This window comes from Kribbella soli (assembly GCF_004331345.1).
Lineage (GTDB): Bacteria > Actinomycetota > Actinomycetes > Propionibacteriales > Kribbellaceae > Kribbella > Kribbella soli.
The window spans coordinates 1-57,311 of record NZ_SJJZ01000004.1 but is presented as its reverse complement, the minus strand read 5'-3'; the positions used below and the strand labels follow the sequence as shown (position 1 = coordinate 57,311).

Sequence of the window (57,311 nt, the reverse complement as noted above, 5' to 3'; positions counted from 1 at the left end):
CCGGTATGGCCGGGACGCTGGTTGCCAGCCGGCTCGGCGGCGGCAGTGGACCGTTGATGTTCCTGATGACTGCCGGCTGGATCATCACCGTCGCGGTCGCTTGGGACTCGGTCGGCAAGTCCACCGAGATCATCGTCCAGGGCGTGCTCGGCATCGTCCTGCTGACCACGGTGGTGACGGCCGGCTTCTGGCTGGTGCGTGGGGTCGACGGTCCGTTGTGGCGTGGTCCCGCTCAGGACCTCCCGGCGTACCTGGTTGCTTCGCAGGACCCGCCGGACAACCAGTCGATCCTGGTGGTGCGGAAGGCGCCGGAAGGCCAGATGCGGTTCTCGCTGGTCAAGAACGGCGGACCGCGGATGGGGGCGCTCGAGGCGGCGCCGACCGCGGCACAGACCAAGCCGCTGACGGATGTCCTGGCGACGCTGGGTGGTGGCGGTAGCGGTGAGGAGGGCCGGCAGTTGGCTGGTCTCGCGATCGACTACGTGTACCTGCCCGGTCCGGTGGACCCGACGTTGCAGTCGACGCTCGACTCGCTGCCGGGCCTGACCAGGGCCAGTGCGAGCGACGGCGACGCCTCGTGGCTGGTCGACCGGTCGAAGATCAAGGGCCAGACGCCGCTGGTCGACCAGACCCACACGGTCTGGCGCATCCTCGGTCTGATCGGCTGGATCCTCGCACTGGTCTTCTGTCTGCCGACGGTGCGCCGCACCGTCGCCGTACCGCAGGGCACCCACGCGAGGAGGGACCGGTGAGCCGGTTGCTGTCCGACCCGCGTCTCCGGATCGGAGCCGTTGTCGTTGCCATGGCCGCGCTGGCCGGGATCGGAGTGGTCATCCACCCCGAGAAGGCCGACACCCGCGCGCAGGCCGTCGTCACCGAGCCGGCCCGCACAGTGGTGAACCGTACGGCGCTGTCCTGCCCGGTGCTGTCTGCCGGCGGCAAGATGGCCAGTGTGGTGAACGGAGTGTCGCCGACGCTGCCGGAAGGTACGCCGACCGCGCCGGGGAACGCCGAGCCGTTGACGATCGCTCCGCTGCCGACCACGTCGGACCCGGTCGGGTCCCTGCTGAAGCGCGGAACGATCGGTTCGACTGCGGTGGTCGTGAAGCCGGAGCCGCTGTCCATCAAGGGCACCGGACCGCTGTCCGCGGGGACGGTCGGCACGAGTACGACGACCGCGGAGGAGGGCGTGAACCGCGGTATGGCCAGCGTGCCGTGCCAGGTGCCCGGTTCGGACTTCTGGTTCGTCGGAGCGTCCGGTGCGAGCGACCGGCGTGACGTGCTGGTGCTGACCAACCTGGACAGCATCAACGCGGAAGTGAACGTCAGCGTGTACGCGCGGACCGGTGCGCAGGACCTGCCCGCGGCCCGGGGCATCGTGGTGCCGGCGCTCGGCACCTTCCAACTGTTCCTCAAGCAGATCGCTCCGAACCTCCGCGACCTCGCCCTGCACGTGGAATCGACAGGTGGCCGGGTAGCGGCCGCCGTCCGGTCCAACGCGTCGAACGGCACTCAGCCGAGCGGTGTGGACTGGCTGAACCCCTCAGCGGCGCCCGCGACCAAGGTGTTCGTGCCCGCGGTGGCGCCCGGTGGCGGTCTGCGGATCCTGTCGGTGGCGAACCCCACCGACCTGCAGGCGACCGCAAGCCTGACGGTGAACGGGCCGAACGGACCGTTCAAGCCGGCCGGTCTGGAGACCGTGCAGATCGCCGCGGGCTCGGTGAAGACGTTCATGCTCGACCCGGTGCTGCATGGTGACGCCAGCGCGATCACCCTGACGTCGGACCAGCCGGTGACAGCGTCGGTGCGGGCCACGGACGCGAGCCGGACCGAGTTCTCGTCGCTCGGGTCGGCGGAGGCGCTGACCGGTCCGGCGTACCTGGTCATTCCGGCGCACAAGCAGCCGGCTCTGCTGCAGGTGACTGCGCCGGGGAAGACCGGCAGTGTGAAGTTCGAGCTGCGGGACGCGGTCGACCGGGTGCTGACCACCCGAGCCTTGGACGTGGTCGGTGGCGCGACGACACCGATCCCGATCCCGGCGCAGCCGCGGCCGACGTACCTGATGGTTCAGCAGACGCGGGGGACCGTGGTCGCGGGCGTCACGCTGATGCCGGCGGCGAAGCCGGCCGACGACGACGTACCGCAGGTGGCCGCGTGGCCGTTGACGACGTCGCTGGTGTTCCGCGCTCAGCTGGGCGCCCAGCCGGACGTCAGCGCGGCGCTGCGGTAGTCAGCCCTCGTTGGTGTTGGCGCCCGGGTCCTGCAGCATGCGGAGGTGGCCGCGGCGGGCTACCTCGACCGGGGCCCCCGGCGTACCGGCTCCGGGCTCGCGGCGGGGCAGGGGACGTGCTGCTTCGCGGACCGCGTTCGCCAGGGCTTCCAGGTCGTCGGAGGACGGACCGGCGGCCGCGGGGTCCGGAGCGAGCCGGATGACCTCCCAGCCGTTCGGAGCGGTGAGGCGGTCGGCGTGGTCGGCGCACAGGTCGTAGCAGTGCGGCTCGGCGTACGTGGCCAGCGGACCGAGGACGCAGGTCGAGTCGGCGTACACGTAGGTGAGCGTCGATACGGCAGGCTTCTGACATCCGGCGCGCGAACAGATCCTGGCGATGCTCACGACCAGACATTACGCCCACTAGGCTGAGCGCGTGACCGAGGCTCGCCGTCATCAACGGCACATCGACCGCCATGGGCGCGGAATGCTCGGCCCGATCAGCCGGCCGAGCAAGTTCGCGCCGCGTGGTCTGCCGCTGCAGCGGTCCGCCGCCGCGCAGTTCGACGAGGTGGTCGCGATCGAGGTGACGCGGCTGGAGAAACGGCTGCCGCAGGTGGTCGCGCGGGTCGAGTTCGCCATCGAGGACGTGCCGAACCTGGAGCTCGACGCCACCGAGATCCCGCTCACGCACGCCACCGGCGGTACGTCGCACGAGCCGTACCGGATCGTGGTCTTCCGGCGCCCGATCGAGCTCCGCGCCGAACGCTCCGGCGCCGGCCTGTCCTGGCTGGTCCGCTCCGCCCTGGTCCTGGAGCTGGCCGACGTCCTGGCGCTGTCACCGGAACAGATCGACCCGGACTTCGACACCGACGAGGACTGACACACCCTCCGCAGCGGTGTTCGAACCTGTTCCGTACTGTGGATCGAGGTTTGTGACCTTCGTTGTCATCGGGAGAGGATCGTGTCTGTGAACGATCAAAAACTGCGGGTCGGTGTCGTAGGACTGGGCTTTGCCGGGCGGACGGCGCTGGAGGCGTTCTCCGAGCTGCCGGACGTCGAGGTGATCGGCCTGGCGGGCCTGGAGAAGGACACCCTGACCAGTCTGGGCGAGAAGCACGGCGTACCGCATCTGTACGAGAAGTGGGAGGACCTGCTCGAGACCCCGGGGCTGGAGGCGGTCAGCATCGGTACGCCGACGCAGCTGCACGCCCCGATCGCGCTGGCGGCCCTGCAGAAGGGTCTGCACGTGCTGTCCGAGAAGCCGCTGGCCCGGACCGTGGCCGAGGGCACCGCGATGGTCGAGGCCTCGAAGCAGGCCGGCCGGGTGCTGAAGGTCGTGTTCAACCACCGTGAGCGCGGCGACGTCGCGGCGCTCAAGCACCAGATCGACGAGGGCCAGCTCGGCCGGATCTACTACGCGAAGGCGCACTGGATGCGCCGCAACGGCATCCCCGGGATGGGCGGCTGGTTCACCAACCGGGAGCTGTCCGGCGGCGGGCCGCTGATCGACCTCGGCGTCCACATCCTCGACATGGCGCTGCACCTGATGGGCGAGCCGCAGGTGAGCACGGTGTCGGCCGACACGTTCGCCGAGCTCGGCCCGCGCGGCAAGGGCAGCCGCGACCCGAACGCGAACACCCTCGGGTCGGCGTTCGAGGTCGAGGACCTGGCCACGGCGTACCTGCGGCTGAAGGGCGGCGGCGCGCTGCAGCTGGAGACCAGCTGGGCGACGTTCCGGGCACCGGGCGACAACTTCGGGATCGAGCTGTTCGGTACCGACGGCGGCGCCAAGATCGAGGTGCAGAACTACACCAACGAGGACACGCTGCGGATCTTCACCGACGTCGGCGGCGTACCGGCCGAGGTGAAGCCGGCGACCGGCGCCGGGCTCGGCCACCGCGCCGTGGTGCGGGAGTTCGTCCGGATCGTCAAGAGCGGTGAGTGGGAAGGCCAGAACGGGTCCGAGGCGCTGCTGCGGACCGAGATCATCGACGCCTGCTACGCCTCGGCGAAGGCGGGACGAGAGGTTGTGCTCAATGACTGAACCCATTCGCGTCACCGTCTGGGGCGAGAACGTCCACGAGGGCCGCGACGAGTCCGTGCGCAAGGTCTACCCGGACACCATGCACGAGACGATCGCGGCGGCGCTGCGGGACAAGCTCGGCCAGGACGTGGTCGTCCGTACGGCGTGGCTGCAGCAGGACGAGCACGGTCTGACCGAGGAAGTGCTCGCCGACACCGACGTACTCACCTGGTGGGGGCACGCCGCGCACGGTGACGTCGACGACGCGATCGTCGACCGGGTGCAGAAGCACGTGCTGTCCGGGATGGGCCTGATCGCACTGCACTCGGCGCACTTCAGCAAGATCTTCATCAAGCTGATGGGGACCACCTGCTCGCTCGACTGGCGGTCCGAGAACGACCGCGAGCTGATCTGGACGGTCGCCGCCGGGCACCCGATCGCGCAGGGCATCCCGCACCCGCTGGTGATCGAGCGCGAGGAGATGTACGGCGAGCTGTTCGACATCCCGCAGCCGGACGAGCTGGTGTTCGTCAGCTCGTTCTCCGGCGGCGAGGTGTTCCGCTCCGGCTGCTGCTACCGCCGCGGCCAGGGCCGGGTCTTCTACTTCCGCCCCGGCGACCAGGAGTACCCGACGTACCACCAGCCCGAGGTCCAGCAGATCATCGCCAACGCGGCCAAGTGGGCCGCCCCGACCAGCCCGCGGCAGCTGCCGACGGTCCACCACCGCAAGAACCCCGGCTGGTTCGAGAAGGCCTGATCACGACTGACCTTCTTGCTGGACACGGCTCAGGCGAACGTCGCCGTCCTCGGTGGTGGTGACGCGGAGCAGGGTTCCTGGGGCCAGGAGTTCGGCGACGTGGGGCGGCAGCGGTAGGGATCCATCGGTCGCGACGACCGCGAACTCCTCGCCGCTGCGCCCCTCGGACGCGATCCGCCCGTCGCGGATGGTGACGGTGCGGGGAAGCAGCGCGGCGACCTCGGGGTCGTGGGTGACCAGCAGCACCGTCATACCGGTACTCGCGTTGATGGTCGAGATCGCGGCCAGAACCTCGTCCCTGGCCTGGTGGTCCAGCTGGCTCGTCGGCTCGTCGGCCAGCAGCAGGCCGGGGAACGTGGCGATCCCTGCCGCAACCGCACAGAGCTGGAGCTGCCCGGGCGTCAGCGACGTCAGCGGAGCACGGGCGTGGTCGGTCAGCCCGACCAGTTCGAGCACGTCCTGCGGCGGCGGCAAGGTGCGATCGCGAGCGGCGCGCTGTGCGTGCCGGACGTTGTCCACGGGGGTCAGGTAAGGGATGAGGTTGCGCCCGGCTCCCTGCAACACGATGCCGACGTCCCGGGCGCGCATCCGGTCGAGCTCGGGCGCGGTCATCGTCGCCAGGTTGTGCTCGCCGATCTGCAGGCGCCCGGCGCTCGGCGTCAGCAGACCGCCGCACAGCTGAAGCAGTGTGGACTTGCCGGCGCCGGACGGGCCGAGCAGGCCGACGAGCTCACCGGGTTGCACAGTGATCCCGATCCCCGACAAGGCGGCGACGTCATGGCCTTGGCTGCGGTAGATGTGGACCAGGCCGCTGGTGCTGATCGCCAGTCCGCTCATGACAGTTCCTCCCGGATCCGGCTGTAGCTCGCGCGGCGGTTCATGGTGGTGCCCAGTACCAGCGTCGTCGCCGTCAGCACGAGGGTGCCGGCCAGCCAGAGGATCACCGCTCCGGGCCAGTTGATCGCCAGGTCGAGCGGAATCGGCGACGGTTCGGAGGTTTCCGCGAAGAGCGGGAACATCGGGAGCGCGATGTGAGCGCCGACGATGCCGCAGGCCGACCCGAGCAGCGCTGCCAGCGCGACCGGTCCGGTCTGTTCCCAGCGCGCCGCCCCTCCGGTCGTGGTTGCCGGTACGCCGTTGATCCGCAGACTCGCGTAGTCCTGGGCCCGGGAGCGCCAGGAGCTGACGCCCATCAGCAGCAGCACGATCACCGCGAGGGCCCAGCTGGCGAGCCCGACGATCGGAGTCAGCTGCAGCGCGAGTGCACTGGCGGAACGCCCGTATCCCGCGATCCGGTCCGACCGCCGGTCGACGAGGGTGGGGGTGACGCCGGCCGCGGTCAGGCCGTCCATGACTGTGCCGACGTTCGCGAGCCCGTCGGCGTTGAGCCACAGCTCGAACTCCGTCGAAGCGCGGTCGACGCTCCCGCCGACCCGGCGGGCGGTTTCCAGGTCGAGGACGGCGACCCGGTCGGTGTGGCGCGGCACCGGGATCCGAGGGTTGCCGAGCTTGGCGATCGGGATCGAGATCCCGTCGAGGCCGGGCACCGTCAGAGCGTCGCCGACGGCGTCCGGACTCACCAGCGCCGGCACCGGCGTGGGGATCGCGGCGTACTGGAGATTCAGTTCGCCGCCGAGGCTGGTCACCTCGAGCGCCAGCCCGTTCGGCGCAGTCCTGGGCGCGATGCTGCCCTGGTCGTCACCCGCCTGCGAGCCGTTCGTCCAGTCCTGCGTCCGGCCCAGTGGGATCGACTGCTGGGTGTCGGTCGCCAGGCGGCTGATCGCGATCTCGCCTTTGACACCGGCAGTGTCACCCACTTCGCGGGACACCCCGAGCCGAAGCAGCTGACAAGCCGGCAGACAGCCGAGCGCCGTACTCAGTGTGACCGGACCGCCGCGACCCAGCGGTATCGCCGGGAAACGCACCAGATAGCGCCCCCCGCTGCGCTGGTTGACCACCGTCGCCTGCAGGACCACCGACTTAGCCGGCTCCTCGGGGGGAGGAGCCACATTCTCACCGGCGGGCGGCTCGTACGGCGTCATCGCGCCGGCGTCCGCGGTCACCGTCAGCCGCTGACCGGTCAGCTCGATCGGTTTCGGCTCTGTGGGTGCCTGGAGCTTGCCGAAGCTCTCGGCATCGGTGAGCCGGTCGCCGCGGAAGGCGATCCGCCGATAGCTGTCCGGCTCGATCAGCAGGGCGCGCAGGCTCTCGGCGGACGGCGGACTGGTCAGCACGACCGGGGTCAGCCACCGCCGGTCCGGATCGACCTTGTCGGCTGCCGCGGTGAAGGCGCCGAGGTTGGTGGAGTCGATCGCCAGTACGGCCTCGGCACCGGTCTCGTAGCCGGCCCGGGCGTCCCGGTTGCGATCGGCGACCGACGCCGCCTGACCGGCGAACGAGGTCAGGCCGGTCGCGACGGCGACCACCGCGACGAGCCGCGTCACGGCCGGGCGTCGGGCTACCTGCAGAGCGCCGAGCGCGAGACCGAGCCAACCCCTGCGCAGCGCATGCCGGCTGACCTGCCCTGCGGCCGGCAAGAGCAGGTGTGCGAAGGCGAGTCCCGCTGCCAGAGCGAGCAAGGTGGGGGTCAGGATCGGGAGCGGGCCTCGTCCGCCACTGGACAATCCGGTCACCAGCCCGGCGGATGCGACGACGATGACGGTGAGATCGATCAGGCCGATGGTCCGCCGGTGTCCGCGGGGCGCGATCCGCCGGAGCAGGCTGGAGATCGGCCGGCGGACGACGGTACGAACCGACAGCGCCACTGCGACCAGTCCGGACAGCGCCGCTACGGCGACCGCTGCTGGGACCGTCCAGGGCATCTCCAGCGGCGCTGCTCCGCCCAGCCAGGCCGCTCGTACGGCGAGGAGCATTGCGAAACCGGCCGCCGCACCGACCAACGTACCGAGCAGCACGGGCACACTCAGCTCGACGGCCAGCGTCCGGCCGATCGGGCCGGCGCCCGACCCGCGCAGTCGCGAGACAGCCAGTTCCGGACGGCGTTGGTCGACCACCGTGGCCAGCGCCAGCGCCAGCACGACCACACCGAACAGGGCCACCTGCACCATCACCAGAGGGATGATCGTCGTGGCCTGCCGTCGCTCCGCCTGGATGCCGTCGATGACCCCGGTCAGTCCTGAGCTGTTCTGCGCGTTGATGCCGCGTTCGGCGATCTGGGCTTCGAGTTGATCGGTCACCTGCCGGATCCGGTCCAGGTCGTCGACTCGCGCGCTGCCCGGCTGCGGGCGGGTGTCCAGCGTCGAGTAGGCGTCCCATTGCCCCGCGGCGAGGGTGTCACGCTCGGCGAGCAGGAAGTCGCCCAGCGGGGGCTGGGAATCGCTGGCCTGCCGCGAGTTCCCGGTCGGTCTGCGGCCGAACCAGTAGGTGGCTTCGGCGTCCGCCTGGTAGATCCCGACCACGCGGAGCGGGCTGCGCTCGGGGTTGCTGGCGGTCTGGGCCCTGATCGTCGCCCCGACCGCCAGGCCGAAGTTCTCCGCGTCCGCTGTCGAAGCGGCGACCTCACCGGGGCCGCGGGGGCACCGGCCGGCGGTCAGTTCGAGGTGGGCGCAGTAGCCGTCCCGCCAGACCACCCGGCCTTCGACCTTCGGTCTGTCGTTGCCGAGACCCCAGATCACCACGGCGGTCCGTCCGTAGACCGGTGGGGTGAACAGTTGCTTCAGGTCGGCCGGGACGAGCTGGGCGAGGTCCTCCGGCGGGGTCGATTCGGCCGGTTCGCCGACGACCGTCGACGGGGTCGTCTTGAGCTGCCAGGCCGCGGAGTTCCACTGGTGCGTCAAGGCCTCGGTCGTGACGGTCTGTTCGACCGCCCGGGCGAACCAGGGCGCGAACGCCGCGCACGTGCCGATCAACAGGCTGATCCCGGCCAGGACCAGGCCCTGGGACCTCCGGTACCGCAGAGCATGCCGCAGGAACATTCTTTCGCCACCCCCACCCAGTCCCGAACATACGGAACGTTAGGGGCAGCATGCCCGGATCGAGGGTGAGATGCAGGTTTTCCGGCGGGGCGGATAGGGTCCGTGCATGGTTGATGTTGCGGGGATCTTCAAGGCTTATGACGTCCGGGGGGTTGTGCCGGACCAGTTCGACGAGTCGGTGGCCCGGGCGACGGGGGCTGCGTTCGTCGAGGTCCTGGACGTGCTCGGCGGCCCCGGCGCGGTCGTCGTCGGGTACGACATGCGGCCGTCCAGCCCGGCGCTGGCGGCCGCGTTCGCCGAGGGCGTGGCCAGCACCGGCGCGGACGTGATCGACATCGGCCTGGCGTCCACCGACCAGCTGTACTTCGCGTCCGGGCGGCTCGACCTGCCCGGCGCGATGTTCACCGCCAGCCACAACCCGGCGCAGTACAACGGCATCAAGATGTGCCGCGCGGGCGCTGCCCCGGTCGGCTCCGACTCGGGGCTGCGCGACATCGCCGACCTGGTCGCCAAGGCCCTGACCGAGGGCCCGGCGACCGGGTCCGCCCCGGGCCACGTCACCCAGAAGGACCTGCTGACCGCGTACGCCGACCACCTGCACCACCTGGTCGACCTGAGCGGGATCCGGCCGCTCACCGTGGTCGTCGACGCCGGCAACGGCATGGGCGGCCACACCGTCCCGGCCGTGTTCGCCGAGGGCCCGGTGACGATCGTCCCGATGTACTTCGAACTCGACGGCAGCTTCCCGAACCACGAGGCCAACCCGCTCGACCCGAAGAACCTGGTCGACCTGCAGGCCAAGGTCCGCGAGACCGGCGCCGACCTCGGCCTCGCCTTCGACGGCGACGCGGACCGCTGCTTCGTGGTGGACGAGAAGGGCGACCCGATCTCACCGAGCGCGATCACCGGCGCGGTCGCCGTCCGGGAGCTCGCGAAGCACCCCGGTTCGGCCGTCATCCACAACCTGATCACCTCGAAGGCCGTCCCGGAGCTGATCACCGAGCACGGCGGTACGCCGGTCCGCGCGCGCGTCGGCCACTCGTACATCAAGCAGAAGATGGCCGAGACCGACGCGGTGTTCGGCGGCGAACACTCCGCGCACTACTACTTCCGCGACTTCTGGCGCGCCGACACCGGCATGCTGGCCGCGCTGCACGTCCTCGCCGCGCTCGGTGAGCAGGACAGGCCGGCCAGCGAGCTGTTCGCCGAGTTCGAGCGGTACGTCGCGTCCGGCGAGATCAACAACAAGGTCGACGACGCGGCGGCGACCGTCGCGGCGATCGAAGATACGTATTCTGGCGTCGACGGCGTGACCGTCGACCATCTGGACGGGTTGACTGTGTCGGCGGGACAGTGGTGGTTCAACGTCCGTGCGTCGAACACGGAGCCGTTGCTGCGGCTGAACGTCGAGGCGGCGGACCGCCCGGAGATGGAACGCGTCCGCGACGAAGTACTGGCCCTGATCACCGGCGCATCGGTGGAGGAGAACTGAATGGCAGTCAATCTGGACCCGGACCTGCTGAGCATCCTGGTCTGCCCGAAGTGCCGCTCGGAGTTCCGCGTGGACGACGAGGCGAACGAGCTGATCTGCACCAACGCCGCCTGCGGGCTGGCGTACCCGGTGCGTGACGACATCCCGGTGCTGCTGATCGACGAGGCCCGGGACACCCGGGAAACAGCCGCGACAGAGAGCTGACAGTGAGCTGATGAGCGTCTTCGACGACACCCGGCTGGACGACCCGGCCGCACTTCAGGCGGCGGACCACCTGCTGCGCCGGCTGGCGATGGCCGGCGCCCGGGTCCGCGCCGAACTGGAAGCGGCCGAGGACGTGCTGGCCAAGGTGGAGTCCGACGGCTTCCGCCCCCGCGCAGTGGTGGCGGCCGGCCTGGACGCCCGGCTGGTCCGGGCGGTGCTGGAGCCGGTCTGCCCGGTTCCGTTCCTCGCCTGGCCCGGTCCGGGCCTGCCCGGCTGGGCAGGTCCGCTCGACCTGGTCGTCGTACTCGCCGGCGCTTCCGAGGACCTCGACGCGGTCTCGGCTGCCGGCGAAGCGGTACGGCGGGGTTGCGGGCTGATGGTGGCCGCGCCGGAGGACTCACCTGTGGCGATCGCCTCGGCCGGTCTGCGGCACGCGATCCGGCTGCCGTCCCAGTCCGACGACCAGTTGGCGTCCGCGGTCGCCGTACTGCAGGCACTGCACCAGATGGACCTGGGGCCGGAGGTGGATCACAAGGCCGTCGCGTCGATGCTGGACGAGGTAGCGATCGAGTGCTCGCCCAACACGGACGTGGCCTCCAACCCGGCCAAGGACCTCGCGCTGGTGCTCGCGGACGCATTGCCGCTGGTGTGGGGTGGCTCGGTGCTCGCAGCGCGGGCAGCGCGGCGTGTGGTCGAGGCGTTGCGGCTGGCGAGCGGTCGGCCCGCTCTGGCCGCTGACGCGGGCCACCTGCTGCCGGTGCTCAACCAGCCGCCGCGGGACCTGTTCGCGGACCCGTTCGACAAGGCGGAGGAGCTGCGGCCGGCGCTGATCATCCTGGACGACGGCGTGGAGGACTCGGGTGTCGCCGAGAACCGCCGCAAGCTGGAGGAGAAGGCGCAGGCGCACGACGTCCGCGTCCACACGGTGACGCAGGCAAACGGCACGGACATCGCCCGGTACGCCGCCCTGACCCAGCACGGCCGGTACGCCGCGGCGTACCTCGGGATCGGTCTCGGCCGCTACGGTACGGCGACCGACGATCCGGTCGAGCCAGGGATGCCCTCGGAGGACCCAGCGTGGTAGTCCCGCTCCAGAACACCATTCGCGACTACGCGTGGGGTTCGCCGACCGCCCTCCCCGAACTGCTCGGGGTGCAGCCGGACGGCGAGCCGCAGGCCGAGATGTGGATGGGCGCCCACGAGTCCGCGCCCTCGGTGCTGCCGAACGGTGACACCTTGTACGACGTGGTGTCCGCCGACCCGGCCGCGGTGCTGGGCGCGGAGACGGCCGAGCGGTTCGAGGGCCGGTTCCCGTTCCTCGCGAAGCTGCTCGCGGCCGCGCAGCCGTTGTCGATCCAGGCGCACCCGTCCCGGGACCAGGCGATCGACGGGTACCAGCGGGACGAGGCGGACGGGATCCCCCTGGATGCCGCGGACCGGAACTACAAGGACGCCTGGCCGAAGCCGGAGATCCTGATCGCGCTCGAGCCGTTCGACGCACTGGTCGGTTTCCGGCCGCTGGAGAGCACGGTCGCGCTGCTGGACTCCTTGGGAGCCGCCGGCTTCGGCGAGCTGACGGACCTGCTGCGGAACGGCAAGCTGCGCGAGGCGTTCACCGATTTCATGAGCCGTGACCGGGACGCGATCCGTCCGCTGGTCGCTGCCCTGGGTTTCGCGATCGACACCTATACCGGTGACGCGTTCGCGATGGAGCGCGAGACCATGTCCCGGCTGTGTGCGGATTTCCCGGACGATCCCGGCGTACTCGCGGCCCTGCTGCTGAACCGGGTGCGGTTGCAGCGGTTCGACGCGGTGTACCTGCCGGCCGGGAACGTGCACGCGTACCTGCGGGGGCTCGGGTTCGAGGTGATGGCCAACTCGGACAACGTGCTGCGAGGTGGGCTGACGAGCAAGCACGTCGACGTACCGGAGTTGGTTTCGGTGGTGGACTTCGAGCCGCTCGCCGATCCGGTGCTCACCGCGACCACGGTCGGCGACGGCGTCGCGGCGTACGAGACGGGCTGCGAGTACTTCGCTGTGCACCGTGTCGATCTGGCGTCCGACGAACGCACGCTGGACGGTGCCGGGCCGCGGATCGTCTGCTGCGTCGACGGGACGGTCGATGCTGTCGGCAAAGAATCTGCTGTGAAGTTGTCCGCAGGGCAATCAGCGTTCGCCTCGGGAACCGAAGGACCCTGTACCCTGCGTGGTTCCGGCACGGCGTTCGTCGTGTCCGCACGCTGAAACTCTTTTCCGGAGGATTCGAACAACCATGGCTGGTGGCGGGAACAAGGCCGTTGTCGCGGCTTTGCTGGCGAACACCGGGATCGCGATCACCAAGTTCGCCGCCTGGGCGCTGACCCAGTCGGCGTCGATGCTGGCCGAGGCGATCCACTCGCTCGCCGACGCGGGCAACCAGGTGCTGCTGCTGGTCGGCGGCCAGCGGGCCAAGCGGGCGGCCGACGAGCTGCACCAGTTCGGGTTCGGCCGGGAGCGGTACGTCTACTCGTTCATCGTGTCGATCGTGCTGTTCAGCGTGGGTGGTCTGTTCGCGCTCTACGAGGGCTACCACAAGGTGCACGACCCGCACGGCATCGACCACTGGAAGTGGGTCCCGGTCGTCGTGCTGGTGGTCGCGATCGTGATGGAGAGCCTGTCGTTCCGGACCGCGATCGTCGAGGCGAACAAGGTGCGCGGGCAGGTGCGCTGGGTGCGGTTCGTCCGGAACGCGCGGGCCCCGGAGCTGCCGGTCATCCTGCTGGAGGACTTCGCGGCGCTCACCGGTCTGGTGCTGGCGCTGATCGGCGTCGCACTGACGCTTGCCACCGGCAACGGTGTGTTCGACGGCCTGGGTTCGATGGCGATCGGCGTGCTGCTGGTGGCCGTGGCGATCTTCCTGGCGATCGAGATGAAGTCGCTGCTGCTGGGTGAGTCCGCGACCCGCGAGGCGCAGCAGAAGATCGTCGCCGCGATCGAGAACACCGCCGGCGTGCAGCGCCTGATCCACATCAAGACCCTGCACCTCGGCCCCGAGGAGGTCCTGGTCGCCGCGAAGCTCGGCGTCGAGCCGACCACCGACGCGGCCGTCGTCGCCGAGATCATCGACGCGGCCGAACGCGCGATCCGCGAGGTCGAGCCGATGAGCAAGCACATCTACCTCGAGCCCGACGTCTTCCAGGAGAACTACGTCCCCGACGAGCGTCCCGCCGTACCGGAAGCGCCCTCGCACTGACACCGACTGTCAGGGTGCTGCGGCACGTTTCCTCTCGAGGCGGTCCTGGTCGGGCCATCTGACGTCGTACGCCCAGCCGAGCTGTTCGAATCGCCTGATGATCCAGGCATTCACGTCGATCTGTCCCTTGAGTACGCCGTGGCGTGCGCAGGTCGGGTCGGCGTGGTGCAGGTTGTGCCATGACTCGCCCTGGCTGAGGATGGCAAGCCACCAGACGTTGCCCGACCGGTCGCGGGCGTCGAACGGTTTCTTGCCGGTGACGTGACAGATCGAGTTGATCGAGAACGTGACGTGGTGCATCAGCGCGACGCGGACCAGCGTGCCCCAGAAGAATCCGGTCGCGGCGCCGTGCCACGACCTGTCCCACAGCCCGCCGATGATCGCGGGTGCCAGCAGGGAGACCGCGGCGAGGCTCCGGAACTGTCGCGAGATCGCGGCCAGGTCGCGGTCGCGCAGGAGGTCCGGTGCGTAGTGCTTGGGGTCGGCGCGATCCGAACCCCAGAGCACCCACCCGGCATGGGCGAAGATGAATCCCTTGGTCACCGCCCAGGCCGAGGTGCCGTAGCGCCAGGGCGAGTGCGGATCTCCCTCGCGGTCGGAGAACTTGTGATGCTTGCGGTGGTCGGCCACCCAGCGGATGGCAGGCCCCTCGAGAGCCAGGCTGCCGGCGATCGCGAGTGCGATCTTGAGACCACGCTTGGTCTTGAAGGCACCGTGGGTGAGGCAGCGGTGGTAGCCGGCGCCGATGCCGGTGGTGGTGATCACGTAGAACACGACCAGCAGAACGATGTCGTGCCAGCCGATCCATCCGCCCCAGGCGAAGAACATCCCCGGCACCAGCGCGAGAGTGGGCACGACGATGAACACCCAGATGAGCCCGCGCTCGAGCCGTCCGCCGACGGCTTGGAACTCGCCGGGCGCCGCATTGTCAGGAACTGCCGCTGTAGCCATGATCGACACCCCGCAAGTACTCCGTCGGCGTGCGCCGGGGGCTGGGGCAGCACCGCTCCGGATCTGGCGGAGCGTGACACTTCGGTACCCAATCTACGCCCGTGGAACCAGGTAAGCAGGCCGGCCTCGGAGGTCAGCGGGGTTTGGGTGGGAGTACGCCGGAACGTCCCAGCCATCTGAGCGCGCGGTCGCGGTCGATCTGCGCCTGGGTGGGTGGGGCGGTGAGGCGGCCGGTGCGGTACCCGAGGTTGCGGATGTCCGCGGCCACGGACGGTTCGGCGAGCGCTCTCAGTGCGAAGGCGAGCGCGGCCGGTGTCACGTCATACCGGCGTTCGAGGTCGAGCGCCAGCTGGACGGCGGCCAGGTCGCGTTCGTCGTACTGGCGCTGCGCCGTGTGTTCGGAACGGGAGCGGGGGAGCAGCCCGAGTGCCTCCCGGTAGCGCAGCATGCGCGGAGTGGTACCCAGCTGGCGAGCGGCCTCGGTGATGCGCATAGCATCAATCTTGACATTTCGGTGTCAAAAATGCGCCTGGAGCGATCAAACCGCGTGGCTCGGCCCTCTAGGCTCAGGTCGGTATCAATCACAGTCTTCAGGGGAGCGGCATGACCTTCGACTACAAGGTGGCGGACCTCGGCCTCGCCGAGTTCGGGCGCAAGGAGATCCGGCTGGCCGAGCACGAGATGCCCGGCCTGATGGCGATGCGCGCGCAGTACGGCGAGAGCAAGCCGCTGGCCGGCGCCCGGATCATGGGCTCGTTGCACATGACGATCCAGACCGCGGTGCTGATCGAGACGCTGACGGCGCTCGGTGCCGAGGTGCGCTGGGTCTCGTGCAACATCTTCTCCACGCAGGACCACGCCGCCGCCGCGGTCGTCGTCGGCCAGGACGGTTCCGCCGAGAACCCCGCCGGCGTGCCGGTGTTCGCCTGGAAGGGCGAGACGCTGGAGGAGTACTGGTGGTGCACCGAGCAGGCGCTGAAGTGGCCGGGCGACGAGGGTCCGAACATGATCCTCGACGACGGCGGTGACGCCACGATGCTCGTGCACAAGGGCACCGAGTTCGAGAAGGCGGGCGCCGTACCGGACCCGTCGACCGCGGACTCCGAGGAGTACGCCGTCGTCCTCAAGCTGCTGACCCGCACGCTGCAGGAGGACCCGCAGCTGTGGACCACGGTCGGTCAGGGCATCAAGGGTGTCACCGAGGAGACCACCACCGGCGTGCACCGGCTGTACGAGATGCACAAGGCCGGCGCGCTGCTGTTCCCGGCGATCAACGTCAACGACTCGGTCACAAAGTCGAAGTTCGACAACAAGTACGGCTGCCGGCACTCGCTGATCGACGGCATCAACCGCGCCACCGACGTACTGATCGGCGGCAAGGTCGCGGTCGTCTGCGGCTACGGCGACGTCGGCAAGGGCTGCGCCGAGTCGCTGCGCGGCCAGGGCGCCCGGGTGATCGTGACCGAGATCGACCCGATCTGCGCGCTGCAGGCGGCGATGGACGGGTACCAGGTGACGACCCTGGACGACATCGTCGGGATCGCCGACATCTTCGTCACCACGACCGGCAACAAGGACGTCATCACCGCCGACCACATGGCGGCGATGAAGCACCAGGCGATCGTCGGCAACATCGGCCACTTCGACAACGAGATCGACATGGCCGGGCTGTACAAGACCGCCGGTGTCGAGCGGGTCAACATCAAGCCGCAGGTCGACGAGTTCCGGTTCCCGGACGGCCACACGATCATCGTCCTGTCCGAGGGCCGGCTGCTGAACCTGGGCAACGCCACCGGGCACCCGTCGTTCGTGATGTCGAACTCGTTCACCAACCAGGTGCTGGCGCAGATCGAGCTGTTCGTGAAGACCGCCGACTACCCGACCGAGGTGTACGTGCTGCCGAAGCACCTCGACGAGATGGTCGCCCGCCTCCACCTCGACGCCCTCGGCGTCAAGCTTACGGAACTGACCAAGGAGCAGTCGGCGTACTTGGGCGTTCCTGTTGAGGGACCGTACAAGGCCGAGGCCTACCGCTACTGAGCGCAGGCAAAACCCCCTCCGAACGGCCGGAAACGGCCCTTCGGAGGGGGTTTCGCATGCCTGCAGATTCAGTCGCCGAGGATGTCCCGGCGGTCAGGACCACTCGCTTGATTCGTTGCTGCCTGGGGCGGCCCAGCCTTGGGCGTTGACTGTTGCGGGGCGGGTTGCTGACGGTGGTGCGGGCGGGGCGAACGGGCCCGGGGCGGGCGGGGGTGGGAGGACGCCGTACGGGCTTGGCGGGGCGAACGGGCCGGCGGGAATCGCGTACGACGGGGTGCCTGCGGGTGTCGGCAGGGACAGCGCGGGGACGGCGTACGGGTTGGGGGCGAAGGGGCCGGTTTGGGTGGGGCGTTGGGTGGAGAGGCGCTGGAGTTCGCGGCGGCGGCGTTCGGCGAGGACTGCGGAGAGGTAGGCGGGCGCGATGATCTGGGTCGGCGGTGCGGGGGCGATGACAGCGGCTACGCGGGCGGCCAGCGCCTCGCCGAGGGCGTGTTGCGGGCCGGGGAGGAGCTCGGCGTACCGGGCCAGGTAGTCGCGAGCCGCGTTGGCCAGCTCGTCGGACAGCCGTGACAGTTCGAGCGATTGCGCCCACTGGACCAGGTGGCCGGGGACGAACAGCGGCGGCGACGCCATCGATTGGTGCCGCTCGCGAATGACGACCGTACCGGCGACCATGTCCCCGATCCGCTTGCCCTGCTTGTTCATCAGGCTCGCCACGATCCCGGGGCAGGCCGCGAACCACGGCGCGAAGTCGACGAAGACCCACATCAGCGTCCGCACCAGCGCGTGCCGGAACCGGATCGAGCTGCCGTCGTCGCGCACCACCTTCAGCCCGAGCACCATCTTGCCCAGCGTCCGCCCCCGGGTGAGCGTCTCCATCACGACCCGGTAGCCGACCACCACGAGCAGTACGACGATGAAGATCAGCGCGACCGCCAGCGCCTCACTGGCCTCGCTCCCGAACAGGAATCCGGCCAGCAGCGCGATCAGTACGGTCAGGACGATGCCCTGCAGTGCCATGTCGATCGCACAGGCCAGCGCCCGCGTCGGCATCCGGGCGATCCGCACCTGGAGGACGACCGCTTCGCCGGTGACCAGCTGCGACACTTCGTCGCCCCCCTCCTCGATAGACACTCGGTCCGGTTAGTCTGCCATCAGTCGGGTGGAGGAGGTGGCGGTGGACGTAGAAGCGTTTGTCTCGGTGCACCAGCCGCAGTGGGACCGCCTGGCCCACCTGACCCGTCGCCAGCGCCGCCTGTCCGGTGCGGAGGCCGAAGAGCTTGTAGTGCTCTACCAGCGTGTCGGCACCCACCTGGCCGCGCTGCGAGCAGCCGGAGCGGATCCGGTGTCGATCGGTCGCCTGTCCGGGCTGATCGCCGACGCCCGTGGTGCCGTGACAGGTGCACAGGCGCCCGTCTGGCGTGACATCTCGAAGTACTTCCTGGTCAGCTTCCCGGCCGCGCTCTACGCGTCCAGACGCTGGTGGGTCACCATCGGTCTGCTCTTCTACCTGGTCGCGGCCTGGGCCGCCTGGCGGGTGCTGGCGCACCCGGAGGTGGTGGACTCGATCGCTACGCCGGACCAGATCAAGCAGCTCGTCGAGCACGACTTCGAGGCGTACTACTCGGAGAACCCCGCACAGGACTTCGCACTCCGTGTCTGGATCAACAACGCGACGATCAGTGCCGCCGTACTGGCGCTCGGCATCCTGCTGATCCCGTCCGTGTTCATCCTCTGGGACAACGCGCTCAACCTCGGCCTCAGCGCGGGGCTGATGATCAGCCACGACAAGGGCGGTCTGTTCTTCAGCCTGATCACCCCGCACGGTCTGCTCGAGCTGACCGCGGTGTTCATCGCGACCGCAGCCGGCCTGCGGCTCGGTTGGTCGTGGGTCGTCCCGGGGCCGCGGACCCGCATGCAGTCCGTCGCCCAGACCGGCCGCGCCACCGTCGGGATGGCGATCGGCCTCGCCGCGGTCCTCCTCGTCACCGGCCTGATCGAAGCCTTCGTCACACCGTTCCTGCCCGGCCCGGTCCGGATCACCATCGGCATCCTCGCCGAGCTGGCATTCTTCACCTACGTCTGGACCCTCGGCCGCCGGGCCTACCGTCACGGCGAGTACGGCGACATCGACGAATCGGACCGCGAGGCCACCGCACCCGTCTCCGCCTGACCGTTTTTGCCTGTCCGTGCCGGCGGTCGGGATCGTGACCTCCGGCGCGTACTGCTTCAGCTGGTCACGGAACGCTCTACGCCGGCAGATCCCTCCGGCGCAGGCCGACCAGGCCGGCGAGGCCGATGACGAGCGCGATCGCGAGGAGGACCAGGAACGGAGCGGCTTGTGCCGATCCGCCGGGGAGCGAGGGCAGATGCGTGAACGGCGAGATGTCGCGGATCCAGCCGGCTGTGCTGACCCCGGCGCTTACCAGCCCGATCAGGATGCACACCGTCGGCCCGGCCCAGGACGCCATCGAGGCCTGGGGGAAGAACCCGAAGATCGCGATCGCGATCGCGGCCAGCACCCACACGGCCGGCAACTGGGCGAGCGCCGCACCGATCAGTCGCGGCAGCTGTCCGCCCACATCGCCGATCGCCACGCCGTACGCAAGCCCCTCTGCGACTCCCGCCGCCAGCAGTGCGACGGCCGGCCCCAGCAGGCTGAACACGAGGTGGCTCGCCGCCCACTGCCAACGGCTCGTCGCGGTCGCCAGCACCGGCTCGGCCCGTCCGCTGCTCTCCTCGACCCGCAGCCGCAACGTCGCCTGGACGGCGTACGCCGAGGCGATCAGGCCGACGAGCGTCATCACACCGGCCAGGAACGAGTCGATCAACCCGGCCGCGCCGCCCATCCGCTGGAACATCTCCTGGATGCTCGGGTCGTCGCGCATCATGTCGCCGACACCCTCGGCGACACCGCCGAAAAGCAAGCCCAGCAAGGCGAATCCGACCGTCCACGCGGCGAGCAGGCCGCGGTGCAGACGCCAGGCCAGGGCGAGCGGCGACCCCATGGTGCCGTCCGCGGGCCCGAGCCGATCGGGGAGCAGGCCGGCGCCGACGTCCCGCCGTACGGCGAGTTGGAAGGCGATCGTGATGAGCGCAACGGTCGATGCGAGGATCACGATGCCCAGCCACCAACGGTTGTCGGCGTACGGGCGGATCCGCTGGGCCCAGGCGATCGGGGACAGGTGCGACAACCACGCGAGTGGGCCGTCCGTGTGCGCACTGGTGTCACCGGCGGCCCGTAGTACATAGGCTCCACCGAGTACGCCGATCGCGATGCCGCGTGCTGTCCCGGCACTCGCGGTCAGCTGCGCCGCGACGGCGCCGACGGCCGCGAAGAACCAGCCGGTGCCCGCATAGACGATGCCGATGGCAATCGATCCGGACAGCGGAAGATCTTGGCTGTGCATGCCGAGGGCAAGCAGCACGGCGAGCACGAGGTTCGCGCCGAGGGTCGTGGCGAGGGCCGCCGCGAGCTGCGCGTGCCGCCCGACGACGGTTGCCCCGAGCAACTCGCGCCGCCCGGACTCCTCCTCGACGCGGGTGTGCCGGATCACCGTGAGCAGGCTGATCAGACCGACCATCACCGGTACGAACCCGAGCCGCCAGGTGACGAACTCACCCAGGCTCGGTCCGGAAAGCTCGCCGTACAAGGTGATGAAGCCGACGTTGCTCGCGTACTTGACCCGCGACTCCGGCGTCGGGAACAGGTCGCCGTACTCCTGCACGTAGCTGACCGAGATCGCTACGAGCAGCACGATCCACAACGGCAGTACGACACGGTCGCGGCGCAGAATCAGCCGGATCAGGCCGCCGGTACCCGCCAGCGACTTCATTTCACGGCCTCGGGTTCGTACAGCCGCAGGAACAGTTCCTCCAGCGACGGCGGCTGGCTGACCAGACTCCGTACGCCGATCTCGGTCAGCCGTCGCAGTACCGGGTTGATCTCGTCCGTGTCGACGTCGAAGCGGACGCGGCCGTCGTCGACCTGCAGATCGTGGACGCCGTTCAGCTGGGCCAGACCGTCCATCGGGCCGACGAGCTCGGCCTGGATCGACGTCCGGGTGAGGTGGCGCAGCTCGTTCAGCGTGCCGCTCTCCACGGCGCGGCCGGCCCGGATGATCGTGACCCGATCGCACAGCGCCTCGACCTCGGACAGGATGTGGCTGGACAGCAGCACGGTCCGGCCGTCGCGGTCGCTGATCTCCTGCACGACCTCGCGGAAGATCTCCTCCATCAACGGATCCAGCCCGGAGGTCGGCTCGTCGAGGAGCAGCAGTTCGACGTCGGACGCGAACGCGGCGACCAGCGCGACCTTCTGCCGATTGCCCTTCGAGTACGCGCGTGCCTTCTTCCGCGGATCGAGGTCGAAACGCTCCAGCAGCTCGGCCTTACGTTTCTTGTCCACGCCGCCGCGCATCCGGCCGAGCAGGTCGATCGCCTCGCCGCCGGACAGGTTCGGCCACAGCGTCACGTCGCCCGGCACGTACGCGAGCCGCCGATGCAGCTCGGTCGCGTCGGACCACGGGTCACCGTCCAGGACCCGCGTCGTACCTTCGTCCGCGCGGGTCATTCCGAGCAGAATGCGAATGGTGGTGGTCTTCCCCGCGCCGTTCGGGCCGAGGAACCCGTGCACCTCACCGGTTCGCACCGCGAGGTCGAGACCGTCCAGGGCGTGCGTACGCCCGAACCGCTTGACCAGACCTTCCGTGCTGATCGCAGCCGGCATGATCACTTCTCCTGTTTCCGCATGTTGTCGAGTTGTTCCTGGGTGAGCAGCGGGATCGTGAAGACCTCCATCAAGGCCTGCCCGATCCGGTTGTAGCCAGCCAGGGTGGTGATGTCCTCGCCGAGCGCCTTCGAGACCTGGTCGCGGAACACGAACACGCTCAGCTTGATCGCAGCCAGCGCAGCGGCGTACCCGCGCCGGTCCTTGGGGTTGATGCCGTAACTGGTGGTCCACTCCTCGACCGCGTCGACGCCCTCGAGGAAGAGCGCGGTCGCCGTCTCCGAACCGTCCATCATCGAACGCACGATGTAGAGCTGCAGCGGGAACGCCACCGGGTGCAGCGCCAGCGGATCGAGCCCGGTGAGGTCGTGGTCCTGCGTGAGCTCGGCGCCGATCTGGAGCATCCGCTCCTTCGCATACCGGTCACACGCCTCGCGCAACGACTCCTTCGACCCGAAGTGATGCCGCACCAGCCCCGACGACACCCCCGCCTCGGCCGCGATGTCCCGGATCGAGGCCCCCTCGATCCCACGCTCCCCGAACAACCGGATCGCCGCATCCCGAATCCGCGCCCGAGCCGTCAGATCATCCGCCGGTCGCTCCATCCCAACTCCTCTCCCTACACACAAAAGCAAACTACTACACGATCGTGTAGTCAAGCCCATTCTGGCAACTGGTGGCGCGGAGAGCGGATGTGGCCCGGAGGACGGATGCCGGTGAGCGGGGCGTGGTGAGGGCGGCGTGTGGTGAGGGCGGCGCGTCCGCGCCCGTCGAGGTCCGGGTCGGCGCGGAGCCGCCGAGTGTTGCGCAGGCGGCCGGGTGGTGTTGTGCGACTGGCGGGTTGTGGTGCTGCTGGCGGGTTGCTGCACGCCAGCGGTGAAACAACCCGCCAGCGAACCACCTCGAACGAGTGCGCCGGCCTCCGCCGCCGAACGGGTACAGCTCGTCGGGCATCACGCCGAGTCGTGGCGTTTGGTTGGTCCCCGGGATCGCGAGTCGTGGATCGAGGCGACGTTTGGCCGCCGAAACCCACGACTCGAGGAAGCGCTGTTGATGTGCTTGGGGTGGCGTTGTGGAGGGCGGGGTGTGCCGTTTGGACAGGAGGTGTCGGTTGGCTGGGTAGTGCACCTGTGCGTGATTGTGGTCGTGCGTACGGTGTCTCGCTGGTGCTCTACCCGTCGAGCCGCACACGATCGGCGAACCGGGCGGGCCTGATGGGGCACCGGCGTCCGTGGTGGGTGGAGACAGGACGTGGTGAGTGGGGACGGGAAGCGGTGGGTGGAGACCTGCTATTTCCTGTGCAACGGCACCAGTTCAGATGCCAGGCCCCGCGACCCGCCCGTTCGTCGGGCGCCATCTCCACGTCTCGGCTGCCAATTGTCGAGTACGCCGAAAGCGAGCGCTACTGGTGACATGGCGCCGCCGGCCATGCTGATCGACCATCCGGTCAAGAACCGAACACGTTGCCGGTCAGGTCTTGCCGCTTTCACATGGTCTTCGGTGATTTCTACAGAGCGTCCGCTCGCTTGCTCATCTCGTCGAGGGTTGGCCAGGGAGGGCCCGCGCGTAGCGTGCGCAGGAACTCCTCTCCGAACCACCTCCCGTTCGGGAACTGGTCGCCAATGTCCCAACGCCACGCTGCGACCATCGCGAGCACGAGCTGCCGGCACTCGTCCAGCAGTCCTTGGTCAACGCCCGGGTAGTGCTCGCAGACCGCCTCGGGAACATGGGCGAGATCGAACTCGACGGGTCCGCGACAACACGTCTCGAAGTCGATGAACAACGCGCCGTTCTTCGTATTGAGCACATTGCCTGGATGCGGTTCGCCGTGGAGCAGTTGCTCCGGTGCGCCGCGGTCGTCGATCGCCCGACGCAGGCTTCGGAGCCTGTCGCCGAGGAACACGCGGTCCGCGTCGGGAAGCTCCGGCGAGAGGCTCGGGTTGGCGACGATCTCTTCCGCCTCGGCGATTCGATCCGAGAAGTGTGGACTCGCCATATCGACCTTGCACATGCCGGCGTGCAGTTGCTCGAGCGCCTTGGCGTAGTCGACCGGTGAGACGTGAGGTGTCACGGGCTCGTAGTAGGTCCACAGGGTCACTGCGAATCCATCGCGCGTGTACACGTGCGGGTCCACCCGAGGGTCCAAGGCGGCCACCGGAGATCCGATCTCGGCGAGCCGTTGCGCGAGCTCGATCTCGAACTGTGCAACCTCTTGCCCCACAGGCGCGACCCGGGCAAAGACGTCGCATGGCGTCAGGCGCAGCGCCAGCTTGTTCGAGTTGTGGAGAACGACTGCGTCGTTCGCCGGCAGATCGAGCGATGCGGCGACCGAAGTCGCAACTGCGATCGCACGCGTGACCTCGGGCATCTCCATGGCTTCGTGAGGCTACCTTCGTGCGCCTGTTCTGTCCCTCGTATTTCGGCGGGGCTGCGGTAAGAAGGTTACTTCGGGGTGACAAAGTTTCGTATCTTGTTGACAGGGTGGTGCTTGCTGGTGTGGGTTCTTCCCCAAACACCAACATCAGCTGAAGGTGGGGCGGCCCAATGAGGAAGTTGTTGGCGGTGCTGGCGGCGTTGTGTCTGCTGGCGGCAGTGCCGGGTACGGCGATGGCGGCCGATCCGGCGCCGAAGAAGGTCATCAAGATCGGGGTGACCCAGTCGGTCGACTCGATGAACCCGTTCCTCGCCGTCCGGCTGGTGACGGGGTCGATCCAGCGGATGATCTACGGCTTCCTCACGGTGCCGGACTCGAAGACGCTGCAGCCCAGCCCGGATCTGGCCGAGTCCTGGACGACGTCGCCGGACGGGCTGACCTGGACGTTCAAGATCCGTCAGGCGAAGTGGTCGGACGGGCAGCCGATCACCGCCGACGACGCGGCCTGGACGTTCAACAAGATGATGACCGACGACGGCGCGAAGACGGGCAACGGGCCGGCGGTGGAGAACTTCCAGAGTGTCACCGCGAACGGCCAGGAGCTGACCATCAAGCTCAAGGCCCCGCAGGCGTCGATGCTCGACAACCCGGTGCCGATCATGCCCAAGCACGTCTGGGAGAAGGTCAAGGACATCTCGAAGTACGAGGCCGAGGTGTACCCGACCGTCGGCAGCGGACCGTACGTCGCGGTGGAGCACAAGAAGGACCAGTTCGTCCGGCTGGAGGCGAACCCGGACTACTGGCGCGGGCGTCCGAAGATCGACGAGCTGCAGATCATCTTCTACGACAACCCCGCGGCCTCGATCGTCGGCCTGAAGAAGGGTGACATCGACCTGATCGGCCGGCTGAACCCGCCGGACTTCGAGTCGCTGAAGGGCGACGACAACATCGTCCAGTGGAACACGCAGGGCCGGCGCGCGACGTACCTGCAGATCAACCACGGCGCGACGACCAGTGACGACAAGCCGATCGGCGACGGGCATCCGGCGCTGAAGGACCCGAAGGTGCGGACCGCGCTGCACTACGCGATCGACAAGCAGAAGCTGGTCGACGAGGTCCAGGGCGGGCTGGCGAAACCGGCCGACGGATCGATCATTCCGCCGCTGTACAAGGACTTCTTCTGGGAGGCGGGCGGCGCCGAGAAGGTCACGTTCGACCTCGCGAAGGCGAACAAGATCCTCGACGACGCGGGGTACAAGAAGGGCCCGGACGGCGTCCGGACGATGCCGGACGGGTCGCGGAAACTGCAGTTCCGGTTCAGCATCCACACCGACACCCCGATCGAGGACAAGCTCGCCGAGTACCTGACCGGCTGGTACAAGGAGATCGGCATCACGCTGACCACCAAGCGGCTCGACTCCAGCAAGTTCACCGAGGAGACCGGTACGACGGCACTCTTCGACATCGCGATCAGCGGCTGGTCGGTGAACCCGGACCCGGAGGAGGTGCTCGGTACGCACCTGTGCAGCCGGCGTCCGGGGGCGGACGGCAAGGGCGGCGGCACCGAGTCGTTCTACTGCGACCCGTCGTACGAGAGCTTGTATCTGGAGCAGCAGAAGGAACTCGACCGCGGAAAGCGCGCGGAAACGATCAAGAAAATGGAGGAAAGGCTCTACACCGACGCTCCGGTGATCGCGCTCTACTACCCGAACGACCTCGAGGGCTACCGCAAGGACCGGATCGCCAGCATCACGCCGATCCCGGAGGACAAGGGCCTGCTGTACGGCGGTTCCGGGTACTGGCCGTTCTACACGCTCGAGGCGGTGTCGAAGGACGGCGCGTCGGTCGACGAAGGTGGGTCGAACGGCGGCGTGATCGCGGGCGTCGCGGGCGGAGTCGTCGTACTCGCACTCGCGGGCTTCTTCGTACTGCGTCGCCGCAGCAGCAGCGCCGCCGACGAGCGCGAATGACCACTGTGTCATGGCCGCGCCTCCGGCGCGTCGGGTCATGGGGCTGTAACTCCCGTCCTTCCCTCGTCGCTCCGGTCGCTTCGCTCCCTCCGCTCCTCAGTCCAGGACGGGAGGCCCCATGACCGCTGTAGAAGAGCTGGAGCAGACGCCGGTCCGCCATGGTTTGCTGCGTTACGCGGCGACCAAGGTGGGCGGGGCGTTGCTCAGCATCGCGATGGTGATCGTCGCGACGTTCTTCCTGTTCCGGTTGCTGCCGGGCGACCCGGTCCGGGCGCTCGCGCAGGGCCGGAACATGACTCCGGAGCAGCTGGACCTGGAGCGTGCGCGGCTCGGGTTGGACAAGTCGATTCCCGAGCAGTTCCTGCATTTCGTGGGTCGGACGCTGCGGTTCGACCTCGGGGTCTCGTACGAGTACAAGCGGCCTGTCCTCGACCTGATCGGCGAGCGGATCGGGGCGACGCTGCTGCTCACCGGCACGGCGCTGGTGATCGCGGTGAGCTTCGGCCTCTGGCAGGGCGCACGGGCCGGATGGAAGCCCGGAAGTAGGTTCGACAAGGTGTCAACCGCCATCTCGCTGGTGCTGTGGTCGGTGCCGACGTTCTGGCTCGGGCTGCTGCTGTTGATGGTGTTCGCGGCCGGAATCGGTCCGATTCCGGGGATCTTCCCAACCCGCGGGAGCTCGAGCGTCGACAAGCCGGACGGGTTGGCCGGCGTACTGGATGTCGCGCAGCACATGGTGCTGCCGTGCCTGACGCTGGTCGCGGTCGTCTACGCGCAGTACCTGCTGGTGATGCGGTCGTCCGTGATCGACGAGGTCGGGCAGGACTACGTCACGACGGCGCGGGCGAAGGGTTTGCGCGACGACGACATCCGGCGCAAGCACGCCGTACCGAATGCGCTGCTGCCGACCGTGACGTTGGTGTTCATGCGGATCGGGTTCGTGGTCGGGGGTGCCGTGACGGTCGAGGCGATCTTCAGCTGGCCGGGGCTCGGGCAGCTGTTCTACGAGGCGATCCGGGTGCCGGACTTCACGTTGATGCAGGGGACGTTCCTGCTGATCACGGTGTCGGTGATCCTGATGAACACGTTGGCAGACGTGGTGTACCACGTGCTGGACCCGCGGGTGAGGTCAGCATGAGCAACGTGACCTGGGTACGTCGACGGCGCGCGATCGGAAGGTTCTGGGCGGATTTCCGCACGCATCCTTCCGGCGTCGTCGGATTGGTGATTCTCGCCGTTGCCGTAGTGCTAGCACTGGTAGCGCCGCTCTTCATCGACTCCAGCGTGACGAACGTGGTGAGCGGCACCGGGGCGAAGATGGCGCCGCCGAGTCTCGACGATCCGTTGGGGACGGACGAGTCGGGGCGGTCGGTGTTGCTGATGATCTGGTGGGGGTCCAGGACCTCGCTGCTGATCGGGTTCCTCGCGGCACTGCTGAGCATGGTGATCGGAACCGTGCTCGGGATCGCGGCCGGGCATTTCCGGGGCTGGATCGGTGCGGTGATCCTGCGGGTGACCGACTGGTTCCTGGTGCTCCCGTCGCTGGTCACCGCGCTCGTCCTGGCCGCGATCCTGGGCGGTTCCACTGCGACGATCATCGTCGCGATCGGCGTGACGTCCTGGCCGTCGACCGCTCGGTTGATCCGTGCGCAAACGTTAGCCGTCGAGGCACGCCCGTACATCGAACGTTCCTGGGCTCTCGGCGCCGGTCACTGGCACATCACGACGCGGCACGTGCTGCCGAACGTCGCGCCGTTGCTCTTGGCAAGTACGACGCTCGAGGTGGCGAGCGCGATCGTCACCGAGTCGACGCTGGCGTTCCTCGGGGTGAGCGCGAACAAGACCTCGTGGGGGACGATGCTGCGTGGGTCGTACGACTGGGGTGCGGCGACTGCCGGCGCATGGTGGTACATCCTCTTGCCGGGTCTGTGCATCGTGACGGTGGTGATGGCGTTCACCTTGTGTGGAAGGGCTTTGGAGAGTGTGCTCAATCCCCGGCTGCGGACGCGTGCCCATGCTTGAGCTCGATGAGTTGACCGTGACGTACCGGCTCGAGTCCTCCGATGTGCCCGCCGTACGGGGAGTTTCCCTGGAGCTGGCGGCCGGCGAGGCGCTCGGGCTGGCGGGGGAGTCGGGATCGGGGAAGTCCTCGGTCGCGCTCGCGCTGCTTCGGCTCCTTCCGCGCTCTGCTGTCGTCGGCGGGCGGGTGATGCTGGACGGCGAGGATGTGCTGGCGATGAAGTGGGGCCGGTTGCGCGCCGTGCGGTGGTCATCGGCGTCGATCGTGTTCCAGGGCGCGCAGCACGGTCTGAACCCGGTGCAGCGGATCGGCGACCAGATCGCGGAACCGCTGCTCGTCCACCGGCAGGCGTCGGGCGCGGACGCGTCCAAGCGAGTACGAGAATTGCTGGCACAGGTCGGTCTACCGGCCTGGCGCGCACGGAGCTATCCACACGAGCTGAGTGGTGGCCAACGGCAACGAGTAATGATCGCCATGGCCCTGGCGTGCGAGCCGCAGTTGATCATCGCCGACGAGCCGACGACCGCGCTCGACCTGATGGTGCAGGCGCAGGTGCTGACGCTGATCCGCCAGCTGATCGCGGACCACGGGATCTCGCTGCTGATGATCTCGCACGACCTGTCGGTCCTCGCCGACGTGTGCGACCGGCTGGCCGTGATGTACGCCGGGCGGCTGGTCGAGGTCGGCCCTTCGTCCGGGGAGTTCCGGCACCCGTACAGTCAAGCGCTGGCGGCCGCGTTCCCGACCGTCGGCGATCCTGCGTCCCGGCTCGCCCCGCGCGGGCTGGCCGGCGACCCGCCGGATCCACAACAGTTGCCGGGTGGTTGTGCGTTCCACCCGCGCTGCCCGGTCGCACTCGAGTCCTGTGCGACGTCCGACGTACAACTGCGGGCGTCCGGCACTGACCGGACCGCCGCCTGCGTCCTGGTAGGGGAGTGACTCTTGCTAGAGGCAACTGATCTGCACGTCGAGTTCTCCGGCCGCGGCAGCCGCCGGGCGCGAGCCGTCGACGGCGTGAACCTGTCGGTCGGCGCCGGCGAGATCGTCGCGCTGGTCGGCGAGTCGGGCTGCGGCAAGACCACGCTCGCGCGCACGCTGCTCGGGTTGGAACGTCCCACGTCCGGCAAGATCTCGTACGACGGAACGCCGCTGAGCTACTCCGGCCGCTCGCTGCGGACCTTCCGCCGCCAGGTCCAACTGGTCCTCCAGGACCCGATGGGATCACTGAATCCGCGCCACACCGTCTACGAGGCGGTTGCCGAAGGCCCCCGGATCCACGGCCTGCCCGACGAGGAAGCCGTGGTGTCCTCGGCCCTCGCGCGCGCCGGCCTGAGGCCGCCGGAACGCTTCTTCCAGCGCTATCCGCACGAGCTGAGTGGTGGTCAGCGTCAACGCGTCGTGATCGCCGGCGCGCTCGCGCTCGATCCCAAGGTGCTGATCGCCGACGAGCCTGTCGCGTCCCTCGATGCCTCGGTCCGTGGCGAGATCCTCTCGCTCCTGCTCCGGCTGCGCGACGACCTCGGACTGTCCGCGCTCGTCGTCACACACGACCTCGGCCTGGCGTGGAACATCGCCGACCGGATCGCCGTCATGTACCTCGGCCGCATCGTCGAGTCCGGCCCCACCGAGCATGTCCTGAAGGACCCGCAACACCCTTATACGCAAGCGCTTCTGAGTGTTCTCCCCGAGTCCCCGAACCGCATCGTCCTCACCGGCGAACCCCCGGACCCGACCCGCATCCCCACCGGCTGCCGCTTCCACCCCCGCTGCCAACTGGTGGCCGCAGGCAAAGGCACCGAAGCCTGCACGACCCAACCCCTGCAAGTCCTCCCGGCCACCACGGACCCCCAAGTCTCGTGCCACGTAGCCGACCTGGTGGGTCGGGACAGGAAATAGTGACTGGAGACCTGCTATTGCATGTCTCCAGTCACCACGCCAGTCAGACCTCGGCGTCCTGCTCAGGTTCCTGATCGGCGTCGGCCAGCGCCCAGGTCAGTTGGAACTCGACCTCTTCCTCGTCCTCCCCGCGTTCGTGCTCGACGCTGATCCGCGCGCCCGCCGGCACTGTGAACCGCTCACCGGCGACCTGGATCCGGAACGGCTTGCCCGCCTCCAGCGCGTCCGCCAACCGCCGCAGCTTGGCGGCGAACTCGCTGACCGAGTAGTCCTTCTCGACATCTCTCTCACTCATGCCGCAATCCAATCAGCCACCAGGTTCTTCCACCCATTGACAATAGTTAACAAATAGTAGAACTATTGCGGTATGGCGGAAGATCAGGTGGATCGGTTCTTCGAGGTGTTGGCTGATCCGACGCGGCGGCAGGTTGTGCAGTTGCTGGGTGAAGGACCGCAGCGGGCCGGGCAGCTGGCCGCGGCGACCGGTGCGTCGTCGCCGGCGATGAGCCGGCACCTGCGGATCCTGCTCGAGGCCGGGCTGGTCGCCGACGAGCGCGTCCCGGACGACGCCCGGGTCCGAGTGTTCCGCCTCAACCCCGAGCCCGTCGTTGCGGTCCAGGCCTGGCTCGACCAGGTCCAGGCGCACTGGCGCGACCAGCTGGGCTCCTTCAAACGCCACGCCGAACAGAACCGTCACGCCGAGCAGAAAGGGAAGTCCGATGACTGAACCGTCCGCGACCGCATCGGTCGAGGTTGCCGTTGATCCGGCAACTGCGTTCGAGATCTTCACCGAGGAGATCGATCTGTGGTGGGTGCGCGGCCCGATCAACTTCTTCGACGCCGCCCGCGCCACCGCGATGCAGATCGAGCCCGGCGTCGGCGGCCGCATCCTCGAGGTGTACTCGCCGCCCGACGATGTCCTCGAGCTCGGCAAGATCACCGACTGGACCCCGGGCGCGCTGTTCGCCTATCGCAGTTCGGTCGACGACACCGAGACCCGCATCGACTTTGAGGCGTACGACGGCGGCACCCGCGTGACCGTCGTACAGTCGCTCGTCCCCGGTGGCGAGAAGGCCTTCTACTTCTGGCCGAACGTCATCCATTGGCTCCCGGCCTGGGCCGAACGGCGCGATCACGCAGCACGGACACCGCGCGAGCTGGACCGGCTCGCGATCGCCTTGTACTACGAGGATCCCGCCGCCGCGGCCCGCTGGCTGCACACGGTCTTCGGTCTGGACTCGTGGGACAAGATCCCGGCCGAGGGTACGGACCCGTCCTGGATCGAGCTGCAGGTCGGCGCCCGCGCGATCCTGCTCTTCAAGCTCACGGAGAAGCGCACCGCGCAGCTGGACCACGGTGTCTGGGTGTACGTCGACGATCTCGACGCTCATTTCGCGCACAGTCAGGAGAACGGCGCGAAGATCCTCTCGGACATCCACCAGCACGGGTACCGTTGCTACGAAGCCGAGGACCTGGAGGGCCACGCGTGGACGTTCGCTCAGGCCCGCCCCACGATGGCGTGACCGAGCAGCCGCTCACCGGAGGTCGTCTGACGCCCGGGGTGGTCCGTGTCGCCGACACGGTACGCCGCCCCGGGTCGGATCGCTCCGCGTTCACGGCAGACCTCCTGCGACTCCTGGACGAGCGCGGCTTCACCGCTGTCCCGAAGTACCTGGGCCAGGACGAGACCGGCCGCGACATCCTCACGTACGTGGAGGGTTGGGTGCCGTCCAGGTACCAACGCTGGCCCGACGAACAAGTCGCCGCCGCAGGTGCACTGCTCCGCGCCTTCCACGACGCCACGCGCGACAGTCCGCTCACCGCCGGCCGACCGGTCGTCTGTCACCACGACCCCGCGCCCACGAACTTCGTCTTCACTGACGACCCGCCAGCAGCCCTGATCGACCTCGACCTGGCCGCCCCCGGCGATCCTCTGGAAGACCTCGGGTACGCCGCCTGGACCTGGTGCATCGCGTCCAAACACAACGACCCCGCTCGCCAGGCCCACCAGGTCCGCGTCCTGGCCGACGGCTACGACCTACCTTCGACAAGTCGTCCCGGCCTGATTCCAGCCGTCTTGTCCCGCCTACTCCAGAACGTCGACTTCTGGACCCAGAGACCCTGTCCGGAAGCGGCCGAGCGCATCGCCTGGTCCCACCGCGAGCACGCCTTCACAACCGCCAACCGCGACATTTTCGAGGCGGCGCTGGCCTAGAGCCGGCCGGCCTTCTTCAACGCGAGGTAGGTGTCGGCGAGTGCGGGAGCGATGTGGTCCGGGGGTTCGTCGACGACGGTGACGCCGGCCCGCGTGAGGGTGGCGGTCAGGCGGTCCCGGTCGAGGCGGGTGCGGGCGGCCGAGGCGGCGCCGTACACGTCCAGCAGGTCGCCGCGGGCGGCCTCGAGCTCGGTCAGGCGCGGGTCGGCCACGGATGCCAGCAGTACGACGTGCCGCCGCAGCAGCGGGCCGATGACGGGGAGCAGGGACTCCTCGATCACCGCCGGGTCGAGGCCGGTGAGGAGGACGACGAGGGAGCGTTGGCCCAAACGCTCCAGCACCTGTGACACGACGATGCGGAAGTCGGTCTGCACGAGCTCGGCCTCGACGTTCGCCAGGGCGTTCACGAAGGACGGCAGCACGTCCTCCGGCGCCGGACGCCGTACGTCGGCCCGTACCGCGGAATCGCAAGCCAGCAAGGAGACCCGGTCCCCGGCGCGCGTGGCCAAGGCGGCCAGCAGCAGCGCCGCGTCCATCGCGTGGTCCAGCCGTGGCGCATCCCCGACGCGACCCGCGGACAGCCGTCCGGAGTCGATCACGATCACGACCTGCCGGTCCCGCTCCGGCCGCCAGGTCCGCAGTACGACGTTCCCGCGCCGCGCCGTCGCACGCCAGTCGATGCTCCGTACGTCGTCACCCGGCACGTAGTCCCGCAGCGAGTCGAACTCCGTCCCCTGCCCGCGCACCAGCAACGCAGTACGCCCGTCCAGCTCCCGCAGCCGGGCCAGCCGTGACGGCAAGTGCTTCCGGCTCTTGAACGGCGGCAGCGCCCGCAACGTCCAGGCGACCTGATGCGAGCCCTGGCGCCCCGCGAACCCCAACGGGCCAATAGACCGCACAGTCACCCGGAACGCGTGCCGGTCGCCCCGGCGCGTCGGGACCAGGTGTGTCGTCAGCCGACGCCGCTCGCCCGACGGCAGGTCCAGCTTGTGCGGCGGATCCAGTACGCCGGCAGACGGCGGCCACGCGTCCCGCAGCAACCCGCGCACTCGCCGTCCCGGGTTGGTGATCAACAGGTTCACCGCAGCCTGCTCACCGAGCCGTACGGCGTTGTCGCCTTCCCGACTGAACTGCAGCCGACGCGGCGATCCAGCCAGCAGGATGTCCACCAGACACACCACCAGCACCGCAGCAACGACCACACCGACACCGGCCCACGACGGCATCACCAGAGCGACAAACACCACTCCAGCTGCAGCCAGAATGCCGGCTCGGCCAGTCAGGACCATCAGCGTGGCACCGGCACCGTCGCGAGTACGCTCTCCAGCACCGCGTCCGCGCTGACACCCTCCAGCTCAGCCTCCGGCCGCACCTGTACTCGATGCCGAAGGCAAGGACGCGCCATCGCCTTCACATCGTCCGGGATGACGTAGTCGCGGCCCGACAGCCACGCCCACGCGCGGGAGACCGCCATCAGCGCCGTGGCACCACGAGGGGAGACGCCCAGTTGCAGCGACGGCGACTGGCGTGTGGCTCGGCACAGGTCGACGACGTAGGCCAGAACGTCCTCCCGGACCGCAACCCGGCGTACGGCGTTCTGTCCGGCCAGCAGGTCCTCCGGGCCGGCCACCGGGCGCAACCCAGCAGCCTCCAGGTCCCGCGGATCGAAGCCCTGCGCGTGCCGGGCGAGTACGGCGATCTCCGCGTCGCGTGGCGGGATGTCCAGCGTGACCTTCAGCAGGAACCGGTCCAACTGCGCCTCGGGCAGCGGATACGTGCCCTCGTACTCGATCGGGTTCTGGGTTGCGGCAACGACGAACGGCACCGGCAGCTTGCGCGGCTGGCCGTCCACAGTGACCTGTCGCTCCTCCATTGCCTCCAGCAACGCCGCCTGCGTCTTCGGTGGCGTCCGGTTGATCTCGTCCGCCAGCAGGATGTTCGTGAACACAGGTCCCGGCCGGAACTCGAACTCGCTCGTCTTCGCGTCGTACACCAGCGATCCGGTCACGTCACCCGGCATCAGGTCAGGGGTGAACTGCACGCGCTTGGTGTCCAGCCGCATCGCCGTCGACAGCGCCCGCACCATCAGCGTCTTCGCCGTACCGGGGACGCCCTCCAACAGCACGTGGCCACGGCAGAGCAGGGCGAGTACCAGTGCGGTCACAGCAGTGTCCTGGCCGACCACCGCCTTGCCGATCTCGGTCCGTAGCGCGACCAGAGCCTGCCGGGCCTGGTCCGCGGTGACCTCGGTAGTCGTCACGGGTGTCGTACCTCCTGCGTCAGTACGTCGAGTTCCTGGGACAAGGACATCAGAGCGGCGTCAGTGAGCGGCGGCAGGCCGTAGAGCAGCTCGTACAGCATGGCTGGGTCCCGGCCGGTCCGTGCGGCGACAGTCGCGACCACAGCCGACGGATCGGCCCGTCGCGGGATGCCGTGCGCCTCGTGCAACTGGCCGAGCGCCGACTCGCGCAGTGCCGACGCAGCGCGGTCGCGGGCCCGTGAGCGACGGTAGAGCCGCGCCCTGCCCTCAGTCGTCTCAGCCGCGTGCACGATCACCGGCAGCCGCTCTGCCACCACAGGGCCGAGGCGCCGCCCGCGCCAGATCGCTACCACCAGTACGGCGAACGCCAGCGCCCAGGCGATGTAGCGGACATCAGGTGGGATCAGCTGTGCGCTGCTCTCGCCATCAGAGTCGGGGTAGTCCGACTCCCACTGCGGCAGGTACCAGGTCAGATCCTGGTGCGTGCCGAGCAGGTTGAGCGCCAACGCCGCGTTGCCGTCGTCGGCGAGCCGGGCGTTCATGAACGACCCCGGCGTACCGATCACGTCGACGAGCCGGTCGCCGACCTCCAGCCGGACCACGGTGTTGTTGATGCCGTCGCCGTAACAGGTGGTCGCTCCCTCGGGAGCGGAGTACGTCGGTCCGTTGACGGTGACCGTGCCTGCCTTCACCGCGGCTGGAAGCTCACAGCCGGGCTGGCGGCTGCGGGTGGCCAAAGAGTTGCCGGTCGGCCGCACACCGGGCGCAAGGGCCTCCAGAGCGCGGCTACCGGGCCGGATCAGGATGATATGGCTCCACTGTGCCTGTGCGATCCGCCGCCAGTCTCCGTCGTCCAGCGAGCCGCCTGGGCCGATGAGGAGCGTACTGCCGCCTCCTGCTTGTACGGCGTCGTTCAGCGACTCCGTGCCGTGTACGTCGACGTTGTGGTCCTCCAGCAACGCTGCCAGCGCCCGTGCCCCGGTCGACTCGGTGGAGTCCGGGCTGAACTGTCCTGACGTCCGTGCGGACGTAGCGATCAGAACAACGATCGCTGCCAGCACAACGAAGCCAGTGATGAGGAGCGGTGTCCGCAATGCACGCCAGCTCTCGCCAACGCTCCGCCCAACAGACGTGCTCATGCAGCCACCCGTGCGGTCCGCGCTGCGTCGTCAGCAGCCACAACAACGGCGTACCGCTCCGGAGTTCCCGGGCGGTTGCCGTAGACAACCTCCGTGAACACCAGTGCGGCCGGCTGCAGCGGCTCACGCAGTACGGGCGCCGCTCGCGACGCGTCAGCAACCACTTCGTACGCCGTACGTCCTGCCCGCTCGTCCAGCACGGTCCGCTCGGTCAGCTCCGCTACGCACGCCCGGAAGCGGCTGCGGATCGCCAACGCGAAGTCCCCGGACGCGGCCTCCCGCTCCGCCAGTGCGCGGTACTCCGCGGCGCTGTGCGGCCGGGTGGTGTCGAAAACGGCCTGGGCCTTCGCCCTACGGCTGGTCCGCAGTACGCCGGACCGCCAGAGCACCACAACCACGACAAGGACCAGCAGACTGATCAGCATGGTCAGACCGGCGTGGCCGTTGGGTGAGGAGCCGGTGAGGCTGTTCAGCAGGTCTCCGATCCAGTCCACCACCTTGCCGATGGCCCTCTCGATCAGCGAGCCGGAGTCCCGGTACGCGGACTTGGACAGCTCCTTGGCCGCCTCTTGAGCGGCCTGGTCCCGGTCGATGTCGACGGGCGGCTCCAACGGGAACAGGATCACACCGTCTCCTCGAACCGCAGCGCCGGACGCATCCACAGGTCGAGACCTTCCCGGCGGACCCGGAGGTCGAGGTAGATCAGGGCCTGTACGGCCGACATGAACGCCAGGCTCGCGATCAGCGTCATCAGCGTCGCGATCCCCGCCGCCACGGCGAGCACGATCGTCACCACCACGGCCCCGGTGCTGTCACTCAGATCGGCCCACGAGCCGACGGTGATGATCAGCGCACTGACCCCGAACTGCAGCGCGTAGCCGATGATGTTCACCACCAGCCCGCCGAACAGCAGGATCCCGAACACCCGCCAGAACTTGCCCTTCACCAGCTGCCAGGACCGCCGCAGCGCACCCCAGACTCCCACCCGGACCGGGATGTAGAGCCCGATGTCCGGTGCATGCCGGCCCTCCATCAGCACGACGGTCCCCGCGAGCACCAGCCGGATACCGAAGATCAGCACCAGGATCCCGCCGACGAACATCATCGCCAGCGCCGCAGCCCCGGCCGCCGCGGAGGAGATCGCGGCGTCCGTTCCGGCGCCGATGCCGAGCACTGCGAGTCCCCAGCCGCCGAGCAGCAGCATGAACGACAGCGACTGCACCAGACCGACAGCAGCGAGTGCGGGGAGCGCAGGTCGCACCAGCCGCATCAGCTCGCGTGGACCGGCCCGGTGCGCCAGCTGACTCCGCACCGCGGCCAGCGCGATGATGCCGGCCAGCATGCTCGACACCACCGAGAACAGCACCACTTGTACGCCGTACGTGAGCAAGAGCGCCGCACCGGCCTGCCCGAACGGATCGTCCGCCCCGAAGAACCCACCGAGCCCACCCGGTACGGCGACCTCGGTCAGAACGGCCTGCACCGCGACCAGCGCGATCCCGGCCAGCACCGGCAGGCCCAGCATGATCGTCTTGTTGTCGGAGATGGTCCGGGCGGCGTTGTCGAGCAGATCCGCCGGCAGCCACGGCCGCAGCGGCTCGGTCGCCACGTCGTCGTGCAGGCGCATGTTCTGGTCGGCCACTGCGTACCTCTTCTCCCGGTGAACCGTCGTACCAGCCGGCACGTGAGTTGTGGTGAACCCCGGCCGTGCACCATGATCACAGCCCAACTCGGGGTCATACGGCGATCCGGCGTGTGCAGTACCGGGGGAATGGGACACTATCCGTAGTGCGAACGGTCTGGCACTCGCCGGGCGCACCCCGATCAGACGGCAGTCGGATAGCAATCGGACGGCAAGGAGCAGGGCGTGGCAGACGGTAACCGGGCGATGAGGGGCCGCGTTCTCATCGTCGACGACGACACAGCGTTGTCGGAGATGCTCAGCATTGTGCTGCGCAACGAGGGCTACGACACGTATCTGTGTGCGACCGGTGACAAGGCGGTACCGGCGTTCCGGGAGTTCAAGCCCGATCTGCTGCTGCTCGACCTGATGCTGCCCGGGATGGACGGGATCGACGTCTGCCGGGCGATCCGGGCCGAGTCCGGCGTGCCGATCGTGATGCTGACCGCCAAGAGCGACACCGTCGACGTGGTGCTCGGGCTCGAGTCGGGCGCCGACGACTACGTGGTCAAGCCGTTCAAGCCGAAGGAGCTGGTGGCCCGGATCCGGGCCCGGCTGCGCCGGATGGACGAGCCCGGTCCGGAGTCGCTGACCATCGGCGACCTCACCATCGACGTCGCCGGCCACTCGGTGAAGCGGGCCGGCGAGACGATTCAGCTGACGCCGCTGGAGTTCGACCTGCTGGTCTGCCTGGCGTCGAAGCCCTGGCAGGTGTTCACCCGCGAGGTGCTGCTGGAGCAGGTCTGGGGCTACCGGCACGCCGCCGACACCCGGCTGGTGAACGTGCACGTCCAGCGGCTGCGCTCCAAGATCGAGAAGGACCCTGAGCACCCGGAGATCGTGGTCACGGTCCGCGGTGTTGGATACAAGGCGGGTGCGGACTGATCGAGTACGGACGCGGCCAAGAGTCGCAGGCTGCCGCCGACGACGTGGTGGTGGACCCCGGAACCGAGGTACACACCGGACAGATCGCCGACCACCAGGGCGCGCAGCCGACGGCACCGCCCGAGCCGGCGGTGACCGAGTCCCGCGGGACGGACCTGGAGCTGACCGTCGCCGCGGTGGATTGGTCTGCCCAGCCGCAGCCCCTGTGGCGGACCCACCCCAAGCACTGGCCGGACATCTGGCGGCGGTCCATCCAGGCCCGGATCGTCACCGGCACGCTGCTGATGTCGACGCTGGTCCTGATCCTGGTCGGCTGGGTGATGATGAGCCAGGTCACCGACGGTGTCCTGGAGTCCCGCCGGATGAGCGCACAGGCCGAGGTCCGTGCGCAGCTCCAGCAGCTGTCCGTGACGATCGACGCCGCCAACCGCAACACCGTCAACCAGGAGCTGTCCAAGCTGGTCCTCGGCTCCAACCGCCCGGGCCTGTACGACGTCCTGCTGGTGCCGACCGACCAGGCGGCGTCCAACGCGATCCGCTACACCGGACTGGTCGACAGCAACTCGATCCCGCAGCCGCTGGCCTCCTCCGTCGTGAGTGACGGCTCCAAGCTGTGGGACACGTACACACAGATCAACTACCGGGAGAGCCCCAGCGTCCCGGGGCTGGTGATCGGTTCGCAGATCCGGATCGACTCCACCGGCGACAAGTACGCGATCTACTTCCTGTTCCCGCTCACTGCGCAGCAGGAGACGCTGGACGTCGTACAGCGGGCCCTGTTCACCGCAGGTCTGTTGCTGATCGTCCTGCTCGGTGCGGTGGCCTGGCTGGTCACCCGGCAGGTCGTGACCCCGGTGCGGATGGCACGGCGGATCGCTGAGCGGCTGGCGGCCGGCAAGCTTGAGGAGCGGATGCAGGTCCGCGGCACCGACGACCTGGCGCGGCTGGCGGTCTCGTTCAACAAGATGGCCTCCAACCTGCAGCGGCAGATCCGCCGGCTGGAGGAGCTGTCGCGGCTGCAGCGCCGGTTCGTGTCGGACGTGTCCCACGAGCTGCGGACGCCGCTGACGACGGTCCGGATGGCCGCCGACCTGCTGCACGAGACCCGTGACCAGTTCGACCCGATCAGCCGCCGCTCCGTGGAGCTGCTGCAGAACGAGCTCAACCGGTTCGAGGAGCTGCTCGCCGACCTGCTGGAGATCAGCCGGTTCGACGCCGGAGCGGCCGCCCTGGACCTGGAGGACGTCGACCTGCGCGACATCGTCAGCCGCGTCCTGGAGAACCACGAGACCCTGCTGGACCGTAAGGGCTGCCCGGTCGAGCTGGACATGCCGCGGCCGTGCAGGGCCAACGTCGACTCCCGCCGGATCGAGCGGATCCTGCGCAACCTGATCGGCAACGCGATCGAGCACAGCGAGGGCCTGCCGATCCGGATCAGCACGGCGTACGACGACGATTCCGCAGCGGTGGCCGTCCGCGACCACGGGGTCGGGTTCCGGCCCGAGGAGGCGGAGATGGTGTTCAGCCGGTTCTGGCGGGCCGACCCGGCGCGGGCCCGGACCACGGGTGGCACCGGACTCGGCCTGTCGATCGCGCTCGAGGACGCCCGCCTGCACGGCGGCCGCCTGGACGCGTGGGGCTCGCCCGGCGACGGCGCGTACTTCCGGCTGACGCTGCCGCGCCGCCCCGACGTGGCGCTGACCGGCTCGCCGCTGCCGCCACGCCCGCCCGACGCGACCCGGGTCGTCACCGAGCTCGTCGACGTCGGTGCGCCGTACCAGAAGCTGAGCGGCGGTGAGGAGCGGTGAGACGCCGACTGCTCGGAGTCGTGCTGGCCGTGGCGCTGCTCGGCGGCTGCGCGACCGTGCCGACCAAGGGCACCATCCGCAACGGTGAGCGGCAGGGGCTCGCGCCCGACCTGGGCGGCGTCGGCGTCGAGGCGAAGCCGCCGCGGGCGAACATCGGCGACATGCAGATCGTCAGCGGCTTCCTGGAGGCCATGTCGGACTCCCAGGCGTACGACGTGGCGCGGCAGTACATGACCCCGCAGGCCGCGGGGGAATGGAAGCCGGAGTCGAAGACCGTGGTGTACGACCAGCGTCCGGAGTCGCTGACCCGGACGAGCGAAGGGATCCAGCTGACCGCGCAGAAGATCGCCACCATCGGCGCGCGCGGCGAGTGGACCCCGGCAGCCGCGACCGACAAGGCCGACTTCTTGTTCAAGCTGAAGAAGGTCGACGGGCAGCTCCGCGTCGACTCGGTACCGCCGGGTGCGTACCTGGGCAGCAACCAGGTCGACCTCAAGCTCGCTCCCCGGGACCTGTACTTCTTCAACCAGTCCCGGGACCTGCTGGTGCCGGACCAGGTCTGGCTGCCGCAGAACCTCCCGTCCGGCCAGGCCGCGACGCAGCTCATCCAGGAGCTGCTGAAGGGCCCGACCACTCGGCTGGGCAACGGCGTCGTCTCCATCGCGCCACCCGGCACCGAGGTACAGGTGTCGGTCCCGGTGGACCTCGGCGTCGCCACCGTGGCGCTGAACGACACCGCCGGATCGCTCCGGGACCAGGAGCGGCGGCTGCTGGCGGCGCAGATCGTCTGGACGCTGAACCAGCTCAACCTCCGAGCCAAGATCACCGTCGGCGGTGCACCGCTGCTGCCGGACGAGCCGGAGGTTCTGCCGTTCGCCAACTTCAGCGCGTACGACCCGCAGGCGTCGGCCGGTGCGATGACCAAGCTCTACGGTCTGTTGGGGCAGAAGCCGCAGCGGATCGTCGGACTGGACGGGGCGTCGGACATCTCCGCCCAGCCGCTGAACTCGGGCCCGTTGGCGCCCTACAAGGCCCAGGCCTTCGCGGTCACGCTGGCGGGTGACGCCGGGGCGATCGTCACCGCCGACGGGAGCCATGTCGTCTACGGGAGGCTGGACCCGCCCGACAACGCCGGCAAGGCGTCCGAGATCAAGGTCGACGAGCCGACCTTGCCGCCGACCTTCGACGGCCAGGACAACCTGTGGTTCCTGGACAGAGCCGACAGCGCCCACCCGCGGCTGCGCGTCCGCCACGACGACGGCGGGCGGGTCAGCCTGGTCGAGACCGACTTCAAGGGAGATACTCCGGTCGCCCTGCGGATGGCGCCGGACGGTGTCCGGGCGCTGCTGGTGGTCCGAAGCGCGGCCACCAAGCAGAACTATGTCGAGACGGCGACGGTCCAGACCACGAACGGCGGCAAGCAACTGAAGCTGGCGGAGTTCCGGCCGCTGCGGCTGGAGCTGACCAACATCACCGATGCGGCCTGGGACAAGCAGGGCATCATCGTGGTCGGGTCCGCCAACGCGGCGCCACAGCCCTGGCTGGTCAGCACCGACGGGTCGAGCCTGCAGTTGCTGCCCGGTGCGGCGCCGGCCTTCGTGCCCGAGCACGTCGCGTCGAACACGCACAAGGACACGCTGCCGGTGATCCAGGACGACGCCGGCCGCATCCACTGGCTCAGCAAGGACCTCGGGTGGGTCTCCATGGACGCCGACAACAGCCAGGCCACGATCATCCCCACCTACCCCGGCTGAGCCAGTTGTCCACAGGCTCCGGCTCCCGCGGTTGCGGGGGCCGCGGCGGATCGTGGACCGTGAGGTGGTGCGCGGGTGGGACGGGTTCGTGGACCTGGTGCTCGGCGGCCGGTGCGCGGGCTGCACGCGGCCTGGCGTCACTCTCTGTGGTGGTTGCCGTCGGCTACTGACCGAACTGACTCCGTTCCGTGCATGGCCCGACCCGAGTCCGCCCGGTCTCGCGCCCCCGACCGCCGCCGCGCCGTACGCCGGGGAGCTCCGCAACCTGATCCTCGCGCACAAGGAACACGCCCGGTATGCCCTTGCCAGGCCGCTCGGTGAGCTGCTGGCGAACGTCGTACGGGCGAGCCTCGACCAGCGGCGCGCGGTGTGGGTGTGTCCGGTGCCGTCGCCTCGGGCAACGGTCCGCAAGCGCGGGCACGATCCGCTCGGGCGGATTACGAAGGCTGCCGTCAGATCCCTGCGCAGACAGGGAATCGACGCCCGGACGGCCGACGCGCTACGGGTCGTGGGACGTCCCGATGACCAGGCCGGGCTGTCCGCGGAACGCCGTACCGCGAACCTGGACGGGGCATTCGGGCTGCGTTCGCGCTGGGCTGAAACGCTGATCGATCAACCGGTCCTGCTGGTCGACGACGTGATCACCACCGGATCCACGCTCACCGAAGCCTGCCGCGCCTTGGAATCCCGGGGAATCCAGGTCCTCGGCTGTGCGCTGCTCGCCGCCACCGCGAGACACCGGACGTCTGGTTCATGAGAACTTCTCTACCGGTTTTCGCCGAAGCCGACTAGCGTTGGCTTATGACACCCGCTAGGGCTTGTCGGGCAGTGAAGTGGTGGAGGACCGGATCAGCCGGATTCCTCGCCACGAGGTCCGACGGGTTCGACAGCGGGTGTTCTCGTTTCGGGCACCGTCACAACGAGCACGGGGGTCCGAACACGTAAAAGAGTCGCCGATCGATGGAGGTTTCCGTGGACGTCGTTGTCAAGGGTCATCACTGCGAGGTCAGTGACCGCTTCCGGCAGTACGTCGAGGAAAAACTCGAGCGGATCGAGAAGGTCGATCACCGGGTACTGCGGTGCGAGGTGGAAGTCAGCCAGGAGAAGAACCCGCGACAGCACGATCGGGCGATGCGTGTCGAGCTCACCATGTACACCAAGGGTCCGGTGGTCCGCGCAGAGGCGTGCGGGGAGACCAAGCAGGCAGCGTTCGACGTCTGCCTGGACCGGCTCCGGTCCCAGGTCCGCAAGGCAGCCGACCGGCGTCGTGTGCACCGTGGTGAGCGTGCGCCGGAAGGCCTGCGGCACGTGAACGCGAAGCAGCCGCTCAACGGCAACGCACCTGTAGTGGAGGAACCAGTCGCCGAGGACGAGGTGGCGACACACAAGTACGGATCTCTCCTGGTCACCGGCGACGGACCGCTGGTGATGCGCGAGAAGACCCACACCGCCAAGCCGATGACCCTGGACCAGGCGCTCTACGAGCTCGAACTGGTCGGGCACGACTTCTACCTGTTCGTCGATGCCGACGAGAACCAGCCCAGCGTCGTCTACCGCCGTCGCGGCTACGACTACGGCGTGATCCGGCTGGCCGTCTGAGACCTCAGGAGGTACACGACGAAGGGGCCGGGCGAATCGCCCGGCCCCTTCGCTGTCCCGCGGTAGGTCAGCTGTCGAGCTGCTGCTGCAGTTCGGCGGCGTACGTCGCGACCTCGGCGTACACGCCCGGGTTGCCGGCGTCCGCGCAGCCGATGCCCCACGACACGACGCCGAACAGGCGGCCGTTGAGGACCAGCGGGCCACCGGAATCGCCCTGGCAGGAGTCCTTGCCGCCTTCCTCGTACCCGGCGCAGATCTCGCCGTCGGCGGTGTAGCCCTCGCTCGCGTACGCCTTCTCGCAGTACGCGTCACCCAGCACCGGTACGTCGACCTTCTGGAAGGTGTCCGCCGGGCCGGTGCCCTCGGTCTCGCCCCAGCCGTAGACGATCGAGGCCGCGCCGGCAGCGTCGGCCGCCTTGTCGGTCTCCAGTGCCAGCGTGTCGACACCCTCGAACGGCGTCGCCAGCGTCATCACCGCGACGTCGTGAGCAGGCGACTTGCCGTATTCCGGGTCCACCCAGATGCTGCTGATCTTCGATTCCTTGCCGGTGGACTTGTCGGCGAGGTCGTCGCGGCCCTGGATCGCGGTGTAGGTGGACGCCGCCTCCTGTGCGCAGTGCGCCGCGGTGACGATCTTGTTGGCCTTCACCAGCGTCGAGCCGCACCACTCACCGGTCGGGTCGGGGGAGCCGCTGTTCGAGAGCTGGATGGCCCAGGGGGTGTCGGCGGTGTGGGCGATGGTGCCGCCGACGATCCGGGTCTTGGGTACGTCGGGCGACTGCGCGGCCGACGCGGAGCCTGCTACGGCCACCGCACCGAGGGACGCCGCGGTCAGTACGCCGGCCGCGAGGGCAGCGCGGACCACATGCTTCTTTCCTGTCATGCCTCACTCCAGGGTGATAGGGGCCGCACGGGCGGACGGCCTGCTCGCAGGTTCCCCCGAACACCATCCGTAGCGCACCTCCCACTTTGGGTAACACCGGAGTTATGCCCGCACGGTTCTGTCGGTGGGGCCAGGCAGAATTCGCGGTATGACGACGCAGCTTCAGCTCTCGACGGCTCAGGCGCGCCGGGTGGCGCTCGCGGCGCAGGGTTTCACGGACCCGCGTCCCAAAGGCATCCCCGACATGCGGGCCCTGACCCGGGTGCTGGGCCGCATCGGGTTGATCCAGATCGACTCGGTCAACGTGCTGAGCAGGACGCAGTACCTGCCCCTCTACTCCCGCCTCGGTCCGTACCCGCGCGACCTGCTGGACCGGGCGGCCGGGAAGGCCCCGCGCCGCCTGGTGGAGTACTGGGCGCACGAGGCGTCCCTGATTCCGGTCGAGACGCACCCGTTGATGCGCTGGCGGATGGCCCGGGCGACGACCGAGGCGTGGGGCGGCCCGCGGTCGATCGCGAAGGAGCGTCCGGACCTGGTCAAGCAGGTGCTCGCCGACGTCCGGAACCACGGTCCGCTGACCGCGCGCGAGATCGACGACGACGTCGAGCGGGCCCGGGACAACTGGGGCTGGAACTGGTCCGACGTGAAGCGTGCCCTCGAGTTCCTGTTCTTCGCCGGCGAGATCACGGTCGCCCGCCGCAACCAGCAGTTCGAGCGGCTGTACGACGTACCGGAGCGGGTGCTGCCCCGCGCCGTTGTCGAGACACCGACTCCGACGCTCGACGAGGCGCACCGCGGGCTGGTGTCGATCGCGGCCCGGGCCCACGGGGTGGCCACTGCGCAGTGCCTGCGGGACTACTTCCGGACCGCGCCCGCGCCGACCCTGCAGGCGATCTCCGAGCTGGTCGAGGAGGGCGAGCTGCTCCCGGTCCGGATCGACGGCTGGAAGCGCCCGGCGTACCTGCACCGCGACGCGCGGCTGCCGCGCCGGGTGAACGCGCGGGCCCTGGTCAGCCCGTTCGACTCGCTGGTGTACGAGCGCACCCGGACCGAAGTCCTCTTCGACTTCCGGTACCGCATCGAGATCTACGTCCCGGCGGAGAAACGCGTCCACGGGTACTACGTGCTGCCGTTCCTGCTCGGGGACCGGCTGGTCGCCCGGGTCGACCTCAAGGCCGACCGCCCCGGCGGTGTGCTGCTGGTCCAGTCGGCGCACGCGGAGCCGAAGGCGCCCGTGGAGACCGCCGAGGAGCTGGCGGTGGAGCTCGTTCAGCTGGCCGGATGGCTCGGGTTGAACCAGGTCCGGGTGGCAGGCGGCGGTGACCTCTCGCCAGCGCTCAGTGACGCTCTGCGCGGTTCCTGAGGAGCTGCTGGGAACTTTCGGGCCCGCCCGCACGTGGGTCGGGTAGGGCTCGAGGCACGCTGCGGGCGTGGCTTGGCACACCCGGCCCCGTACGATGGTGGACGCACGCCTTCCCGGTGGGTCGGCCGTGCCCTGTCGGCGTTCGGCCGCAACCCAGGTTTCAGCAGCAAGGAGTGAACTCCCCACCATGAAGGTTGTCGACAAGGTCCTGCGGATCGGCGAGGGCAAGATCCTGCGCCAGCTGCAGGGCATCGCGAAGATGGTCAACTCCATCGAGGACGACTTCGTCAACATGTCCGACGAGGAGCTGCGCGCGCAGACCGCGGAGTTCAAGGAGCGGCACGAGAACGGGGAATCCCTGGACGCGCTGCTCCCGGAGGCCTTCGCGGTGGTCCGGGAGGCCGCCAAACGGACGCTGCACCAGCGGCACTACGACGTCCAGATCATGGGTGGGGCCGCGCTGCACCTGGGCAACATCGCGGAGATGAAGACCGGTGAGGGCAAGACCCTGGTCGGCACGCTCCCGACGTACCTGAACGCGCTGTCCGGCAAGGGCGTGCACGTGGTCACGGTGAACGACTACCTGGCCAAGTACCAGGCCGAGTGGATGGGCCGGGTGTACCACTTCCTCGGCCTCGACTACGGCGTGATCCTGCCGGAGATGACCCCGGCCGAGCGCCGGATCGCCTACGCCAAGGACATCACCTACGGCACCAACAACGAGTTCGGCTTCGACTACCTGCGCGACAACATGGCGGGCAGCATCGAGGACTGCGTCCAGCGCGAGCACAACTACGCGATCGTGGACGAGGTGGACTCGATCCTGGTCGACGAGGCCCGGACCCCGCTGATCATCTCCGGCCCGGCCGAGGACAGCCAGCGCTGGTACGTCGAGATGGCCCGGATCGCGAACTCGCTGAAGGCCTGGACGCTGGCCGACGAGGCGGAGCTGAAGCGGAAGAACCCGCGGGTCACCGACCTCGAGATCGACGAGACCAAGCGCCGGGTCGCCGACTACGACGTGGACGAGAAGAAGCGCACGGTCGCGATCCTCGAGCGCGGGATCGAGAAGGTCGAGGACCGGCTCGGCATCGACAACCTGTACGAGTCGGCCAACACCCCGCTGATCAGCTACCTGAACAACGCGCTGAAGGCCAAGGACCTGTTCCACCGGGACAAGGACTACGTGGTGGTCGACGACGGCGAGGTCCTGATCGTCGACGAGCACACCGGCCGGACGCTGCACGGCCGCCGCTACAACGAGGGCCTGCACCAGGCGATCGAGGCCAAGGAAGGCGTCGAGATCAAGGAGGAGTACCAGACCCTCGCGACGATCACGCTGCAGAACTACTTCCGCCTCTACAGCAAGCTGGCCGGCATGACCGGTACGGCGATGACCGAGGCGAACGAGTTCTCCAAGGTCTACAAGCTCGGTGTGGTGCCGATCCCGACCAACAAGCCGATGATCCGGGTCGAGGAGCGGGACCTGATCTTCCGCACCGAGGACGCCAAGTTCGACGCGGTGGTCAAGGACATCGTCGACGCGCACGGGACCGGCCAGCCGATCCTGGTCGGTACGACGTCGGTGGAGAAGTCCGAGCGGCTGTCCCGGCAGCTGCTCAAGGAGAACATCAAGCACGAGGTGCTGAACGCGAAGCAGCACGCGCGTGAGGCGGCGATCGTCGCCGAGGCCGGCCGCAAGGGCGCGGTCACGGTGGCCACCAACATGGCCGGTCGTGGTACCGACATCATCCTCGGCGGGAACCCGGAGTTCCTCGCCGACAAGGAGCTGCGCGCCCGCGGCCTCGACCCGGCGGAGGCCATCGAGGAGTACGAGGCGGAGTACCCGTCGATGCTCGAGCAGTTCGAGAAGCAGGTGAAGGAGGAGCAGGAGGAGGTCCGCGAACTCGGCGGCCTCTACGTCCTCGGCACCGAGCGGCACGAGTCCCGCCGGATCGACAACCAGCTGCGCGGTCGTGCCGGCCGGCAGGGTGACCCGGGCAAGTCCCGGTTCTACCTGTCGCTGGAGGACGACCTGATGCGGCTGTTCAAGCGCGAGATGGTCGACTGGGCGATGTCGCGGAACAACGACGACAGCCAGCCGCTGGAGAACAAGGTCGTCACCAAGGCGATCGCGTCCGCGCAGGGTCAGGTCGAGGCACAGAACTTCGAGACCCGGAAGAACATCCTCAAGTACGACGACGTGATGAACCGTCAGCGGCACGTCGTGTACGACGAGCGCCGCCGGGTGCTCGAGGGCGCCGACCTGCGCGACCAGGTGCAGGACATGCTCGAGGAGACCGTCACCGGGTACGTGCAGGGCGCGACCGCGGACGGGTTCGCCGAGGACTGGGACCTGGACGCGCTGTTCACCGCGATGAAGACGCTGTACCAGTCGGAGCTCACCGAGGAAGAGCTGATCGAGGAGGCCGGCGGCGAGAAGGCCGGCCTGACTCAGGACTTCCTGGTCGAGCGCTTCCTCGAGGACGCGAACGCGGCGTACGAGCGGCGTGAGGAACTGCTCGGCGAGGAGTCGATGCGCGAGCTGGAGCGCCGCGTCGTACTGAGCGTGCTGGACCGCAAGTGGCGCGAGCACCTGTACGAGATGGACTACCTGCGGGAGGGCATCGGCCTGCGGGCGATGGCGCAGCGCGACCCGCTGGTCGAGTACCAGCGCGAGGGCTACGACATGTTCGCCTCGATGATGGAGTCGATCAAGGAAGAGTCGGTCGGCTTCATCTTCAACGTCGAGGTGGACGTGGAGGCGATGCGCGCCGAGATGGAGCTCGCCAATGAGGCGGCGCTCGCGGACGAGGACAGCCTCCAGGGCCGCCGGATCCAGGACATCCTCGGCTCAGGCCCGGCGGTCGCGGAGCTCGCCGGCGGGGACGAGGACGAGGAGCGCCCGCAGGACGCCCCGCGGCCGCGGGACACGCCGCGTCTGCGGGCGAAGGGCCTCACCAACGAGCCGCGTCCGCAGCGGCTGACGTACTCGGCGCCGACGATCGACGGTGACGACGAGGTCGCGATGCACCAGGACGCCGTCGAGGAAGGCACCCTGGAGTACGCCGGCACGCCGCGCAACGCCGCCTGCCCCTGCGGCTCCGGCAAGAAGTACAAGCGCTGCCACGGCGACCCGCAGTCGGACGTCTACAAGTTCTGAGCAACACCACCAACGGCCGGTTCCCCTCTACTGGGGCCGGCCGTTGCTGGTTTGAACAGGTACTGGGGGGTGGGCGGGGGAAATAACCTGTTCACCGCCACCGGCGCGCGGGTACACCCCCCGCGACTGGCCGGCCGGTTGCGCCGGTGTGTGGTGCTGGCCATGGCGGGTGGGGGGTGGGGTGTGGTGCGCTTGGGGTATGTGGCTGCGGGAGAAGTTTGGGGTTGGGGTGCCGGTGGTCGGGGCCCCGATGGCGAATGTCAGTGGCGGGCAGCTGACGGCGGCGATCTCCGCCGCGGGTGGGCTGGGGATGCTCGGCGCGGGATCGGCCGTCACGGCTGACTGGATCCGGACCGAGGGTGCGATTGCGGCGGCAGCTGGGACGCCGTACGGGATCGGGTTGATGGCGTGGTCGGTGAAGGATCATCCTGAGCACCTGGAAGCGGTGCTGGAGCTGAGGCCCGCGCTGGTGTCGCTGAGCTTCGGGGACTATGCGCCGTACGTCGGCCCGCTGCAGGAGGCCGGGATCGTCGTCGCCACGCAGGCCGGCACGGTCGCGGACGCCCGCGAGGCTGTGGATGCCGGCGTGGACGTGATCGTTGCCCGCGGCGCCGAGGCGGGCGGGCACGGGCGGAACGCCGTCGCCACGCTCCCGTTGCTGCAGGCGATTCTCGACACGACCGATCTGCCCGTGCTCGCGGGTGGCGGGATTTCCGGCGCTCGTGGCCTGGCTGCCGTGATGGCCGCTGGGGCCGTTGGCGGGTGGATCGGTACGGCGTTCCTGACCTGCGTCGAGGCGCAGACGAAGGAACCGGCGCGGCAACGGATCATCGAGGCGGACGAGACCGAGACCGTCTACGGCACGGTGTTCGACGCCGCCTCGCGCGCGGGCTGGCCCGACGAGTTCGGTGGCCGGGCACTCCGCAACGCCTTCTTCGACAGCTGGGAAGGACACGAGGAGGAACTGAAGACCAAGGACTCGGCACACGAGGTGTGGGTCGAAGGGTCCAAGACCTCCGACCCGGCCCGCGCGTCGATCTACGCGGGCCAGGGCGTCGGCGCACTCACCGGTCAGCCCACCGCGGCCGAGGTCCTTGCCGGTTTCGCGACGTACCGCGACTACCTGAGTGCCGCTCTCAACGACGGGTCCAAGTAGTTGCGGTGAGCAAGCACCAGGTCGTTGCACAGCTCCCAGATCTGCTCGACGGGTAGCGCGGCCGCGGTCGCCGGGTCGACCATGACGGCTTGGCGGATCGCGCGCGGATCCTCCTCGATCGCTGCCTGTACGGCGAGTTCGGCCACGTTCAGGTACGAGCGGTTGAGCGCCGCGCACTGCGCTGGGAGGGCGCCGACCGCGGTCGGCCGGACGCCGGACGCGTCCACCAGGCATGGAACCTCGACGACGGCCCCGGCTTGCAGGTTGGAGATCAGGCCGGTGTTCGGCACGTTCCCGTAGACCGTCCGAGGAGTGCCGGTGACGATGCTGTGGATGATCTGCGGGGCGTACTCCATCGTGGGGTCGACCTCGACCGGCTCACCCGCCTTCAACGCGTTGCGGGTCTGCTCGTAGGACGCGAGGTTCTCCGCGACGATGTCGAGGTACGTCCCGATCGGCAGCCGGAGCCGCTCGATCTCGCGCGCGTGCCCGAGGTACCACGGTACGTACTCCGAGGAGTGCTCGCTCGTCTCCGTCGGGTAGAACCCGAGCCGCCGGTACATGTCGACCCGGACCCGGCGCAGCAGCTCCGGATCCGCCGCGATCGCCTCGTCCAACCGGTCGTACAGGTTCTCGGCTCCGCGCTCGAACCGCAGTACCCACGACTGATGGTTCACCCCGGCAGCGAGGTACGTGACGTCGTCGTACGGTACGCCGACCAACTCGGACAGCCCCTGCATCGTCCAGTACACCGAGTGGCAGAGCCCGACGACGTTCCGGACCCCGAGCGCCTTGAGGTACCAGACGTTCATCACCATCGGATTGGTGTAGTTGAGCAGCCACGCGTCCGGGCAGACGTCGGCGATGTCGTTCGCGAGCCCCCGCAGTACCGGGAACGTCCGGAGTGCGCGGAACACCCCGCCGACGCCGAGCGTGTCGCCGATCGTCTGCCGGATCCCGTACCGGGCGGGGATCTCGAAGTCGGCCTGGGTCGCCGCGTTCATCCCGACCTGCACGATGTTGATGACGAAGTCGGCCCCGTCCAACGCGGCCCGGCGCTCGAGATGCTTGCTGATCTGCGGTACGACGCCACGCTCCCGAGCGATGTACGACGCCGCGGCCGCAGCCGTCTCGAGCCGCTCGGGGTCGATGTCGTGCAGCGCGATCTGCAACGGCCCGAGCTCGAGCGCGAACAGGTCGGCGAGCAGGCCCTGCGTGAAAACCACACTGCCGGCGCCGATGAACGCAATCCTGGTCATGACGTCACGCTTTCCAAAGCCTCGTCCCAGTCGGGTTGTGCGGCTGTACCGCCCGCTGCGCGGGTTGAGAGTGAACCGCACGCCGCGGCGATCGCGAGGGCGCGGTCGGTGCGGGATCCGTTGAGTACGGCGGCCACCCAGCCGGCGTCGAAGCTGTCGCCTGCTCCGACTGCGTCGATCGTGTCCACCTTGAGCGCCGGTGCGGTGACGACCTTCGACCCGTTGTGGGCGATGGCGCCGTCGACACCGTTCTTGACCACGACCAGCGGGCCGCGGCGGGCGAGGATGCCGGCCGCGTCCTCGACCTGGTGATGGCCGGTCAAGGCCAGGGCCTCGGCAGCGTTGGGGAGGAAGTAGTCGGTGAGCCGCAGGATCGGGTCGAGGGTCGACCGGTCCCAGCGTCCGGTGGGATCGTCGTTCGGATCCAGCGAGGTGGTTGCCTTCGCAGCCTTCGCTTCCTTGAAGATCCCGGCCAGCCCGGCCGCCAACGCCGGCAACAGGTAGAACGACGCCGCATGCACGTGCCGCACCGAACGCACCAGCTCCAGCGGTACGTCGTCCGCGGTCGTGTTGGGCAAACATCCCGCAGACGTGAGGATCGCTCGATCGTCGCCCGAGGTGAGGATGGTGGTGAGCGGGGTCGGCAGCGAGGAGTCGACCACCAGCGCGTCGACGTTCACGCCCCGGTCGGCAAGCGACGTACGGACGAAGTCGCCCGCGGGGTCGTCGCCGACGCGGCCTGCGAACGCGACGCTGAGCCCGAGCCGGGCCGCGCCGCACGCCATGATCGACGCGGAGCCGCCGAGCACGAGCGAGCCGGTCGGAACCAGACGCTCCCGCTGACCGAACAGGATCGGTTGGTCAACCGGCCCGATCACCACATCAGGGTTGGCGTCGCCAATGACAAGGAGGTCCATAGTCAGCCTTTGAGTCCGGTGGAGGCCAGCGAACGGATGAACGCCTTCTGGGCCAGGAGAAACCCCAGCAGAACGGGCAGCACGGTGATGACGTTGCCGGCCATCACGGCGGACCACTGGGTGTGGTGCTGTCCTTGGAACGTCGTGAGTCCCAGCTGGAGGGTGTAGGTGGAGTCGCTGTTGATCGCGATCAACGGCCAGGTCAGGTCGTTCCAGGTTGCGAGGAACGTCAGTACGGCGACGGTGCTCAACGCCGGCCGCGCGAGTGGCAGTACGATCGACACCAGGATCCGGAGTCGCCCGCAGCCGTCGATCCAGGCTGCCTCCTCGAGCTCGCGAGGCAGCGAGACGAAGAACTGCCGGAACAGAAACACGGAAAGCGGTGTCACCAGCGACGGCACGATCAGCGCGCCGAGCGTGTCGATCAGGCCGAGCTGCTTCATCACCAGGAACGTCGGGATCATCGTCAGCTGGAACGGGATCACCATCGTCGCCAGCATCAGCCCGAGGACGATCTTCGACCCGGCGAACCGGATCCGCGCGAACGCGTACCCGCCTAGCGTTCCGAGCACCAGGTTCGCCGTCACCGCCACCGCGGAAACGATGAAGGAATTCAGGAACCAGCGCGGAAACAACGCGTTTCCGAGCACGTACCGGTATCCGTCGAGCTTGATCCCCTGCGGCCACAACGCCGGCGGAAAACGGTTGATTTCCGCGTTGCTCATCACCGAGCTGACCAGCAGCCACACCAACGGCAACGCGAACAGCAACGCCAGCGGCGCGAGCACCAGATGCCAACCGCTGAAAGGCAACCTCTTCATCGAGCAGCCACCCTCCGCCGGTAGATCTGCAAGGCGGCGCCGACCACCAGCAACGCGACGGCCAACGTGTACGCCGCGGCCGCGCTGTAGCCGGCCGTGAACGTCTTGAACGCCTTCTCCCAGATGAAGTACACGATCACCGTCGTGGACCCGAGCGGTCCGCCCTTCGTGGTGACGAACACCAGGTCGAACACCTGCAGCGCGTTGATGGTCTGGAACAGCAGCAGGAAGATCGTCACCGGCGCCAGCGCGGGCAGCGTCACGTGCCGCAGTACGCCCCAACGACCGGCGCCGTCGATCCGCGCCGCCTCGACCAGATCGCTCGAAACCCCTTGCAGGCCTGCGAGATAGACGATGACGCAGAACCCGGTGCCGCTCCACAAGGAGATCGCGACCAGCAGGTACAGCGCCTGACCGGGATCGCTGAAGAACCCCTGCGCCGGCAGCCCGAGCTTGTGCAGCAACGAGTTCGCGACCCCGAACTCCGGGTCCAGCACGAACGAGAACAGCACGCCCTGCGCCGCCGCCGACACCACGAACGGCACGAACACCAAGGTCCGGTACAGCCCGATCAACGCGATCTTCCGGTCCAGCGCGATCGCGATCCCCAACCCGGCCACCACGCTCAACGGCACATACAACGCCGTATAGATCAGCGTGTGCGAGACCGCGGACCCGAACGCCGGGTCCTTCACCAGCGCCTTGTAGTTCGCCAGCCCGACCCACTCGCTCGGCGACACCAGGTCGTTCACCTGGAAAGACAACAGCAACGACCACAGCACCGGGACGACGCTCAGCCCGAGAATGATCACCACCGACGGACTGACGAACGCCCACCCGGTCGCACCTTCACCACGCGCCCGCCGCTTGGCGGCCCGCGAGCGTGGATCGACGGTGAACGTCCCGACCACGCTGGCCATCAGTTGGGCACCGCCAGCACCTGGTTGCACTGGTCGACGGCCTGCTTCAACGCGTCCGCGGGACTCTGCTTCCCGAGCAGTACGGCGGCAATGGCCTGACCCATGTGCTCCGAGATCTGCGGGTACGTCGAGATCGTCGGGCGCACCTTCGCGGTGTCGAGGGCGGTCACGAAGACCTCGAGGCCGTTGGTCTCCGTCGAGTGCTTCTTCCACTGCGGCAACTCGGCCGTCGCCTTGGTGATCGGCAGGCTGCCGCCCTTGACGTCCCACTGGATGTCCTGCGCCGGGTCGGCCAGCCAGGTGACGAACTCGGTGGCCGCCTTCACCTTGGCCTTGCCGTTGTCGAAGATCGTCCAGGTGTCCGGCCCCGAGATCGTCATCGGCTTCCCGGAGTACGACGGCAGCGGCACCACGCCGTACTCGAGGCCGTTGTCCTTCAGCTCGGGGAGCTGCCAGGGGCCGGTGGCGACCATTCCCATCCGGCCGCCGAGGAACACCTGGTACAGCTGCTCGCTACCCGGCTTCGGGTCGACGTACAACGACTTGTCGCTCCGCAACCGGTCCAGTGTTTCCAGGGCTTTCGTGCCGACCGAGTCGAAGCCGACCTTCTTGCCGTCGCCGCTGACCACGTCGCCGCCGAGGTCCCAGATCATCGGCCAGATCCGCCAGACCGTGTCCTCGTCGCCGACGCCCGGCCACCCGGTGCCGAAGATGCCCTTCGCCGGGTTCGTCAGTTGCTTGGCGGCGGCAACGAAATCGTCCCAGGTCCAGCCGGCCTTCGGCGCGGCCACACCGGCGGCCGCGAACAGCTTCTTGTTGTAGACCACACAGAGCGAGTCGAGCAGCGCCGGCGCCGCCCGGACCTTCTCCTTCACGCTGACCGCGTCCTTCGCGGCCGGCCAGTAGTCGTCGATCTTCAGCTGGCCGGTGAGATCGGCGACCTTGGGACTCTTGGTCAGGCTGGCGAGGTCCGACCCGAAGATGTACGCGATGTCCGGGTAGGACCCCGCCGCCAGACCCGCGGTGACCTTCTGCAGCATGCTGTCCGCGGTCACGCCGCCACCGCCGCCGACCACCTTGATCTTCGGGTGCGACTGGTTGAACGCAGTGATCAGGGAGTCGATCGCGGCCTTGCCGAGATCCACCTGGCCGTGCCAGAGGTCAAGGGTCACGACACCGTCAGCCCCTTGATCCTCATCCTTCTTACCGCAAGCACTGAGGGTGCCTGCGGCCGCGACGGCGGCGGCCGCGCGGAGGACGTCACGACGGGACAGGTTTCGAGCATGCTGAGACATGGCGGTCTCCAGAAAGGTTGCAGGAAAGGAGTTTCAGCAGGTCTTGCGGACGTACCCGGAGTCGCCCGGGACGGAGACGTCCACATCGCGCTGCACGATCGAGAGCGTTCCGCCGTACTGCGAACACGCCGTACGCCGGCCATTGTCGGTGTACTCGATCACGATCACGTTGTTGCCGAAGGCATCCACGTAGTCACCGCACTCGTCGTACTGGCCGCATTCCTCGGCGACTGCGAAGTCCAGGCCGACCGAGGTTCGGTCACCGGCCAGCTCGACCGTGTTCTTCTGGCCGATGGCGAGGCTCTTGCTGTGTGCGTGGGTGGCCAGCAAGGTCAGGTACGCCTTCGCCTGGCCGGCGGTGAGGAGGTTCTTCGAGCGGGTGTAGCTGTCGTAGTTGTCGGGCTCGATCGCCTTGTAGCCCTTGCCTGCGCAGCCGTCGATCCAGCCGTTGACCTTGGCGGCGATCCGGTTCCGCTTGTCCGCCGTCCGGAGGTCGAGCAGCGGTTCGCCCCAGTCCTCGTCGATCACAAGGTTGCCCTTGGCATCGCGGAGCAGCAGGTCGGAACCCCACTGGCCCTGTTCTCCGGGCTGGACCTGGAAGGCGTTGACGTAGCAGATGTTGTAGAGGCCGGCCGCCGGAGTGGCGGTCCGGTCGCGGGTGACCACCTGGACACCGGCGGGCGGGGTGTACGCGCCGCCGATCTGGTAGTCGAACTTCGCGTGCGCCGGCGGGAGCGTGACGGCCGCGTCGGCAGGGTTTCGGGTGAGGGTGGAGGCGGTGACTGCGAGGGCGGTGGCCGCGGCTGCTACCAGCAGGCGGCGGGTGAGTCTGGACACGATTGCTCCATCGGTCCCGGGGACGCGACCCCGCCTCGGGCTTTCTCACCACCCTGGCGCCGGGAAACCGGACTTCAGGCCGTCGGCCTGGTACCGGCTGGGTGCGTCACTGCCGACCAGTCAAGCGCCGTGACAACCGCTCCGTCAAGCGATCGGCTGCAAACGAGTGCGCGGAACCGCCTGCAGATTGCGGTATTGCGCAAAGCTCTCAGATCTTGACAGCAGTGGTTTTAACCGGTTTAGATGCTCTTTAAACCGGTTTAATTGGAGGTTCGGGTGGCGAAGCGGCCGACGATCGCGGATGTGGCGCGCCGGGCCGGCGTGTCCAAGGGCTCGGTGTCGTTCGCGCTCAACGGGCGCCCCGGGCTGGCGCAGTCGACCGTGGACAAGATCCTCGCCGCCGCCGACGAGCTCGGCTGGCGGCCGAGCAACCGCGCGCGGTCGCTGTCGGTCTCGAAGGCGTTCGCGCTCGGCCTGGTGATCACCCGGGATCCGGCCGTGCTGTCGTCGGATCCGTTCTTCCCGGCGTTCATCGCCGGGGTCGAGAGCGTGCTGTCGACGCGGGGGCAGGCGCTCGTTCTGCAGGTGGTCGCCGACGGTTCGGAGGCCGATGGGTACCGGCGGCTCGCGCAGGACGGGCGGGTCGACGGGGTGTTCCTGTCCGACCTCCGGCACGACGATCCGCGGATCGGCCTGCTGGTCGAGCTCGGCCTGCCCGCGGTCACCCTGAACCGGCCGGACGGCGATTCGCCGTTCCCGGCCGTCACCCTCGACGACCGGCCGGGGACACGGGCCGTCGTCGAGCACCTGATCGAGCTCGGGCACACCCGGATCGCGCAGGTCGCCGGTCCGCCCGCGTTCGTGCACGCCACGGCACGGTCCACGGCCTTCGCCGAGACTCTGGCCGCGGCCGGTCTGGAACCTGTCGCGGTCGAGACCGGTGACTTCACGGCGGCCGGTGGAATCGAGACCACCCGGCGGTTGCTCGCGCTTCCGGAGCCGCCGACCGCGATCGTCTATGCGAACGACCGGATGGCGATCGCGGGTCTCGGCGCCGCCCAGGCCGCGGGCCTGACCGTGCCGGACGACCTGAGCATCGCCGGCTTCGACGACAGCGAGCTCGCCGAGTACGTGCATCCCGGTCTGACCACGGTCCGCGCCGACCCGTTCCGTTTCGGCGAGACGGCGGCCCAGACCCTCAACCGGGTCGTCGACGGCGACACCGACGTACCCGACGTCGAGCTGCCGCCCGCAGAACTCGTCGTACGGCGCTCCACCGCCGCACCCCCTTTGTAGGAGGAACCCCCTGATGAAGCTACAAGCTGGATTGCTGGCCGTGGTTCTGGCCGGCTCGCTCGCCGCGTGTGGGAGCGGCGGTGGCGGCGCTGGTGACGCCGACGCCGCCGCGCAGGCCCGCGGACCGATCACGATCTGGTACTCGAACAACGCCGAGGAAGTGGCCTGGGGCAAGCAGATGGTCGCGGCCTGGAACGCCGAGCACGCCGACCAGAAGGTCACCGC

The 57,311-nt window shown here is 68.8% G+C and carries 52 protein-coding genes and 1 pseudogene (1 of these 53 running past the window's edge); 30 read left to right on the top strand and 23 right to left on the bottom strand.

Going from position 1 to position 57,311, the window contains the following annotated elements; translation table 11 throughout:
• A protein-coding gene (locus E0H45_RS31125; RefSeq protein ID WP_131344081.1) for a glycosyltransferase family 2 protein crosses the window boundary here: on the top strand, window positions 1-752 show its final stretch. The gene continues 2,161 nt to the left of window position 1, outside the view; the window shows 752 of its 2,913 coding nt (coding positions 2,162-2,913); the start codon falls outside the window, past its left edge; its stop codon occupies window positions 750-752.
• Entirely contained in the window at window positions 749-2,230 is a 1,482-nt protein-coding gene (locus E0H45_RS31120; protein WP_131344079.1) for a DUF5719 family protein, read from the top strand. The genes E0H45_RS31125 and E0H45_RS31120 overlap by 4 nt, the downstream gene beginning before the upstream one ends.
• Here E0H45_RS31120 and E0H45_RS31115 read toward each other — a convergent pair whose 3' ends face one another.
• Window positions 2,231-2,614, bottom strand: coding sequence for a DUF3499 domain-containing protein (locus E0H45_RS31115; protein ID WP_130382495.1), 384 nt, complete (start codon window positions 2,612-2,614; stop codon window positions 2,231-2,233).
• Window positions 2,615-2,645: 31 nt separating this feature from the next.
• On the opposite strand from E0H45_RS31115, the gene E0H45_RS31110 reads away from it, so the two are divergent.
• From E0H45_RS31110 to E0H45_RS31100, 3 genes are all read left to right on the top strand, one after another.
• Window positions 2,646-3,092, top strand: a complete 447-nt coding sequence (locus E0H45_RS31110; protein WP_238155429.1) for a metallopeptidase family protein — start codon at window positions 2,646-2,648, stop codon at window positions 3,090-3,092.
• Between the two features lie 87 nt (window positions 3,093-3,179).
• The gene (locus E0H45_RS31105) at window positions 3,180-4,256 is read left to right on the top strand and encodes a Gfo/Idh/MocA family protein (RefSeq protein ID WP_131344077.1); all 1,077 of its coding nucleotides are present in this window, start codon (window positions 3,180-3,182) and stop codon (window positions 4,254-4,256) included.
• A complete protein-coding gene (locus E0H45_RS31100) occupies window positions 4,249-4,992 on the top strand; it encodes a ThuA domain-containing protein (RefSeq protein WP_131344075.1) in 744 nt (247 codons plus the stop codon). Before E0H45_RS31105 ends, E0H45_RS31100 begins: the two co-directional genes overlap by 8 nt.
• Here the strand turns inward: E0H45_RS31100 and E0H45_RS31095 are convergent, their stop codons facing one another.
• Together E0H45_RS31095 and E0H45_RS31090 are read right to left on the bottom strand one after the other, a co-directional pair.
• Entirely contained in the window at window positions 4,993-5,829 is an 837-nt protein-coding gene (locus tag E0H45_RS31095) for an ABC transporter ATP-binding protein (protein WP_131344073.1), read from the bottom strand.
• Entirely contained in the window at window positions 5,826-8,927 is a 3,102-nt protein-coding gene (locus tag E0H45_RS31090; protein WP_131344071.1) for an FtsX-like permease family protein, read from the bottom strand. Before E0H45_RS31090 ends, E0H45_RS31095 begins: the two co-directional genes overlap by 4 nt.
• A gap of 106 nt (window positions 8,928-9,033) precedes the next feature.
• Between E0H45_RS31090 and E0H45_RS31085 the strand changes: the two genes are divergently transcribed.
• The 5 genes from E0H45_RS31085 to E0H45_RS31065 are packed head-to-tail and all read left to right on the top strand — an operon-like array spanning window position 9,034 to window position 13,855.
• The gene (locus E0H45_RS31085) at window positions 9,034-10,419 is read left to right on the top strand and encodes a phosphomannomutase/phosphoglucomutase (protein WP_131344069.1); all 1,386 of its coding nucleotides are present in this window, start codon (window positions 9,034-9,036) and stop codon (window positions 10,417-10,419) included.
• On the top strand, window positions 10,420-10,623 hold the full coding sequence (locus tag E0H45_RS31080; RefSeq protein WP_130382481.1) for a Trm112 family protein: 204 nt from the start codon (window positions 10,420-10,422) through the stop codon (window positions 10,621-10,623).
• A gap of 10 nt (window positions 10,624-10,633) precedes the next feature.
• Complete coding sequence (locus E0H45_RS31075) at window positions 10,634-11,707, top strand: SIS domain-containing protein (RefSeq protein ID WP_131344067.1); 1,074 nt, start codon at window positions 10,634-10,636, stop codon at window positions 11,705-11,707.
• Window positions 11,701-12,867 carry a mannose-6-phosphate isomerase, class I gene (manA, locus tag E0H45_RS31070; RefSeq protein ID WP_131344065.1) on the top strand — a complete coding sequence of 389 codons (1,167 nt, stop codon included), beginning with the start codon at window positions 11,701-11,703 and terminating at the stop codon, window positions 12,865-12,867. The genes E0H45_RS31075 and manA overlap by 7 nt, the downstream gene beginning before the upstream one ends.
• A gap of 28 nt (window positions 12,868-12,895) precedes the next feature.
• Window positions 12,896-13,855, top strand: a complete 960-nt coding sequence (locus E0H45_RS31065; protein ID WP_131344063.1) for a cation diffusion facilitator family transporter — start codon at window positions 12,896-12,898, stop codon at window positions 13,853-13,855.
• A gap of 9 nt (window positions 13,856-13,864) precedes the next feature.
• On the opposite strand, the gene E0H45_RS31060 is transcribed toward E0H45_RS31065, so the two are convergent.
• Window positions 13,865-14,806, bottom strand: coding sequence for an acyl-CoA desaturase (locus E0H45_RS31060; RefSeq protein WP_131344062.1), 942 nt, complete (start codon window positions 14,804-14,806; stop codon window positions 13,865-13,867).
• A 133-nt stretch (window positions 14,807-14,939) separates the two neighbouring features.
• Window positions 14,940-15,299 (bottom strand): MerR family transcriptional regulator, encoded by a 360-nt coding sequence (locus tag E0H45_RS31055; protein ID WP_130382469.1) that lies wholly within the window; start codon window positions 15,297-15,299, stop codon window positions 14,940-14,942.
• A 110-nt stretch (window positions 15,300-15,409) separates the two neighbouring features.
• Here E0H45_RS31055 and ahcY point away from each other — a divergent pair, with 110 nt between their 5' ends.
• On the top strand, window positions 15,410-16,846 hold the full coding sequence (ahcY, locus tag E0H45_RS31050) for an adenosylhomocysteinase (RefSeq protein WP_131344060.1): 1,437 nt from the start codon (window positions 15,410-15,412) through the stop codon (window positions 16,844-16,846).
• Between the two features lie 93 nt (window positions 16,847-16,939).
• On the opposite strand, the gene E0H45_RS31045 is transcribed toward ahcY, so the two are convergent.
• Complete coding sequence (locus E0H45_RS31045) at window positions 16,940-17,980, bottom strand: RDD family protein (RefSeq protein ID WP_238155428.1); 1,041 nt, start codon at window positions 17,978-17,980, stop codon at window positions 16,940-16,942.
• Between the two features lie 43 nt (window positions 17,981-18,023).
• On the opposite strand from E0H45_RS31045, the gene E0H45_RS31040 reads away from it, so the two are divergent.
• On the top strand, window positions 18,024-19,019 hold the full coding sequence (locus E0H45_RS31040; protein WP_131344058.1) for a stage II sporulation protein M: 996 nt from the start codon (window positions 18,024-18,026) through the stop codon (window positions 19,017-19,019).
• A 76-nt stretch (window positions 19,020-19,095) separates the two neighbouring features.
• Here E0H45_RS31040 and E0H45_RS31035 read toward each other — a convergent pair whose 3' ends face one another.
• From E0H45_RS31035 to E0H45_RS31020, 4 genes are all read right to left on the bottom strand, one after another.
• Window positions 19,096-20,682: an ABC transporter permease gene (locus E0H45_RS31035; protein ID WP_131344056.1), complete on the bottom strand. Its 1,587-nt coding sequence runs from the start codon at window positions 20,680-20,682 to the stop codon at window positions 19,096-19,098.
• Complete coding sequence (locus E0H45_RS31030; RefSeq protein ID WP_131344054.1) at window positions 20,679-21,575, bottom strand: ABC transporter ATP-binding protein; 897 nt, start codon at window positions 21,573-21,575, stop codon at window positions 20,679-20,681. Before E0H45_RS31030 ends, E0H45_RS31035 begins: the two co-directional genes overlap by 4 nt.
• 2 nt (window positions 21,576-21,577) lie before the next feature.
• Entirely contained in the window at window positions 21,578-22,180 is a 603-nt protein-coding gene (locus tag E0H45_RS31025; protein ID WP_131344052.1) for a TetR/AcrR family transcriptional regulator, read from the bottom strand.
• 902 nt (window positions 22,181-23,082) lie between these two features.
• Complete coding sequence (locus tag E0H45_RS31020) at window positions 23,083-23,949, bottom strand: aminoglycoside phosphotransferase family protein (protein ID WP_202872619.1); 867 nt, start codon at window positions 23,947-23,949, stop codon at window positions 23,083-23,085.
• A gap of 170 nt (window positions 23,950-24,119) precedes the next feature.
• Here E0H45_RS31020 and E0H45_RS31015 point away from each other — a divergent pair, with 170 nt between their 5' ends.
• From E0H45_RS31015 to E0H45_RS30995, 5 genes are all read left to right on the top strand, one after another.
• On the top strand, window positions 24,120-25,919 hold the full coding sequence (locus tag E0H45_RS31015; protein WP_131344050.1) for an ABC transporter substrate-binding protein: 1,800 nt from the start codon (window positions 24,120-24,122) through the stop codon (window positions 25,917-25,919).
• 118 nt (window positions 25,920-26,037) lie between these two features.
• Window positions 26,038-27,057 carry an ABC transporter permease gene (locus E0H45_RS31010; protein ID WP_131344048.1) on the top strand — a complete coding sequence of 340 codons (1,020 nt, stop codon included), beginning with the start codon at window positions 26,038-26,040 and terminating at the stop codon, window positions 27,055-27,057.
• Window positions 27,054-27,941 carry an ABC transporter permease gene (locus E0H45_RS31005; protein WP_131344046.1) on the top strand — a complete coding sequence of 296 codons (888 nt, stop codon included), beginning with the start codon at window positions 27,054-27,056 and terminating at the stop codon, window positions 27,939-27,941. The genes E0H45_RS31010 and E0H45_RS31005 overlap by 4 nt, the downstream gene beginning before the upstream one ends.
• Window positions 27,934-28,878, top strand: coding sequence for an ABC transporter ATP-binding protein (locus E0H45_RS31000; RefSeq protein ID WP_238155426.1), 945 nt, complete (start codon window positions 27,934-27,936; stop codon window positions 28,876-28,878). Before E0H45_RS31005 ends, E0H45_RS31000 begins: the two co-directional genes overlap by 8 nt.
• A 3-nt stretch (window positions 28,879-28,881) precedes the next feature.
• Complete coding sequence (locus E0H45_RS30995) at window positions 28,882-29,835, top strand: ABC transporter ATP-binding protein (protein WP_131344042.1); 954 nt, start codon at window positions 28,882-28,884, stop codon at window positions 29,833-29,835.
• 43 nt (window positions 29,836-29,878) lie between these two features.
• On the opposite strand, the gene E0H45_RS30990 is transcribed toward E0H45_RS30995, so the two are convergent.
• Window positions 29,879-30,130, bottom strand: a complete 252-nt coding sequence (locus E0H45_RS30990; RefSeq protein ID WP_131344041.1) for an amphi-Trp domain-containing protein — start codon at window positions 30,128-30,130, stop codon at window positions 29,879-29,881.
• Window positions 30,131-30,202: 72 nt separating this feature from the next.
• Here E0H45_RS30990 and E0H45_RS30985 point away from each other — a divergent pair, with 72 nt between their 5' ends.
• Genes E0H45_RS30985 through E0H45_RS30975 form a run of 3 tightly spaced genes read left to right on the top strand, consistent with a single transcriptional unit; the run spans window position 30,203 to window position 32,050 of the window.
• On the top strand, window positions 30,203-30,562 hold the full coding sequence (locus E0H45_RS30985) for an ArsR/SmtB family transcription factor (RefSeq protein WP_131344039.1): 360 nt from the start codon (window positions 30,203-30,205) through the stop codon (window positions 30,560-30,562).
• Entirely contained in the window at window positions 30,555-31,358 is an 804-nt protein-coding gene (locus E0H45_RS30980; protein ID WP_131344037.1) for a VOC family protein, read from the top strand. The genes E0H45_RS30985 and E0H45_RS30980 overlap by 8 nt, the downstream gene beginning before the upstream one ends.
• Window positions 31,355-32,050, top strand: a complete 696-nt coding sequence (locus E0H45_RS30975) for a phosphotransferase (protein ID WP_131344035.1) — start codon at window positions 31,355-31,357, stop codon at window positions 32,048-32,050. The genes E0H45_RS30980 and E0H45_RS30975 overlap by 4 nt, the downstream gene beginning before the upstream one ends.
• Here E0H45_RS30975 and E0H45_RS30970 read toward each other — a convergent pair.
• Genes E0H45_RS30970 through E0H45_RS30950 form a run of 5 tightly spaced genes read right to left on the bottom strand, consistent with a single transcriptional unit; the run spans window position 32,047 to window position 37,091 of the window.
• Window positions 32,047-33,294, bottom strand: a complete 1,248-nt coding sequence (locus tag E0H45_RS30970; protein ID WP_238155425.1) for a DUF58 domain-containing protein — start codon at window positions 33,292-33,294, stop codon at window positions 32,047-32,049. The two genes, E0H45_RS30975 and E0H45_RS30970, sit on opposite strands and share 4 nt — an antisense overlap.
• A gap of 44 nt (window positions 33,295-33,338) precedes the next feature.
• Window positions 33,339-34,310, bottom strand: a complete 972-nt coding sequence (locus tag E0H45_RS30965) for an AAA family ATPase (protein WP_131344031.1) — start codon at window positions 34,308-34,310, stop codon at window positions 33,339-33,341.
• Window positions 34,307-35,449: a DUF4350 domain-containing protein gene (locus E0H45_RS30960; RefSeq protein WP_131344029.1), complete on the bottom strand. Its 1,143-nt coding sequence runs from the start codon at window positions 35,447-35,449 to the stop codon at window positions 34,307-34,309. The genes E0H45_RS30965 and E0H45_RS30960 overlap by 4 nt, the downstream gene beginning before the upstream one ends.
• On the bottom strand, window positions 35,446-36,075 hold the full coding sequence (locus E0H45_RS30955; RefSeq protein ID WP_238155423.1) for a DUF4129 domain-containing protein: 630 nt from the start codon (window positions 36,073-36,075) through the stop codon (window positions 35,446-35,448). Before E0H45_RS30955 ends, E0H45_RS30960 begins: the two co-directional genes overlap by 4 nt.
• Complete coding sequence (locus tag E0H45_RS30950; RefSeq protein ID WP_238155422.1) at window positions 36,072-37,091, bottom strand: hypothetical protein; 1,020 nt, start codon at window positions 37,089-37,091, stop codon at window positions 36,072-36,074. Before E0H45_RS30950 ends, E0H45_RS30955 begins: the two co-directional genes overlap by 4 nt.
• 246 nt (window positions 37,092-37,337) lie before the next feature.
• Between E0H45_RS30950 and mtrA the strand changes: the two genes are divergently transcribed.
• The 5 genes from mtrA to hpf all read left to right on the top strand — a co-directional run bounded on the left by mtrA (window position 37,338) and on the right by hpf (window position 43,176).
• Window positions 37,338-38,015 carry an MtrAB system response regulator MtrA gene (gene mtrA / locus E0H45_RS30945; RefSeq protein WP_131345780.1) on the top strand — a complete coding sequence of 226 codons (678 nt, stop codon included), beginning with the start codon at window positions 37,338-37,340 and terminating at the stop codon, window positions 38,013-38,015.
• Between the two features lie 50 nt (window positions 38,016-38,065).
• Entirely contained in the window at window positions 38,066-39,823 is a 1,758-nt protein-coding gene (mtrB, locus tag E0H45_RS30940; protein WP_238155421.1) for an MtrAB system histidine kinase MtrB, read from the top strand.
• Window positions 39,820-41,577, top strand: coding sequence for an LpqB family beta-propeller domain-containing protein (locus E0H45_RS30935; RefSeq protein ID WP_131344027.1), 1,758 nt, complete (start codon window positions 39,820-39,822; stop codon window positions 41,575-41,577). The genes mtrB and E0H45_RS30935 overlap by 4 nt, the downstream gene beginning before the upstream one ends.
• Window positions 41,578-41,644: 67 nt before the next feature.
• On the top strand, window positions 41,645-42,334 hold the full coding sequence (locus E0H45_RS30930; RefSeq protein ID WP_131344025.1) for a ComF family protein: 690 nt from the start codon (window positions 41,645-41,647) through the stop codon (window positions 42,332-42,334).
• A gap of 215 nt (window positions 42,335-42,549) precedes the next feature.
• On the top strand, window positions 42,550-43,176 hold the full coding sequence (hpf, locus tag E0H45_RS30925) for a ribosome hibernation-promoting factor, HPF/YfiA family (RefSeq protein WP_198682368.1): 627 nt from the start codon (window positions 42,550-42,552) through the stop codon (window positions 43,174-43,176).
• A gap of 67 nt (window positions 43,177-43,243) precedes the next feature.
• On the opposite strand, the gene E0H45_RS30920 is transcribed toward hpf, so the two are convergent.
• Window positions 43,244-44,059 (bottom strand): S1 family peptidase, encoded by an 816-nt coding sequence (locus E0H45_RS30920; RefSeq protein WP_131344023.1) that lies wholly within the window; start codon window positions 44,057-44,059, stop codon window positions 43,244-43,246.
• A 148-nt stretch (window positions 44,060-44,207) separates the two neighbouring features.
• Here E0H45_RS30920 and E0H45_RS30915 point away from each other — a divergent pair, with 148 nt between their 5' ends.
• The 3 genes from E0H45_RS30915 (at window position 44,208) to E0H45_RS30905 (ending at window position 49,741) form a co-directional block, all read left to right on the top strand.
• Window positions 44,208-45,422: a winged helix-turn-helix domain-containing protein gene (locus E0H45_RS30915; RefSeq protein ID WP_131344021.1), complete on the top strand. Its 1,215-nt coding sequence runs from the start codon at window positions 44,208-44,210 to the stop codon at window positions 45,420-45,422.
• A 187-nt stretch (window positions 45,423-45,609) separates the two neighbouring features.
• Window positions 45,610-48,585 carry a preprotein translocase subunit SecA gene (secA, locus tag E0H45_RS30910; RefSeq protein ID WP_131344019.1) on the top strand — a complete coding sequence of 992 codons (2,976 nt, stop codon included), beginning with the start codon at window positions 45,610-45,612 and terminating at the stop codon, window positions 48,583-48,585.
• 250 nt (window positions 48,586-48,835) lie between these two features.
• Window positions 48,836-49,741: an NAD(P)H-dependent flavin oxidoreductase gene (locus E0H45_RS30905; protein ID WP_238155419.1), complete on the top strand. Its 906-nt coding sequence runs from the start codon at window positions 48,836-48,838 to the stop codon at window positions 49,739-49,741.
• Here E0H45_RS30905 and melA read toward each other — a convergent pair.
• Genes melA through E0H45_RS30875 form a run of 6 tightly spaced genes read right to left on the bottom strand, consistent with a single transcriptional unit; the run spans window position 49,705 to window position 55,790 of the window.
• Window positions 49,705-51,000, bottom strand: coding sequence for an alpha-glucosidase/alpha-galactosidase (gene melA, locus E0H45_RS30900; RefSeq protein WP_131344015.1), 1,296 nt, complete (start codon window positions 50,998-51,000; stop codon window positions 49,705-49,707). The genes E0H45_RS30905 and melA overlap by 37 nt on opposite strands.
• Window positions 50,997-51,917, bottom strand: a complete 921-nt coding sequence (locus tag E0H45_RS30895; protein ID WP_131344013.1) for a carbohydrate kinase family protein — start codon at window positions 51,915-51,917, stop codon at window positions 50,997-50,999. The genes melA and E0H45_RS30895 overlap by 4 nt, the downstream gene beginning before the upstream one ends.
• A gap of 2 nt (window positions 51,918-51,919) precedes the next feature.
• The gene (locus tag E0H45_RS30890; protein ID WP_131344011.1) at window positions 51,920-52,738 is read right to left on the bottom strand and encodes a carbohydrate ABC transporter permease; all 819 of its coding nucleotides are present in this window, start codon (window positions 52,736-52,738) and stop codon (window positions 51,920-51,922) included.
• Window positions 52,735-53,658 carry a carbohydrate ABC transporter permease gene (locus E0H45_RS30885; RefSeq protein WP_131344009.1) on the bottom strand — a complete coding sequence of 308 codons (924 nt, stop codon included), beginning with the start codon at window positions 53,656-53,658 and terminating at the stop codon, window positions 52,735-52,737. Before E0H45_RS30885 ends, E0H45_RS30890 begins: the two co-directional genes overlap by 4 nt.
• On the bottom strand, window positions 53,658-54,953 hold the full coding sequence (locus E0H45_RS30880; protein WP_131344007.1) for an ABC transporter substrate-binding protein: 1,296 nt from the start codon (window positions 54,951-54,953) through the stop codon (window positions 53,658-53,660). Before E0H45_RS30880 ends, E0H45_RS30885 begins: the two co-directional genes overlap by 1 nt.
• Window positions 54,954-54,986: 33 nt before the next feature.
• The gene (locus E0H45_RS30875; protein WP_238155416.1) at window positions 54,987-55,790 is read right to left on the bottom strand and encodes an endo alpha-1,4 polygalactosaminidase; all 804 of its coding nucleotides are present in this window, start codon (window positions 55,788-55,790) and stop codon (window positions 54,987-54,989) included.
• A 276-nt stretch (window positions 55,791-56,066) separates the two neighbouring features.
• On the opposite strand from E0H45_RS30875, the gene E0H45_RS30870 reads away from it, so the two are divergent.
• Window positions 56,067-57,086 (top strand): LacI family DNA-binding transcriptional regulator, encoded by a 1,020-nt coding sequence (locus E0H45_RS30870; RefSeq protein ID WP_131344003.1) that lies wholly within the window; start codon window positions 56,067-56,069, stop codon window positions 57,084-57,086.
• Between the two features lie 13 nt (window positions 57,087-57,099).
• Window positions 57,100-57,311: pseudogene (locus E0H45_RS30865) on the top strand (sugar ABC transporter substrate-binding protein); the annotation flags it as partial.

Bases quoted from the DNA above. Each gene is read 5' to 3' on its own strand.
- E0H45_RS31100 (WP_131344075.1), top strand. From the start codon at position 4,249: ATGACTGAACCCATTCGCGTCACCGTCTGGGGCGAGAACGTCCACGAG.
- E0H45_RS31095 (WP_131344073.1), bottom strand. From the start codon at position 5,829: ATGAGCGGACTGGCGATCAGCACCAGCGGCCTGGTCCACATCTACCGC.
- E0H45_RS31090 (WP_131344071.1), bottom strand. From the start codon at position 8,927: ATGTTCCTGCGGCATGCTCTGCGGTACCGGAGGTCCCAGGGCCTGGTC.
- E0H45_RS31085 (WP_131344069.1), top strand. From the start codon at position 9,034: ATGGTTGATGTTGCGGGGATCTTCAAGGCTTATGACGTCCGGGGGGTT.
- E0H45_RS31080 (WP_130382481.1), top strand. From the start codon at position 10,420: ATGGCAGTCAATCTGGACCCGGACCTGCTGAGCATCCTGGTCTGCCCG.
- E0H45_RS31075 (WP_131344067.1), top strand. From the start codon at position 10,634: ATGAGCGTCTTCGACGACACCCGGCTGGACGACCCGGCCGCACTTCAG.
- E0H45_RS31065 (WP_131344063.1), top strand. From the start codon at position 12,896: ATGGCTGGTGGCGGGAACAAGGCCGTTGTCGCGGCTTTGCTGGCGAAC.
- E0H45_RS31060 (WP_131344062.1), bottom strand. From the start codon at position 14,806: ATGGCTACAGCGGCAGTTCCTGACAATGCGGCGCCCGGCGAGTTCCAA.
- E0H45_RS31055 (WP_130382469.1), bottom strand. From the start codon at position 15,299: ATGCGCATCACCGAGGCCGCTCGCCAGCTGGGTACCACTCCGCGCATG.
- ahcY (WP_131344060.1), top strand. From the start codon at position 15,410: ATGACCTTCGACTACAAGGTGGCGGACCTCGGCCTCGCCGAGTTCGGG.
- E0H45_RS31035 (WP_131344056.1), bottom strand. From the start codon at position 20,682: ATGAAGTCGCTGGCGGGTACCGGCGGCCTGATCCGGCTGATTCTGCGC.
- E0H45_RS31030 (WP_131344054.1), bottom strand. From the start codon at position 21,575: ATGCCGGCTGCGATCAGCACGGAAGGTCTGGTCAAGCGGTTCGGGCGT.
- E0H45_RS31025 (WP_131344052.1), bottom strand. From the start codon at position 22,180: ATGGAGCGACCGGCGGATGATCTGACGGCTCGGGCGCGGATTCGGGAT.
- E0H45_RS31020 (WP_202872619.1), bottom strand. From the start codon at position 23,949: ATGGAGATGCCCGAGGTCACGCGTGCGATCGCAGTTGCGACTTCGGTC.
- E0H45_RS31015 (WP_131344050.1), top strand. From the start codon at position 24,120: ATGAGGAAGTTGTTGGCGGTGCTGGCGGCGTTGTGTCTGCTGGCGGCA.
- E0H45_RS31010 (WP_131344048.1), top strand. From the start codon at position 26,038: ATGACCGCTGTAGAAGAGCTGGAGCAGACGCCGGTCCGCCATGGTTTG.
- E0H45_RS31005 (WP_131344046.1), top strand. From the start codon at position 27,054: ATGAGCAACGTGACCTGGGTACGTCGACGGCGCGCGATCGGAAGGTTC.
- E0H45_RS31000 (WP_238155426.1), top strand. From the start codon at position 27,934: ATGCTTGAGCTCGATGAGTTGACCGTGACGTACCGGCTCGAGTCCTCC.
- E0H45_RS30990 (WP_131344041.1), bottom strand. From the start codon at position 30,130: ATGAGTGAGAGAGATGTCGAGAAGGACTACTCGGTCAGCGAGTTCGCC.
- E0H45_RS30985 (WP_131344039.1), top strand. From the start codon at position 30,203: ATGGCGGAAGATCAGGTGGATCGGTTCTTCGAGGTGTTGGCTGATCCG.
- E0H45_RS30980 (WP_131344037.1), top strand. From the start codon at position 30,555: ATGACTGAACCGTCCGCGACCGCATCGGTCGAGGTTGCCGTTGATCCG.
- E0H45_RS30960 (WP_131344029.1), bottom strand. From the start codon at position 35,449: ATGAGCACGTCTGTTGGGCGGAGCGTTGGCGAGAGCTGGCGTGCATTG.
- mtrA (WP_131345780.1), top strand. From the start codon at position 37,338: ATGAGGGGCCGCGTTCTCATCGTCGACGACGACACAGCGTTGTCGGAG.
- E0H45_RS30920 (WP_131344023.1), bottom strand. From the start codon at position 44,059: ATGACAGGAAAGAAGCATGTGGTCCGCGCTGCCCTCGCGGCCGGCGTA.
- E0H45_RS30915 (WP_131344021.1), top strand. From the start codon at position 44,208: ATGACGACGCAGCTTCAGCTCTCGACGGCTCAGGCGCGCCGGGTGGCG.
- secA (WP_131344019.1), top strand. From the start codon at position 45,610: ATGAAGGTTGTCGACAAGGTCCTGCGGATCGGCGAGGGCAAGATCCTG.
- E0H45_RS30905 (WP_238155419.1), top strand. From the start codon at position 48,836: ATGGCGAATGTCAGTGGCGGGCAGCTGACGGCGGCGATCTCCGCCGCG.
- melA (WP_131344015.1), bottom strand. From the start codon at position 51,000: ATGACCAGGATTGCGTTCATCGGCGCCGGCAGTGTGGTTTTCACGCAG.
- E0H45_RS30895 (WP_131344013.1), bottom strand. From the start codon at position 51,917: ATGGACCTCCTTGTCATTGGCGACGCCAACCCTGATGTGGTGATCGGG.
- E0H45_RS30890 (WP_131344011.1), bottom strand. From the start codon at position 52,738: ATGAAGAGGTTGCCTTTCAGCGGTTGGCATCTGGTGCTCGCGCCGCTG.
- E0H45_RS30885 (WP_131344009.1), bottom strand. From the start codon at position 53,658: ATGGCCAGCGTGGTCGGGACGTTCACCGTCGATCCACGCTCGCGGGCC.
- E0H45_RS30880 (WP_131344007.1), bottom strand. From the start codon at position 54,953: ATGTCTCAGCATGCTCGAAACCTGTCCCGTCGTGACGTCCTCCGCGCG.